The organism is Enterococcus sp. LJL98, from assembly GCF_054871745.1.
This window is the reverse complement of record NZ_JBTXLU010000006.1, coordinates 1-57,671: the sequence shown is the minus strand read 5'-3', so window position 1 is coordinate 57,671 and position 57,671 is coordinate 1. Positions and strand designations below refer to the sequence as shown.

Below are 57,671 nucleotides of genomic sequence, written 5' to 3'. Positions count from 1 at the left end.
AACATAGAGCCAATAAAACTATAGAACAAGAAAAGATGGTTAATAATAATCCACGGGAAAATTAAGACGCCCAAAATTCCGGTTAAAATGCCACCTGTTTTGACGGTGAACATTTTAGGAGCGAGGGAGGTTAACTGCAACCCAGCCGGGAACAAGTTTCCAAAAACAACGAAGGCCGTTGCCCCCAAGTTTAAAGCCATAATTAAGACGATGACAGCGATAGATGAGTTCATTTGATTAATCGCCAGTACAATATCAAATTCCTTGATTTCAGGAAAAGCAATCGCGGTTCCAGCAAATAAACTCACGCAAGTAATCGCGAACAACACGTAAGATAACATAAAGCCTAAAGGCAAACCGATAATCATCGACTTCAAATCTTTGGCACGTTGCGTAAAATCTCCCATATTGACAATTGGACCGGCCCAATTCGAAACAAGCGCGCTCACACACGTAACAAATAAAACGAGATTAAACTGATGATTGTCCGGTGTATAATTTAAAACATTCGAAAAACCTCCTGCCGTTTGAATCGCCCAAACAGCAGCCCAAACGATAAAAACATAGACAACTGGTGAGGCATAAGTCCCAAGCTTATCGATGACCTTTGTCCCACCCATAAAAAGACCAACTGTCACAATCCAAACCAAGAAGAAACTCAACGCCGTGTAGATGGGTAGTCCAAAAAGGTGCCCGCCACCACCAATAGCGGTGTAGTTAGGAAAGATGCGGGCAAAAATCACATCCATTGCTTTTGCAGTCACGACACTTTGGGTACCAAAGAAAACTACTCCTGCAATCAGCCCTCTAGCAAGGGCCGGGAAAATCGAACCCTTCTGACCAAAAACACTGCGTAACACCATTGTAAATGGAATGCCATACTTGGCGGAAGCGATACCATTTATCACGTAAAAGATCGAAACAATAATAGCTGAAGTCATCACCGCAGCGAGAACTTGCTTGGAATTTAAACCTAAAGCGAAGAAACCTGCAACGGTCATGTAAGACAAAATGTTATGGACGGAACCCATCCATAGTGTTGTAAACTTTCCGATTCCCCAATCGCGCTCCTCAGCCGTTTTCGGTAAGAGCTCTTCGGAGACGGAAGAGAAGTCAATCTCTTCCATTACCGGGCCTGTTTTGTTTGTTGGATCCAATGAATTTTCCATTTCTATGCCTCCATTAATTCTTTTGACTGCGCCATGTGCTCAGAATATAAGGTGTTTTTCGGTTGAAGTTGATGGGCTTGTGCCATCGCTTCGTATGCGGCTTGATGTTGTCCCAAACTACGGAAACTATTGGCTTTGTGAAATAAATAATCGACTCGTTGCTGGTCTTTTTCGAGAAGTTGGTCCATCACTTGGAGTGCTTCTTCATGTTGACCGATTTCTCGCAAAAAGTTTGAAAAATGATACAAATAAAAAGTCGGTTGCTTGGCTCCTTGAATTCCTTTGATAAAATACGCACGTGCTTTTTCCTGATTTCCTTGTTTTTTCGCTAAATTCGCTAAGTAATAAGCAAATTCGAGTGAAGTAGTCAACCCTTGTTCATAGTAATAAGTCGCATTTTCCTCCTCTCCTAGTTGTTCGTACGTTCGACCTAAGTAATAGGTCGTTTCCAAGCTGCTTGGCATTTGACTTAGTTTTGCGAGTGCAAGAGGGTGCTTTTCTTCTCGTAAAAGTTGACGAATTTCGGCAAAAGCATCCAGTCTTTCCCCTTGATGCAATAGTTCTGCGATATTTCGATGCCCGAGTCGATTGGCATAACTCACTGCATCCAGACCAAAATCATCGGTCATGCTTGGATCGGCTTGGGCATTTAATAGGTCGATAATTAAATCACGATATAAAAACCCTTCATTTCCTAAAATGACTGCTTCTAATAAGGGCGTCCAGCTTAATCGATTCTTCTCATCTGCAGGAACACCGGCTAAGAGGGCTTTTTGAACGACACGGATAAACCCTTTTTCAGCAGATGGATGCAAGGCGGTTCCGCCAAAACGATTGACTTGCTTTAATTCCGGCGAAAAAGCCAAAATCAGTGAAAACAGCTGATCAAAGCCGTTTGCAGCGGCTGCAATAAAGGGGGAAAGTTGTGTCTGATCTTTTTGACTCGGGTCAAACCCTTTGCCTAACAGATACGCAGTCACTGCCAGTTGATTGTTCATCACAGAAAGATGTAGAGGAGATTGGCCTCGCTCATTGACAACCTGAACATCCCAATGTTTTACAGCTGCTAAGTCAGTTAAGATTTTTGCTTGGGATGTTTGTTGCAAGATTTCAAAAAGTGTTGTGCTATTTTCCATTTTCCTCACCTGACTTAAATTTTTTACTAAAGGCGATGATTGCCTTCGTGAATGCCTCGTAAGGCGGATAGGTAATTCCCGCACCAATCATTCCAATCCCGGCTTCTTTATGTGCAATGGCCGTATTAATGACAGGTAAGGTGTTGCGTTGAATCACTTTTATTAGATCAATGCCACTTGGCAATCCCATGAAGTTTAAAGCCGGGATGGTGACATTCGGATTTTGTCCGGTTGTAATTTCTTCCATTGATTGGGTGTAATTCATCGCATCGGCAACAGTTCCACCAACTAAAGCGACAATCGCTGGCGCAGCAGCCATTGCAAAACCACCTAAGCCATAAGTCTCTGTAATCGCGCTATCGCCAATATCTAAGCCAGAATCGGCTTCCGTATAACCGGCAAACATCGGGCCAATCACCTTTTGTGCCGGACCAACGAACCATTGAGAAGGCGGCATACTCGCCAAACGAATCCCAAATTCGGTGCCATTTCGGGCCATGGTTGTCACAATTGAACTATATTCTTCTGTACCAACTGCAGCATCTAAAGCGGCTTTACAAAAGGCCATCCAAGTTGGGCCGGAAAAGTAGTCACTGCTGGCAATAAAATCAAAGACCTCTTTTTGTTCAGCCACCGAAAATTTCGTTTGAATCACTCCTGGCGTAATCGCCTGCATTAATAACACGGTTCCTGCGACGTTGCGATTATGTAACTCATCACCCATGTGCACGGCTTCTGAAACGAGCAAGCGTAAATCAATGCCTCCTTCAATATAGGTCATCGCTTCTGCTAGCATCGGTCCAAAAACATCGCGCATCCAAATGAGTCGTTCAATCACGGTTTCATCATTTGCCCCCATGCGTAAAATTTTTGCCAATTGTTCACTTAAATTCGTGTATGCGACGTTGCCATACGTCCGATTCTCGACAATGTGCATATACATGGATGCTGAGGTGACGCCGGCCATTGATCCGACACATTGATGTTCATGGCAAGGGCGAAACTCGATACCACCTGCTTCAACGAATTGACGCGCTTCTTCTAGGTTTTCAGCAAATCCTTCAAAGACAACGGCACCTAAAACAGCACCTTGCATCGGTCCGTTCATTTTTTCCCAAGTGATTGGTGGTCCAGCGTGCAAAATCATATTTTTCTTCATGCCGGGGACGACTTCTAAAGCAGGAGCATAACCGGTTAAAAAGATACTGGAAGACGTCATGCGTTCGAAGACCCGCTGGTTCGCGGCTTGGATTTTTTCCGCGTGTTCTGGTTTTTCTAAAATTTTTAAAGCGGCCAAAACGGCTTCTTTGCCATAGCCGGGAGGCGCCCAGTCTAATTGTGTACTTTGGCCACCTTGAGCCAAGATATCTTCATGAAATCCTGCGAATCCGACATTGATAACGTTTAGTTTCGTATTTAGTAATGGGTTCATTTTATTCACCTTTCTCTACAAATTCTCGTGCTAATAAGCCCGCATTTTGCATGCTACTTGCATAGGTGGCACCGGTACTTTCGAGTTTGGCTAATTGCTCTTGTAAATTTTGCTCGTCTAGCGGTGTGCCTAAAACGTAACCAATAATTTCTAGATGGCGGCCCGCTTTTTCTGCAGCTTCCTTGGCTTCCATCATTGCTGGGACCATGGCGCCAACTGGATCAGGATGGGCGCCGTAGCCTAAAACGAAATCGAGTAAGATAACCCCCACGCTCGGATCTTGTGCCACTTGTTTAAAGCCTTCGATTCGGTTGCTTGGATCAATCATCGGATGCGGCTTGCCATCTGTATACTCATCTGCCCCGTAATCAATAAACGTATGCATTTGCGAAAGGTCCGGCATGAGATCGTCTGTCGTGTTACTATACACATTTGTATATTTTTCTTTAGCAATAAAATATGCTTCCGAGCATAGGGTTCCGCCAGTAAACAAGCCACGAATGTACTTTTGTTCCCCTGTCAATTTTTGTTGTACTTCCGCAATTAGTGGCAAGTTTAGAGGATGTACATCCAATTGATTCGTATCGATGCCCGCGAGTGCAACGGCTTTTAGAGCGGCATTTTTTGATAAGTCGACAAAATGGACATTTTCTTCGACCCGGTTTTGCATGTCTCCAACAAACCAAACCACCACGGGTTTGCTCATTTCCTTTGCTTGTTCGATGATTTTGGCTTCCACACGAGGTGCAGGTGTCTTTGAAACAAGTACGATGACTGCTGTTTGGGGATCTTCCTCCAACAATTGCATACTCGCAAGCATCATTCGCCCTCCGACGGCTTCGCTGAGATCACGGCCACCGACGCCTAACAATTGAGAGATCCCTCCGCCGAATTCGTGGATACGGACGGCTATTTCTTGTGAACCCGTACCTGAAGCCCCAATCACCCCAATGTTCCCTGGGCGAACGTGATTGGCAAACCCTAGACCGATATGGTTGATTATTGCCGTGCCGCAATCAGGCCCCATCACCAAGAGACCTTTGGCAAGGCCTTGGTCTTTTAGATGAATCTCATCTTCTACAGAAACATTGTCACTAAATAACATGACGTGTAAATGATTATCTAACGCTTGTTGCGCTTCACGTGCAGCGAAATGCCCATTAACTGAAATAAAAGCGAAATTGGTCGTATCATCGTGCGCATGCGCTTCATGAATGGTCTTTGAAAGATGCGGCCCTGTCTGAAAATCAACTTTTTCTTTCTTATCTAGTAAGCCTTCAACCGCTGTTAAAATCGCTGCTTCATCCTTTGTTTCTTTCACTTTCATTACGATTAACAGATCACTCGAAAGGGCTTTTTCTACTTGCTCATTGAAAAGGCCAACGTTTTTCATGACCTCTTTATTCATATCTGTTGCCATCGCAAGGATGATTTGATCGATCCCGTCAATTTGATTGGCCTTGGTCGACAAGGCCATTAAGGACACGGAATCAATGTAACGATTGGGAATTGTTTTCACGACTAAATTCATTTTTTTCTGCTCCTTTTCTGCTGAGAATTTGTAACCCACTTGCCACGCCAGTTAATAAATCATGACCAGACGTTGAGCCAATTGCGAGCGTCTCCATCACGGCGCTTTCAAATGCTGCATCTGCTTGCCCTGATCGATACAGTTCATGAATCACTGCTAAAACACTTGGTTTCGCTCGACCTTGACTCGCAAAAAATAATTGGTGTTGACTAATTGAATTGGTTCTTTCTAATGCACGAACAATTATTTCCTTCAAGTTTTGTTCATTAAAGAGGATCAACATGAGCCCTGTTAGTAAGTCATCGCCCGAAGGCGTCAGACCCATACCTAAGCCAATGAGTTGCAGTACTTGCTCTTCTACCTGTAGCCAATCGCTTGCGATGAGGGCGGTTTGTAATTGTTGGTTCACTTGGATGAATCGTTGATAAAATGGAACGAAGCCTGCTTGCCGTTGATGCTGATTTGTTTCAAGCAAGGTCGCTTCTAAAAATGCTTGCTTACGCCGAAATGACGCCGCATCTATCCGATTTCGATTGACAGAAAGTGACGTTTCTTTAACCACTTCCAACGAACAAGTACAGTCAGAAAAAAGCAGTCGTGTTCCTGCTTGAAACAGGCAAGCATCGCCAACTTTTAAACCTGCTCGAATTCTTGAAAAAGAAGGAAAGGCCAGGCTTTGCGGACTGGCTCGCATGTGCATATTCCCCATCGTAAGTAAATTTGGAAATTGTTTCTTTAGTACAATATTGATCGTTTGCTCAAAAATCTGAACAACTTCTCCTTCAATGGTCTGATTTTGAAAGCTTTCACTTGATTTTTCTCCGATGAACCCTGTATAGTAAGCCATACCACTCACATTCCTATAATGTTTATTTTCTAACTACAACTGTATGATACTTTGAATGAAAACGCTTTTCTATAGATGTTCTACTTGAAAAAAAGATATTTTTTTAGTCATTTTAACCAAAAACGTACGAGGAGGAAAAATGAATGAACGTCACGACCTTTTTAACCCTACCATTCACGAAAGATTTTAAACTTTTAGCCGGTAAATCAGGGGGAACAAACAATATTACAGGAGTGAATATTTTAGACAATCCAAAAGCGGCTGATTGGTTAACGCCTGGAGAACTGATTGTGACATCCGGCTACTTTTTTAAAGAAACACCACAAGCCATGGCTGATTTTTTGGCCCACTTTGATCGGCTAAACATCGCCGGCATTTGTATTAAGCCACAAGTCTACTTAACGCCTTTGCCACCAGAACTTCTACGTGAATGCAATGAACGAGGCATTCCATTAATTGAAATTCCTTACGGGATGGCTTTTTCAAAGATTTTAAATACCGTCATGAATCTTCTTTCAAGTAAAGCCAATGAAGCCAACCAATTAGCGCTAGACCTCAGCTCAAAATTTTTAGAATACGGTCTACAAGGAAAGAGCATTGCCCAATTAAAAGAAAAATTAGAAGCCTTACTTGGAAATCCTGTCCTCATTACGAGTAATGATTGGCATCTGCTCACTCCAGTTGTAGATGAAGCCTTTTCGCCTTATCTACTCGCCGATCAACATCAAAAGACTTTTGATGTTGATGCCTTTCAATCACTACCCGGACAATTTCAAACCCTCAAACATCCTTCGATTTTTTTATTGCAAGATCAAACGAGTGGGGTGATTTTGCCCGTCTTTTTTAATGAGATTACCTATGGTTACTTGATTGTCCTTCAAACACGGAAAGAATTGACTCGCCAAGATTATCTCGCGTTAGAACACATGGCGCTAACCGTTGCTTTAGAAATTGTTCACCAAAATGAAAAAAATCGGATTCAAAATAAAGTGCGGCGTGATTTTTATCGTGAATTGCTTTTTGGCAATCATTCAATTGAAGAATTAAACGCATTTAATATCGAATTCAATTACGAGATTCCCTACACGGTTTTTATTGTGGCTTTTGAAGTCGCCAACGACCAAAGTCAAAGCTTAGTGCAGCAAAAATATGCAGAAGAAAAAGCCATTCGCAAAAGTTTATCCGCTGCGCAATTCTTTCAACACCCGACTTATCCGACCATTCATATTTTTAAACAAGCCGAAGCTTTCATTGGTCTTGTTGGTCGGGCACCAACCGATACTGCAAAAGAAGACGAGCGCGAAAAACAATTTTTTCAAGACTTTCACCAGTATTTATTTACCAGCTTACCGCCACACTCTTGTTTGAATGTGTTTGTCGGCACGAAACAACCCATCGAAAACATCAAGCAAAGCTATCGAGAAGCCAAGCAAATGATGGCTTATCAACAACGGCAACAAAGCCAAGTGTATTTTGCCAAGGACTATTATTTCGAACTCTTTTTACGACAACAAGTGCCAAACGAGGTCGCTCAAGAATTTATCACACACTATTTGGCTCCGCTACAGGGAACATCGGGGAAAAAAGGCGATTTACTCGAAACACTCCGCGCGTATTTACATTACCAGCTAAACTTGGCTGAAACTTCACGAGCCTTGTTTATCCACCGAAATACGTTACTTTATCGTTTAGAAAAAATCGAGGGTTTGCTTGGCTACTCGCTGGAAACCGCCAAGCATATTCTTCCATTGCAATTGGCGATGGCCTTTTTACAAGAATACCCAGAGGAGTCCTAACGATTGATAGCTTAGAACAAAGAGGCTGCGACATCTGTCACAGCCTCTTGGTATTGGTTTTATTCCACATTCAAACCCGTTCATTTACTCATTGTAAAAGACCTTCCCTGCCCGTTCGTAAAAGGGTTCCTCGATTTCATACACTTGATTCATGTAACGTGCAAGTACAAAAAACAAATCGGATAAACGATTGACGACTTTATAGGCATGAAGATTAATCGGGACACCATCTGTAATTAATTGTGTGATTTCTCTTTCTCCGCGGCGTGTCACCGTACGCGCGATATGAAAACGACTCGCTAGTATATGACCACCTGGTAAAATAAATTTTTCGATCGGCTTTAATTCCTGCGTATAGGCGTCAATCAGCCCTTCGATACGTAATAAATCTGCTTGGTTGACAATATATTCTCGGATTCCTTCAGGCGTAGCTAAATCGGTCCCTATGTCAAAAAGCAAGACTTGCATTTGTTCTAGTTCTGCCTTTAAATCAGTAAATTCGTCTGTCAATTGTGCGATTATTTCTCCGACCCAAGCGTTTACTTCATCCACGCTACCATAGGCGCGTACACGAGGATCTGATTTTTTTATCCGTTCGCCACCAATAATACTCGTTTTTCCTTGATCGCCACTTTTGGTATAAATTTTCATTTTCATTCTCCAGTCCTTCCCATTTTATAAACCACATTGTAACTGTACCTGACAATTGGTACACGTTTGACATCCTCCGATTTCTTCGACTGTGCCTTTTTGACAAATCGGACAAACTTCTCCTAGCAACTCTTCTGTTGGTCCAAGAAGGTCTGAAATTTCGTCCTTTTCCGTTGTTTCTTCTAAGACGACTTGTTCATTTTCTTTTGCTTCTAAGGTCAAGACTTGGGAGTCACGGCTGCCATCGACATAGACGGTCCCTCCTTTGGCTCCTCCACGGTATAAGTCTTGGTAAATTTCCGCCACTTGCTGGACGGTTGAACCTTTTGGCGCATTCACCGTTTTCGAAATGGAACTATCCACCCAACGTTGAATCGCGCATTGAACACCAACATGGGCGGTCGGGCTTAGATCCATCGCTGATACAAAGAATGCTGGCAACGCGTCTGTTTTTTGAGTGGGGTGGCTGGCATAGTATTCTTCAACAATTTCAGCATTCACCTCGATGAATTTCCCTAAACGGCCACTTCTAAAATAAGAAAAAGAGAAATACGGTTCGAGACCTGTGGAAACACCTGCCATGGTTCCTGTCGAACCGGTCGGCGCTACGGTCAATAGATGCGAATTGCGAATGCCGTGTTGCAAAATGCCTTGTCGAATGGCTTCTGGCATCTGCTTCATGTAACCAGAAGAAATAAACGCCTGGCGCAACTCTTGTGTTTCGGCTTCTGTTTGCCCAATTAAAAATGGAAAACTTCCTTTTTCTTTTGCCAATTCAATAGACGTTTGATAGGCGGTTACAGCTATTTTTTCAAAGACTTGATCAATGAGTTGATTGCCTTCGATTGAACCATAGGTCTGTTCACAATAAATCAATAAATCTGCCAATCCCATGACTCCCAGGCCCACGCGACGCTCGCCTTTCGCTTGTTTTTCATTCTTATCGAAGAAGTAAGGCGTCGCATCAATGACATTATCTTGAAAACGTACGCTCGTTTGAACGGTAGCGACTAATCGATCGAAGTCTACGGTTTTCGTCTCTTTATTCACCATTTTCGCTAGATTGATGGCTGCCAAATTACAAACAGCGTAGGGAGTCAACGGTTGTTCTCCACAAGGATTGGTCGCTACTACTTTTTGACCGTAAGCCGTGGCATTTGTCATTTCGTTCGCATTATCGATGAAGAAAATTCCTGGTTCTGCTGAATAAGTTGCACAAAACGTAATCAGGTCCCATAATTCACGTGCGCGAATTTCTTGGTATACCTTCACGCGACGTCCTGTTTTTTCCCATTCGCGAACATCGCCAACCTCGGCCCAATTTGCATCATAATCGGCCATTTCTTCGGCTTGATACTGGTCGACCGCCGGAAAGCGAAGGGCATACGTGGTGTCGGCTTCAACTGCGGCCATAAATTCTTTCGTTAAACAGACGGAAATATTGGCTCCCGATAAAAAATCAGGTTGGTTGACATGATAGGTTCCCCCATCTGCTAACTTTTGCTTACTAGTGCGCACAAAGGGATGATCGTTCAAACCCAGCGCTTCTTGTGCGGCCACTATTTTTTCTAGCGCCGCTTGTTCATCAAAATCCAGTGGTTTAAATTGCAGTTTCTCCTTCGCTAAACGACGGATCGTATCATTTTCAGTTGTTTGAATCAAGTGTTGCAAAATTGCCGGTTGTTGCATTTTTGCCAAAATAAATTCAAAAATATCTGGATGCCAATCAGCCATCATAATCATCTGAGCCCCACGACGACTGCCCCCTTGCTCGACTAAATGCGTTAAGTTAGCCAGATCATTGAGCCAAGAGACCGCACCTGAAGACTTTCCGCTAACCCCGTGTACAATAGCGGCCCGTGGGCGTAAAGTCGAACCATTCGTCCCAACGCCGCCACCCCGGCTCATGATTTCCATGACTTCTTGCCGGTGACGCGCCAAACCGCCCCGTGAATCGTGGATAAAAGGCATCACATAACAGTTAAAATAAGTCACTTGCGAGTCTGTTCCAGCGCCGTAGAGTACTCGACCAGCTGGAATCAATTGTTGTTGAAGCAACTGCTCATAAAATGCATCAAAAGCTTTCGCATAGTTCGCAGGAGATGTTTCTTCTTTGGCAATCCCATGTGCGACGCGCTTGGCAATCTGCTCATAATACAATTCGAGGGGCTTTTCTACTTCCGAGAGCAATCGGCTGACTTGCCCGCTTGCTTCTTCATCGGTTTGTGCTAAGGCGCTTCGAAAGGCTTCTTCCACTTCAATCGTCAACCCCTCTTCCGAAATCGCAACGACTTTCCCTAGCCCTCTGGAAGGGTATTGTGGGTCCGGCCGTGTCGTTAGGACTACCAAGTCCCCTAACACAATTGTTTCTCCGGTTGGATCTTTTGCAGCGTAACGATCAAGCATAATTAAACGAGAAATACCTGAAAATGTTTGAGTCATTGACGCTTCTATTGGATAAATTCCTGAGAATTTTGAAAGGATGGGATTTAAACGTGCCATTTGTTCTTTAATCATTGCAAACACTCCTAATTCTTCATAAACACTATATATTGTGTTCTTCAAACGATTATAATACTATATATTGTATTTTACAAGGGAGTTTTTCTTTGTCACTCATCGCAATTGAGAATGATTCTCAATGATAGCAAGGCTTTTCTCGTGATTCCAAGCTATAATATTTATTTGGAGGTGAGGGAAATGATTCAAAACAAACAACGTCAAAGAAAAATTATTTTAGCTTTATTTTTAAGTGGCTTTTCTGGCTTTATTGATATTTTAGGTTTATTCGGTATCGGAGGTATGTTTCTCTCCTTTATGAGTGGCAATTCCACGCGTCTTGCTTTTTATTTAGCAGAAGCTGATTTTATTCAAGCTTTGCCTTATCTTTTTTTAATTTTGAGTTTTGTTTTTGGCGCTTTTTTAGGCGACCTCATCAAAAGTCGCTTTCCGAGAGAAAATTTATTGGCGATTTTATCCACAGAAACTTTCCTTGTTTTTTGTAGCTTTTTAATGATTCATTTTGATTTTCAAGACGAATGGTCCTATTTACCGCTCACTACTGCCATGGGCTTACAAAATGCAATCCAAATTCAAGTCGATGAGAAAATCATCGGTCGGACGTTTTTTTCAGGGGTCTTGCATTCCTTAGGTACGGATATTTCCCAAGCGTTACAAAAGAAAAAACCTTGGAAAGCGCCGATGCTAGACCTTCTTATTTGGACCGTTGCCGTGTCTGGAGCATTTTTAGCAGGGATTCTCCAACCCCTTGTTCCGAAAAAAAGCTTGTTTGCAGGAGTTCTTTTTATTTTACTTTTTTTAATTTTTATTATTATAATAGTTAGAAGCACTCAAAAAAATCAGGCGTTTACGAAACGCTACCGAAAAGAGGATGACAAATGAAACCCGTTTTTGATGAAATTTTAACTTACAACGAAGCCTTTGTAGAAAACAAAGAGTACCTTCCTTACCTAACCGATAGCAATCCAAATAAAAAACTGGCCATTCTAACTTGCATGGATAGCCGCCTTACAGAATTGCTTCCTGCGGCATTAGGAATTAAAAACGGAGATGTCAAAACGATTAAGAATGCAGGGGGGATGGTCACAAGTCCCGTTGGATCGACCATTCGTAGTTTAGTTGTTTCGATTTATGCCTTTGATATTAAACAAGTCATGGTCATCGGTCACGATGATTGTGGGATGAGTAATGTAGATAATTCGCCACTCATTGAAAAAATGAAAGAACGCGGAATCACAACGGAAGCCTTTGAGACGTTTAATACCGATGACTTTGATACTGCACGTTGGTTAGAGGGGTTTGAACATGTAGAAGATTCTGTTGCCAAAACTGTCAATGCCATTCAGCAGCATCCCTTAATTGCCAAAGATGTTGAAGTGCGTGGTTTTGTCATTAATCCCAAAACAGGGAAACTACGGGCAGTAGCCGAAACAAACGAAACCTTTGCTTAATAATTCGCACCTAACGAAAAAGAAGAAAAGAGCCGACATCCACTATCGGCTCTTTTCTTCTTTGTTTACTTTTTCAGTGTCACTAGACGGCGATCTTCTAATTTAAGAATAACATCTGCTTGTTTGGCGAGTGCCTTACTATGAGTCACTACAATAACGCACTTCTTTTGTAGATGTGCAGTTTCTTGTAAAATTTTGGTGATTTCATCTGCCGTTTCTTCATCGAGATTTCCCGTAGGTTCATCCGCTAAAATAATCGGAACCTCTGAAGTTAACCCTCGAGCGATGGCTACCCGTTGTTGCTGCCCACCGGATAATTGTAAAACATTCCGGTGAATTTCTTTTTCATTCAAGCCCAATTCTAACAAAATTTGTGGGGCTGCTTTTTTATTAATTAATCGAATGTTTTCTAGTGGCGTCAAGTAATCAAGTAAATTGTAATTTTGAAAGACAATTGAAACTTGCTCTTTTCGATGGTAGTGATAGCCCTTTTCTTTAATGTCTTGACCTGCAATTGTGATCTGACCTGCACTTGGTTCATCTAAACCTGCCAATAGTGAGAGCAGTGTTGACTTTCCCGAACCAGAAGGCCCCAAGATTGCATAAAAACAGCCCGCTTCAAAGGTCATATTTACTTGATCCAAAACATATTTCTCTTCACGATTTTTATAGGCATAAGAAACATTGTTCAACGATAGTTGTGTCATCATTTTTCTCCTTTAGCTCATTTTTGATAGTATTTCTTTTGGTTTCAAACGAATAATAAATGTTGAAGCAATCAACACAGAGACGACAATAATTAGCATCCCAATGAACCAAACATTAAGCATCTCGCTTAAGCGAATGGAAACATCTAGATGATCCATCGTCTTTGTTAATAGATTGGAGCCTGCATCAGAACCAAGCGGCATCCCACCAAAACCTTGCCGAATCATCGCTTCGCCTTGTTCTTTGGCTTGTTCCACTAATTGATTTCCAATATTTTGTGCAATGAGCTGACCAGAAAAATAGGATAAAATAAAACTTGGAACGGCAATCAAAAAGAGCTCTAAAATATATTGGCTAATAATATTTACTTTTGAAATCCCTATCGACAGCAATACGCCAGATTCATGAATTCGCCCATTGATCCAAAAAATTAAAATTAAAGATAGAATTGCCGCACTAATCACAATCGTTCCAATCAACATCTTATTGATTAACTGATCCATGCTATTCAAAGAAGCGTCCATTCCTGGATAGGTATAACTTGAATCCATTAGTTCATACTTTTCCCAATCGATGGGTAGACTCTTCACTTCTTTAAGTACTTTGTCTAATTCATTAGGATTTTTAACATAAAATTTCAACTCTTGATAAGGCAAGGTATCATCTGTAAATTGATTGATCTGTTTCACTGTTTCTAAATCTGTAAAAAAAATATTTTCATATAAATCACTGCTATAAATCGGATTTCCTTCGTTTTTCCCACTAAATAAACCGATGATTTCTGTTCCAATTACTTGATCTTTTTTTGCATCGAAATTAGGATTAATCGATTGATAGGGACTGGCATTTAGATTCAGCATATCCCCCAGTTCGAGCTGATTTGCCCGAGCAAAGTCTTCATGAATTAATACCTTATTTTTGTCTTGAGGGGTCAAGTGACGTCCTTTTGTTAAAGTTAACTGCTTACTTTCAAATTTATTATCTAATTTTGAATTGAAACTTCCTTCAATATCAATAATCTTCTTATACTTTTCAATTTGTTCGGGACTTATTTGAATTGATTCCGATTCTAAGGGTATTTGTTCAAAATCCGTTAACTGTGCTTCACCGAGTGCCTTGGCGTCGTAACCGGTAATGGCTGGATTCTTTTTGATTTCTTCAACCAAAGAACCTGGCACATTCCCAAATCCTCGTGTGCCGCTTAAGCCTGAACTAGGGTCTTGCCTTAAACTAAAATTTGAATTCAGCGATTGGTTCGCTTGTTCTCTAGATACACTTGTTGCCTTTTTTATGGCGACACCACTAATCGTTGCTGTAGCAATCCCAAATAAAATAAAAAACATAATCACGGTTTTTCCTTTTTTCCTAAGAATATAAAACCATGCGCGTTGAAACATTGACATAGAAAAATCCTCCTCTTGTTTATTGACAAGAAGAGGATAACAAGCCTATATGAAACCTATATGAAATGATTAAATGTTATTTGGAAAATTACACTATTGTCTGTTGGTGAAAAGGAAAAAGGGCAACGATAGTGTTCTAAAATCGTTTTTACGATATACAAGCCCAGTCCTGTTCCTCCCGCATGTTTCTCTCTTGAAAAATCGGGGCGATAGTAGGGTTGAAACAATCGTTGCAGTGTTTCTTCAGAAAATGTCACGCCCGTGTTTTCAATCGAAAATGTTCTTTCTGTCAATTGAATGTTTACCGTCTCACCTGCTTTTGTATAATGGATACTATTTGAAAGGAGATTTGAAAAAACTTTTGACAATTCTTTGGCGGGGATTGGGTACATCAATGTCCTTGTTTCAATTGTTACTTGTAAGTCAATCTGTTTCGATTTGGCCAAAATCTCATAGTCCCCGATGGTTGTTTGTAAGATCGTCGCAATGTTTGTTAAAGGACTTTCGGTTAAAGGGAGCGTCGTTAATTGACTGCTTTCCAACATCGTTTGAAGCATTTCTGACAATTGTCTGACCATTTCAAGGGATTTGTCTAGATAGACCTCTCGATTCTTATAAGGGCCGATATTTAACTGCATATTTTCTAACAAAATACTAAGTGACGTTAAAGGGGTCTTTAATTCATGCGAGGCACCTCGTAGAAATTGGATTTTCTCTTCCTCTACTTCGCCCAAAATCCGAACTTTATCTTCCAAAGAATCAATCGTTTTCCATAATTTTTCATATAAGTCATTGATCTGCGCAGCTAAATCACCCATTTCATCTGCTGAATAGACTTGAATGAAGGCTCCTGGTTGTAGTTGTTCCATCTTTTTGGTTCCAATCAGTACCTCTTTGATCGGTTTTGTTAAAAGACGACTAAACAAATAGGCAAAAAGAGAGGCGAGTAAGAAACTCAACAGCAAGGTGTAGGGGAGTAACCGTAACGTCATTTGCTTTGTTTCTTCAATTGGCTGGGTATTCAACATTAATTGCAATTCATAGGTTTGTCCATGCGCTTTAAATTGTTCCTGAATAACGATAATCGGGCTCACTTTGCCGGTGCCATCGTGTACATAAATTGGGAGCGCGTTCAGTGATGCGCCATTGTATTCAATCTTCAACGGCGTAAACCCTTGAAAATCATAATTTGTTTGACCGTTCAGTCGTAGATGAAGATTCACATTTTCTTTCACCGCGTAATTAGCTAATTTCTCAAGCACTTGATCGGCGGGCGTCTTTTGAATTTGTTCAACCAAGTTCCTCATTTCTACTTTGGCATCTTGATTTTTTTGCTGGTAGTAAAACCGTGGCAGACCAAAGTAAATCAATGCATGAACAAATAAAACGATTCCCCCCATGATTGTAATGGTGTAAATAAATGTTTTCGGTAATATTTTTAGTTTACTCATTTTCTTTACTCTCTTCGTATTTATAGCCAACCCCTTTGACTGTGACTAGGCAATTCAACCCGAGTTTTTTTCGTAGATTTTTAATGTACACATCAATCACTCGATCCAGTGGTGCTTCGTCTTCCGTCCATAGACTGCTCAAAATTTGTTCACGTGACAAGACTTGATTTTTGTGCGTAATCAACAATTTTAACACTTGAATTTCTTTGGGCTTTAAATCAACTACTTTCCCCTGATACATTCCTTGGTAGCCTACAAAATCAACGAAGGCGTCTTGATTATGCCAAAGTTTCAATTCTTTTGCTTTTTTTGTTCGTTTCAGTAGTGCTTCGATTCGTTTTTCTAACACAACGAGCGAGAAAGGTTTACTCATATAGTCGTCTGCTTGCGAATTAAAACTTAATACTTGTGTGGATTCGTCATTCATGGCTGTTAACATTAAGACTGGGACTTCACTTACTTTTCGAATTTTTTGCAATACTTGGAATCCGTCTTCTTTGGGTAACATCACATCTAAAATGACAAGATCAAAGGAATTTCTTTTAAATAGACTCCAAGCACGTTCGCCATCTGCTGCAACCATCACTTGATAATTTTTTGCTAACAAATAGGCCTCAATTCCTTCACGAGTCATTTCATCATCTTCAACAAGAAAGATTTTTATCGACATTGCTGCCCTCCTCTGTCTATTTTTAGAAAAACAGGGCTTCAAGAAGAAGGTTCGCTATTAAAATCCTCCCACTCAAACTTGACTTAGGGAGGCCTTTCCTGCTTGAGCCCTGCACTGGTTACATTGTTTTTGTGTTTGCTGCTTTTAACACCGCTAGGAACGCCTCACCGTATTTCTCCAATTTATTTTGCCCAACGCCCTTAATATCAAGAAAATCTAAGGTGGTTTGCGGTTGCTTTTCGGCCAGTTCTTTTAAGGTTTGGTCAGAAAAAATGATATAAGGCGGTAAGTTTTGTGCTTGTGCAATTTCTAAACGTAGACTACGTAACTGTTCAAAGAGTGCATCATCCGCTAGAATTTGTTTCACAAGGTTTTGCTTCCGCGAGACTCGTATTTTCCCTAATAAAACTTGAACGCCGAGACTCGAAACGGCGAGTGTCGGAAACTGCCCTTCAGATGGCACTAGGTAGCCTTCTGCGGTTAAGTAATCAATCAAGCTGGACAAATCTTTTTGGGTCCAGTCGTGCATTAAACCATGCGTCGGTAGTTCATGAAACCGCCATTGCTTGACCTTTTGATCGTTCGAGCCGGCAAGCACTTTTGCAACGAGTGATTTGCCAAAGCGTTCCCCCATCCGTTTGACACACGAAAGGACTTTTTGCGTCTCTAAAGTAATATCCACTGATTCTCGTTCGTCCAAGCAGTTGCTACATTGGCCGCAGTCTTGAGGATTGGTTTCCCCAAAGTAACGTAAAATATATTTTTGCAAACACATTTGCGTGTGCGCGTACTGGTTCATCTCCTGCAATTTCACATGTTCGCTTTGGCGATAAGTGATGTCTGATTCCGATTGTTCAATAAAAAATTTCTGAATCTGGATGTCTTGGGCCCCGTAGAGTAAAATGGCCTCACTTGGCAAACCGTCTCGCCCCGCACGGCCAGCTTCTTGGTAGTAAGATTCAATATTCCCAGGCATTTGGGCGTGAATCACAAAGCGCACATTGCTTTTATTAATCCCCATTCCAAAGGCATTCGTTGCAACGATTACTTGGATACGATCAAATAAAAAGAATTCTTGATTCGTTGAGCGCTCGATTTCACTCAGACCTGCATGGTACCGACCCACTTTTATCTTGTGGTGTTGCAACAAGTGATAGATGCGTTCAACTTCTTTTCTCGTGCTCGCATAGATGATGCCCGATTGCTCTTGATTCAATCGTAGATATTCTAACAAGTAGACGTCTTTTTGGTTTTTCACCACTTGAAAGGCGAGATTTTCACGGGAAAAACCTGTTTTGACCTCATTCGCCATTGGAATCCCTAGCCGTTGACAAATGTCTTCAGCCACTTGTGGCGTCGCAGTGGCCGTTAATGCAACAATTGGTGGTTTTTGATCAAACTGCTGAATCGTTTCAGCCACACTTAAATAACTGGGACGAAAATCGTGTCCCCATTGCGAAATACAGTGGGCTTCATCGACGGCCAATAAGCTTAATTCGACGTAACGCAAGAGCTCCTGAAAGTCGTAGCTGGCTAAACGTTCGGGTGCAACGTAGAGTAGTTTAACTTCTCCTTGGCCGACTTGACGAAAGCGTTGGTTGGTCTCTTCTTGTGTGAGGGTACTATTGATATAGGTTGCTGGAATTCCCATCTCATTGAGTTGATCTACCTGATCTTTCATCAGTGAAATCAAAGGAGAAATCACTAAGGTCAATCCTTCTAACATCAATGATGGCAGTTGGTAACACACTGATTTCCCCCCACCTGTCGGCATAATTCCTAACACGTTTTCGTGTTGTAAAATTTTATTAATAATGGCCTCTTGCCCTGGTCGAAAGGCGGAATAGCCAAATTTTTCTGCTAATAATTGTTGCTTGTTAATAAAGGTATCCTCCTTTGATATTTGAGTGGCTTTTGTTATAACCGATCAAAGTGCTGATACAAGTATAGCAAATCTTGGCTCTCCTGTTTGAGTTTTTCACCAATATTCGTCTCAGCAACTTTTTTGCGTGTCGAAACCTGTTCTACAACCCGCAAAGTCGAGACAATATCGGTCCCATTTTCAACGGCATCTTCGACCGAGGTAAAGGGTTGGTGCGCAGCAAGGAGCATGCCGTAACTATTGGAAAGTAGCGTATAGCCTGCAATCCCAGTCGTCTTTTGATAGGCTTTGGCAAAGCCGCCATCAATCACCAGCATCCGACGATTGGCTTTCATTGGACTTTCCCCTTTCTTTTCTTTGACTGGCGTATGCCCATTAATAATATGCCCCGTTTTTGGTAAATGAAAAGCAGTCAAAATTGCTTCACAAATGTCTTCATCATTACGCAAGACATAATACGCATTTTTTTCTTCCACATGGCTCGCCGGATCCGCAATGTAATAACGTTCAAACGTCGTCATTGCTTTTTTACCAAATAAAGAAGAATTTTCTCCCGCCCATAAATACCACATCAAATCGGTCGCAAAATCTTCTGAAATTTTGGGTTGAGCATAACACGCTTCGACTTGTGCTTGATAAAAATCAAGGAGTTCCTTGCCTGCATAACTTTTCTCAGCAATACGCAAAGATTTGAAATCACCATTAGCATGCAAGGGAATACACCCGTGTAATAAAAGGTTCTCGTTATAGCACAAATACATTCGCCCTTTTTCATATAAAAAATCCATGTGGCGCTTGAGTTTTTCTGAATCTTGGTAATTGGTTAACAGTTGGACAAGTAAGGCTTTTTCTTCATCCGTCAACCTACACGGATTACTCGGATCGACCGTTGGGGCAAAAAAATCTTCCAGAGGATAACATTGGCCGTTTCGCTCAATCGTAGCCTGATGATAATCAATCTTTTCAAGCACCGCTCGCTCTTGCATTTGAAATTCTGGCCGTCGTTTGATTAATTGCCCTTCAAGCTTGAACTGTAAGAGCGCACAAGCTTGCTGAATTTGATTACAAAGGTCTTTTTCGTTTAACGAAAAGGCGTTGTCTTCATCAATCACGGGTGAAAATGGCTTTTGCGGCGTGTAATATTTTTGACTATACTCAATCAAGGGGCGTAAATGCACGCCATAACTTTCTTCTAAAATCGCCAAGTTCCCATAGCGCGCTTGAATTCGAATCAAATTCACCAAGGCAACTTGCGAACCACCCATCGCAGCCAACCAGATAATATCATGGTTCCCCCACTGAATATCAATGGAAGGTAGTGTCAGCAAGCGTTCCATAATCGCATCTGGTTGTGGTCCCCGGTCATAAATATCACCGACAACATGCAAATGGTCCACTACTAATCGTTGGATGGTCTCAGCTAGGGCACGCAACAAGTGAGGTGCCTGATTTAATTCAATAATCTTTTCGACAATGGATGTGTAATACGCTTGCTTGTCTGTTTGACTCCCCAAGCTATTCAGTAATTCTTCCATAATGTACGCAAATTTCTTGGGGAACGTTTTTCGCATCTTCGAACGTGTATATTTCTTTCCTGCATAATCCAATACTTGAATGAGTCGCCAGATTTGCTCCCGATACCAATTTTGCAAATCCTTTTTCGATGTCATTTCTTGTTGTTGGCGCGCAATCTTTTCTTTGGGATAGTAAATCAATGTACATAAGTCCGTAACTGCTACATGTGGCTCGTTTTTAAAGCATTCTTCAACCTTCGCACGCACACTACCAGAACCATTACGTAGCACGTGATTAAACGCTGCATACTCTCCATGAATATCACTCACAAAGTGTTCTGTCCCTTTTGGCAAATGTAAAATGGCTTCTAAATTAATTATTTCGGTTAAGACCTCTTCTTTTTCTGCAAAATGGCTTTTTAGCAGTTTGAAATATTTCTCCTCGATGATACTCGCCCCCCTTATGATTGCTACTAATATAGCAAACTCTTTCTCGAGTGTATAGTTTTGGGGGTGGAAAATAGCTTCCTGTCTCACATTGAAGTAATATTTCTCCCAAATAAAGAAAGACACTCTAAGTTCATTTTTAAAATAAACTTCAGAGTGTCTCTCTTTGTTATCGCTATTCGACTTTTAGAATCTGCCCCTCTCTTAATTTGATATGTTGATTTTCTTTAAGCAATACGACTTTTTCACCACTTGTAAAAACTAACATTGAGGTCGTTGATTTCCCAGCAGCTTTCACAACTTCTAAGTTCATTTTTCCTAATAAATCGCCAGCTTTCACTTGTTGTCCAACCGTAACAAACCTTTCAAAACCTTCACCTTTTAATTCGATAGTATCAATGCCCAAATGAAGTAGCAGTTCACGACCATTCTTTTGTTTCAAACCATATGCATGTCCGGACGGGAAAACGGTTGTAACCTCTCCATCGCAAGGAGCCACTACTTCATCAAAATCGGGTACGATGGCTAATCCATCCCCCATCATCTTAGTTGAAAAGACAGGGTCTTCCACCATTTTCAAATCGATTAATTTTCCTGACATAAATGCTAAGTACTCTTCTTTTTTCTTTTTATGAAATAACATAGAATTCTCCTCTACTCGTCAATGTCTAAAATATCAACAATACTATTTTTATAAATAATTGCTTTCGCTCCAAAAACAGCTTGAATACCGCCACCAACCATCAGTACATCTGCCGCCCCTAGCTTCTTCAACCCTTCCCGATTCACTTTATTTGAATCAACTACATTCACTCTCAAGCGAGTGATACACGCATCGATATCTTGAATGTTTGCTTCCCCACCTAGCAATTCAATAATTTGCAAAGATTCTTCTCTTAGAGAGTCTTTAGTTACCACTTTTGGTACCTCTTCACCTTCCACTTCATCTTCAAATCGTCCAGGTGTTGGGACATTAAATTTAACAATAAACGCTCTAAAAATCACATAATATAGGGCAAAAAAGATGAGACCAACCGGGATAACATACATCCAATGTGTTCTAGCTTGACCTTGTAAGACACCAAACAACGTAAAGTCAATTACACCTCCAGAAAAAGTATTTCCTATCGAAATATTTAGTAAATCAGCTACAAAAAAAGATAAACCATCTAAAAGTGCATGAATGACATACAAGACTGGTGAAACAAATAAGAACATAAACTCCAGAGGTTCAGTAATTCCTGTGATGAAAGATGTTAAGGCGACACCAAAGAATAAACCTGCATATTTTTTTGCTCTCTCTTTAGGAACAACATGGTACATTGCTAATGCGGCACCGGGTAAGCCAAACATCATCGTTGCAAAACGTCCTGCAAAAAAACGAGTTCCTTCCGTAAATAACCCTACATGATTGGGATCTGCTAGTTGAGCAAAAAAGATTTTTTGCGCACCAACAACCGTTTCTCCTGCTACCGTTTCCACACCACCAAGTTCAGTGTACCAAAACATCGGATAGATCATATGATGTAATCCAGCAGCTCCACTTAAACGCATCAAAGAGCCATATAAAAAGCTACCAAAAGGCCCCATTGTAACAATCGCCTCACCAGAAGAAACGAGCACTTGTTGAAAAGGTGGCCAAATAAGATAAAAGAGTGCTCCTACAAAAATTGCAGCAAACGACGTTACGATTGGAACAAAACGAGAACCTCCGAAAAAACCTAGAAACTGAGGCAATTGAATATTATAGTATTTATTATGTAAATAGACGGCTACACTACCAATCACAATCGCACCAACTACGCCAGTATCAATCATGGCGGCATCTTCTGCACTAAAAATTGCTAAAAGCGCTTTGATCGTTGCATTCATTACTAAAAACCCTGCAACTGCTGCTAATACAGCGGTTGCTTTATCACGTTTAGCTAAACCTGCTGCAAGTCCCATTGTTAAAAGTAAAGCCAAGTTACTAAATATAACTTCACCTGCTGAAGCCATGACTTGAAAAATTCCTTGTAGCGCAGCAATATCTAAAAACGGATAGGTCTGAATCGTCGTTGGATTCGATAATGCACCACCAATTCCTAATAACAAACCTGCTGCTGGTAAAATGGCAATTGGTAACATGAATGATTTCCCTATTTTTTGTAATTTTTGAAACATCACTTTTCCTCCTCTATTTTCATTATAAAACGCGTAGCAATTTCTTGTGGACGGGTAATTGCACCACCGACAACAGCACTATAAACGCCTAGATCAAATACTTGTTTTAATTCTTCAGGTGTATGAATTTTCCCTTCAGCAATAACAGGGATTTTAACTTCTTTAAGTAATTGTTCGATTAGTTCCAAATCAGGACCTGCTGTTTGTCTCGAATAACTTGTATATCCCGCTAAAGTCGTTGATATACAATCAAACCCCATCGCTTCAGCATTTTTACCTTCTTCCAAAGTCGAGCAATCTGCCATTGCCAAACAACCTGCCTTATGAATTTGTTGTAATAAATCAACTAGTTTTTCTCCATTTGGGCGTGGTCGATTCGTTGCGTCTAAAGCAATCATTTGACAACCCGTTATTAATAATTCTGTCACTTCTTGTCGCGTTGCCGTAATGAAAACTTCGCTATCTAAATAGTGCCTTTTAATAATACCAATGACTGGTAATTGAGTGACTTTTTTGATTTCAATAATATCTTGGACTCCCTGGGCACGGATTCCTGCTGCTCCTGCATTTTTCGCAGCTAAAGCCATCCTTCCCATAATCATAGAACTATGTAATGGTTCGTCAGGTAACGCCTGGCAAGAAACCACCAGTTTTCTTTTTATTTTTTCTAACATATTTTCACTCCTATGATTTTAAATGATAAAGATGCAGCGCAATGTAACTAATCTCAGATTCTGAAAATTGAATTTGAAAACGCGTTGCAATTTCTTTTGATAAGCTATTTGCAATCTGGTAAATTTCTGGATATTTTTGTTGAATCACACCTGCTAGTGGGTTTTCCAACTCTTTTTGATGCTCCGAACGTTTCAAAGCAAATTTTAAATGTGTCACTAGTCTCGCTTTTGCTAATTGATTATTTGTAATTTGTTCACCTAATTGTTCCCGCAAATAAATTAAAGCGTATTCAATAACTTGAGCATAGATTGCTGTTTGTGAAACTTTCTCTTGGTTTAATGCAGCATGTAGGTGTAAAACAATCGATCCCACTTCTGAATGAGGTAACTCAATTTCTAGTATTTTATTTAGTTGCTGGACCATTTTTGTTGCAATTGCATATAACTCAGGATACATCACATGATATTCTTCTGTTAAAAAACTGCTTACTTTGATCTGGTGTTCTAAGCGATAAACAGCAAAACGAATATGATCTAGTAACGATAAATGAATTCTCTCATCAAATTTCTTTTCTAATTGTTGTTCTGCCAATAATATCGATTTTTCAGTAGCTAACAGCACTCGTTCTGGTGTATCTAATACCATTCGCTCATAGTCTGACAATTTTTTTGAATCCTGAATAATATAATAATTACTCGCTTGCTCTTCTTTGACAGTCATTCCCGGTTTCATCTGAAATCCAATTCCCTTACCAATCAAAATATACTCTTTCCCTTGATTACTCGCTAAAATAATATTGTGAGTGAGTATTTTAACAATTTCAAATGTTTTCATACTCTCCCTCCCCTTTTTTTCTAACTTTCCTAAAAAAATGTACAAAAAAACAACTATCCTCCTTTCCAAGACACACTAAAACTTACGGTCATTTACTCGTAAGCTAATGCCTATACTGAAAAGGTGTATAGTTGCACGCTATACTCAGTAGAGTACATTGAACCGCTTTCATTGTCAAGTCATAACCATTAAGAAACTCTCCCAATGACTAGAATTTTTTTCTCGTCATTGAGAGAGTTTTTTCATATTTTCTCGCTTGAGTGTTGCTAGGCTCGTAATCGTTTACTCAAATAGTACTTGGTCACGCCACGCATGGGCATATCTGCTAATTCGCCAAAAACTTCATAACCTTGTTTTTGATAAAATGCTAAAGCTTGATAACTTTTCGTCGTTAAAGTTAAATGAATCATTTCTCGTTCGATGGCTAATTTTTCCACCGCTTCCATCAGTTGACTACCGATTCGTTGCCCACGGTAGGCGTCATCAACAGCAAGTAAGTGAATATACATCGATTCATAGGTCTGTTTCACAACGATGCCACCTGCAATCTTTTCTCCATCCATCGCGGCAATTCCCATCACCTCATCCGAAATGACCGGTAGTCCAGCGGCAATCGTTTGCGCTTCAAAAATTTCTCCCAAGACTTTTGTTAGTTCTTCAACGCTCATTGTTTTTAATTCCATTCATCCTTGCTCCTTTTTTTCAATAACATTCAATCGCTTTTAACCATTGATGAGCGACCAAAAAGTGTCCGTTTTGATTCGGGTGGACCCGATCATCGGATAGAATGTAACTGGATTGGATCGTTAAATAGTCATCGATCACTTCTTGAATATCTAAATAAATCAGCTTATTTTTTTCTGCAAGTTGTTTGACGACTTCTTGATAGGCTTTTAATTGAATGAACATGGGATCTTTCTGATTCGTCTCAAACATAAAAGGGCTTAGCAAATACAGACCCTTCACTTGGTCTTTTGTTTGATCGATGAGTCCTTGATAGGTCGTTTCAAAAGTCGTTAAATCGACGAGATCCGTTGGGTGTTGGAAATTTTGGTCAAAGAAACGCCAAACATCGTTAATACCAATCAAGATTGAAACATAATCCGGCTGCAAATCGAGTACATCTTGTTGCCAACGTTTTTCCAAATCGGTCACTTTATGACCGTTTACCCCTTTGTTGATCACCATCATTTCTGCTGCGGGATAAAGGGCTGTCAGTGCGGCTGAAATAAGCGAAACATACCCTTCACCCAGACTGCTAAAATGTCCTGGCGCAATTTGATCATTCCGGCCTGAATCTGTCACAGAATCGCCAATAAATACGATTTTCGATTTTTTATCTAACTTCATAGGATCCTTCCTTTCTTCTATTGCCTTCTTTCTTATTGTACCCGATTCTTAGGAGAAGAGAAGGGGGGGGAGGTCAAAAAAAGAGGCAGTCGGTTAAGTAACAAGCCGCTCGCCTCTATTTTTTATTTTTTTATTGTTTGGTTGCAGATAAAATCAACATCATTGGCCGTCGCAATTCATCCTTCATTCCAGGGTATGTCAGCAGATGACTGGCTGGTTCCGGTTCAACCAGATGATTTAACTGATACCCATTTTGTAACAAGGTATTGACGTAAGTTGTCAGCGTGCGATGATATTTCGTCATCTCCTCCCCTAAAAAGCGAACATGACGCGCACCCTCCAAGGCATAATTATCCACAGGAAAATGACGAATTTTCCCCTTCTCATCATAGCACCAATCCTGGCAACCTTCTGCGGTGAAAATGGGGTGTTCCACCGTAAAAATCAAGATCCCCTTTGGTTTTAACATTTGATGAATTTTTTGAATCAGCCTTTCGTAATCTGCTACATAATGAAAGGCCAATGAACTCAAAACAATGTCAAAGGTTTCTGCTGGATAATCAATCGCTTCCATCGCTTCCCTTCGATACGTCACTTTCTCACTCCTGGTCTGTTCTTTTGCAACGGCTAACATTTTTTCCGATAAATCAACACCAATCACCGAAGCAGCGCCTCGCTCAACAGCCTCAATCGCGTGCCAACCATAACCACAACCTAAGTCTAAAACCTCTTTTTCTGTGAAATCAGGTAATATTTTTTCAAGCGCCTGCCATTCACCTGCTCCAGCTAACCCTTGTGTCGAACGAGTCATTTGGCTATATTTCTCAAAAAAAGCTTGATTGTCATATTTATTTTCTTTCAATGGACGGTTCCTTTCTTGATTTAAGTGGTGGAAAATCACAAGAAACGATTTCTCTAAATTTTTTCCTCTTCTAAATAACTTTGATATTTTCCTGGTGTCGTTCCTTCATACTGTTTAAAAATACGAATAAAAGTATTAACGTTTTTACATCCTACAGCTTCCGAGACTTCACTTACTTTGAGATTTCGTTCTTGAAGTAGATGTTTTGCTTTGTTTACCTTTAATTGATTCAAGTAATTTTTAAATGTAATTCCTTTCGACTCTCTTATTAACTTACTAAGGTAAGATTCTGTAACATGAAACTTTTCTGCTAAATCACTCAGCGATATATCTTCTACAAAATGGCAATCAATATATTCTAATACCCTATCAATTAATTCAAGACTTTCTGGCGTTTCTTGTTCAATTATATATAATAATTTTTCGAAGATTAAAAGATATGTGTGATATATCTTCTGTTCATCTGTTCCAATTAATTGATTGAATAATACTTGATTATCTTTGTAAAAAACAGAATAATCAAACACCGAAATTTGAGCCACTCGTTTGATTGTGTTCATTAATGCTTGTTTAAAGTCATCCATTACATAAGTTGATAATTCCCGCTCGAAAAGATTCATACGCAATATTTTTTCAATCAATTCCATTGCTTCAATACTATTGTTCTTTCGAATTAAATAAATCAACCTTTGCTCTGCTTCAATAGAATAACTATAAGCTGTCGATGAACTAGGTATTGTTGGATTTCTAGTTATTTCCTCACTAGTAAAATCTTTTTCTGCATTTAATCCTACAACCTCACGCAATGTCAAAGAGAATGTATCTACAGCTGTAAATGGCGTAGACATCACAAATTTTGATAACACAAGTAATTCTTCACGTAAAATACGTTTTAGATTAGAAATTGTCTCGATTATTATATCTTGATTTTTTGTTAAAGAGATGATCACGAATTTTTCTGTACTAATTGATTGAATATAAAACTTTTCTTGCTTTGACGATATACCATATTCAATAATCTTCTGTCTCGCAGCCATTATTTTTTTATTTGATAACTGACTCTCAACTTTCGAAGTTCCTGCGATTGTTAAAATCACAATAACCCCACCTAATTTCAAATCTTCCCATCCTAATATCGGTATAATTCTTTCTAAATCTTTACTTGAATACTCACCTAACAATATTTTTTTCAAAAAAACCTCTCGAATCTCTACGATACTACTCTCTTTAAACTGGCTCAAGTCATAATTCACAGTCTGTAAGTCTTCAATTTTTTCGAGTACTGAATCCACATTCACCGAATCTCCAGGGTCATTTTCAATTTTTGTAATAATCTTTTTGTAAGGTCCGTAGTTTTTTTTACTAAAGTAAATCGTTAATAATAATCCTAATGAAAGTAGTATAAGCAATAATTTTAAAATAGACCAGATAGTATCAATTGGAAAACTCGGGGTTACTGTATCTAAAAATACCATGGCATAATCTAATCCGGGAACAGAAATAGAACGCTTCCAAAAAATAGATTCACTACCATTTTTTTCATAGCCTATGCCATTTTTTTTTACTGATTCTAATGGTAAATATTTTTTAATGACTATCTGATTCATATCTAGGTAATTATGATCCTTAATAAAGAAAAAATTTGCTCCTTCATATTCTTTATCTAGCACGGTTAAATCTGATTTTTCCCAATTCAAAAGAAAATACAATGACTCTTCTTTTTCTGGAAGATAAATTTTTCTTAGTAGATAAATTCTTTCATCTAAACTAAAAATTCTTATACTATTGAGATCCTCAGATCTTAGTATCTCTATTAATTCCGACTGCTCTTGAGATAACTCAATAAAATCAAGGTAGTCCTGAAATAAAAAGTAACCATTTGGACTAACAACCATATTGCCTTCCCCTTTTGTCAATCCTATGTTGTAATCTAATTGATACCCAGAAAACAACCCTTCTTTTAGCTGATCAAATATTACTGAATACAATGAATAGTCACCGTCAGGTACTATTGCTAGTTGCTGTATCCTCTTATTTTCAGACAACATTTTTGTTGCTGTTAGAGCTGTCTCCAACTTAGTATCGACGACATTAACTTCTCTTTCAAAATAAAATTCAATTTCAGCAATTGATTCATATTTTTGTCTATTCCATTCTTTATTGATAACTGTAAATAAAATAATAGCCGTGTACAAAATTATTATTATTGAAAAAGAAAAAAAGATTTTTCTGTAAATACTCCCTTTCATAATACCAACCCTCCTCCAAACAAAATTATGACATACTTTCTCTAGAGTTGAAAGGCAAAAAGCCACTATAAGCATAGTGACTTTAATACTAACAGTTTAAGATACTATCCAAAAATTAGCCTTTTGTTGCCCCTCCCATACTAAATCCCTTAGACATAAATCCTTGAGAAATGGCATATAATATCACCACTGGTAGGGAATATAGCACTGAAAATGCAGCTAGACGTCCATAATTAACCATTCCGAAATTTCCAAAGAATTGAAAAATTGATACAGACGCCGGCATTTTTTCTGGTGACTGTATGAGAATGTATGGAACAAAAAAGTTTCCCCAACTCCCTGTAAAGGTAAATATTCCTACTGTAAATATTCCTGGGAGCATCAGGGGTGTTACAACTTTTCTGATACCTTGCCAGACAGATGCTCCGTCTACCCATGCAGATTCTTCAAGGTCTAAGGGAACTGAATCCATAAAATTTTTCATCATCCAAATACCATAGGGAAGTGAAGATGCGGTTAAGAAGAAGGTTAAAGCAAGCAGTGAATCTTGAAATTTCAAATATAAGAACATTTGATATACTGGAACAATAACTGCTGTCATCGGTAAAGACGTCATAAATAAAATAGTCATCATAAAAGATTTTTTATATTTTAAACGGTATCTAGATAATGGATATGCTGCTAAGACACAGAGAATAACAATTAGGATGGACTGACCTCCAGATATCCCTAGACCAATTGCAAACGAACGTAATAGTACTTTATCAGTTAGAATTGATATGAAATTTTGCAAGGTCCACTCTGTAGGCATTTGAAGAGCTTGAATTGCACCTGTATCAACGGAAGCAAATAACATCCACAGTAATGGCAATAAAAATAAAACGCCAAGTAAACTCAATACAACATAATGAATAATTGTTTCAATTTTATATCCTTTATTAACCATATCAATTCACCTATACTTTCACTTTCAATGTTTTCATATAAATTAAGCTAGCAAGTGCACCTAGAGCTAATAAAACCAAGGATATTGCTGTACCGTAACCTAATTGATAACTGACAAAAGCTTGTTTATACATAAATACTGGTAACGTTGCTGTACTTACACCAGGTCCACCACCAGTCATTGTATAAATTAAAGTAAATACTCCTAGAGTTTGCAAGGTTACTAACATTAAGTTTGTTGCAATTGTACCTCTAACCATCGGGATCGTAATTTTTGTAACTATTTGCCAACGACTTGCACCATCCATTACTGCAGCCTCTTCCACTTCGCTAGGAATATCATCTAATGCTGATTGAAAGACCATCATTGAAAAAGCAGTCCCTCTCCAAATATTAGCAATAATTACACTAACCATTGGAAATGTAAATAACCAAGCAACCGGCTCAATATTCATTAACCCTAAAAGCCAATTCGCTGTTCCAGTTTCTCCTAAAAAAGCAACCCAACAAAATGAAACGACAACTTCAGGAGTCACCCAAGCAGCAATTACGATTAACCCAATTACTCTTCGAAATGCAGTGTTTTTTTCCCTCATTAAAAAGGCTATTAAAAAACCTAAGAAGCATTGTCCAACTACAGCAGAAAAAAATACAAAGACAACTGTATTCCAAATACTCCTACGAAATTCGGGATCCTGAAACATTTGTACAAAATTGTCAAATCCTATAAATTGAAATTGACTAGCATTTGCGCCAGTCAAAGCAAGGTTAGAAAAAGAAAAAATAACGGTTAATGCCATAGGACCAATAAAAAATATTAATAATAGCACCCAGCTAGGAAATAGGAAGAAAATTGATTTTAAATTGTCAGATAATTTATTATTAACACTTCTTTGTTCTATTCTGTGTTCCATAAATTCCACCCTCTTTATTTAAATAGAGCGGCTAATGAGCCGCTCATTAATTTTTTACATTTACTTAACATTTTCTTCTCCAACAATACGGGTTACATTCTTTGCATAGTCTTTAGCTGCTTGTTCAGGAGTCTTACTACCTGTCGCAACAGCCTCAACCATATTTTGAATTTCTACAGACACATTTGGATATTTATCATCGGCAGGTCTAAAATGGGCATTTTGCAAGAAAGTCGTTGCTTCTTTAATAAACGGGCTGTTCGCATACTCTGGTATTTCAGCAGAGTCATCTCGAACAGTTAAGTTCCCTTCTGCCATCGCACGTTTTGCTTGCTCTTCTTTACCACCTAGCGATTGCATTACTTTCCAAGAAGCGTCTTTATTCTTAGCTTTTGCTGGAATTGCCCAGGTCCATCCACCAGACATTGTTGTAGATCCAGGGTCACTTCCATCTTCTGTTGGCATTGCAGCGAAGCCAAAGCGCTCTGTCATATTATCAACAGGAACAGCACCGCCTTCATTCCAATTCCCTGTATTCCAGAAGCCATCTAAAATAATTCCTGCTTGATCATTTGGAAATTTGTCTTGCATCATGACAGATCCGTAGTTACTATTAATTGCTACTGATAGTGAGGGTCCTAATTTTTTTTGATTATAAATTTCATCAATAAATTCTAAAGAAGATAAAATTCCAGGCGTGTTCACATTCCATTTTCTAGTATCACTATCGAATAATGTATCCTTTGTTCCATAAAGAAGCATTTCAAATGTCTGCATTGAAACAGATTCACCGTTAGCTTTTGCAACACCCATTCCAAAAGGTATAACATCAGGTTGTGACTCTTTAATCTTCTCTGCTGCTTCTATGATTTCAGCCCAATTATTAGGTTGCCAATCTGAGGACAATCCTGCTTTTTCAAAAACATTTTTATTATACCAAAGTCCTCTGGAATCCGAAGTACCTGGAATTGCATATACTTTTCCATCTTGTCCCGTTGAACCTACTTTAATATTTTCAGTGTATTTAGACCACTCATCCCAATCTTTAAGATAGTCATCTAGTGGTGTTAGATAGCCAGCGTTCGCATCAGAATTTAACATGAAAGAATCCTCTGCAACAATATCTGGTGCTGTGTTTTCAGATTGCATAGATAGAGCAACTTTAGAAAAATAATCGCCTTCACTTGCTGTAATTGGCGAAAGTACAATCTTTATATCTTCATTCTCTGTTTCGAATTTCGGAATAAACTCTTCATCTAAAAACTTGCGTAGATTGTCATGTTCTCCTGTATCTCTCCAAGTAATTTTTATTTCTGTTTTCCCATCTTTTGATGCACTCTCTCCTTTATTACTATCACCACATGCTACTAAAGATAAACCAACTAATACTGATGTAGTCAAACCCATAATTAATTTTGCTTTCCCTCTAAGTTTAAACATTTTTTATCCTCCCAATTTTCAATGATATCATCTTTTACATCAGTATCGGCCGCTACCAATGTAAGCACTTACATTATCGCTTTGTTCTTTAATATAAACAATCAGTTAAAATTCAAATTATCACCATTTATTGCAAATGCATACAAAAAATGGTGATTTCTGATAGAAATAGAGATGAAAATTGAATGATTTTTTATATAAAATAGAATTACGGTCTACTTATTCATTGCATTAAAATTATAAAACCCACTATTTCATTACAAAATAGTGGGTTTTATCGTAATAATTTCCAATTAGACTTATTTTTTCATTCCAAAAAACCAATATTAGCAGTTAATATAAGTAAAACAGTAGTATGTGCCACTTTGATAAATCAAAATAGTACATTTATTTTCTCATACTCCCCTTGTTGCCTGTTCCAGTACTTCTCCAATGGCTTCGTTAATCACTAAATCCCCTCGCCCATCTGCAGGAGTCGCACTCTTATTGATTAGCACCAGCGTTTTTCCTCTAAAATAATCAATCAAGCCAGCCGCTGGATACACGACGAGTGAGGTTCCACCAATAATTAATGTGTCTGCCTGAGCAATGGCCGCAATCGCCCCTTGAATGGTGGCCTCGTCCAAGGATTCTTCATAGAGTACAACATCTGGTTTCACTCTTCCCCCACACTTTGTACACATCGGAATCCCCTTTGATTCTAGGATAAACCTCTCGTCGTAAAAATGTTGGCAGTCGACACAATAATTACGTAAAACCGAACCATGCAATTCAAAAACTTGTTTTGAGCCGGCTGCTTGGTGTAGTCCATCGATATTTTGGGTCACCACCGCTGTTAATTTCCCAATTTTTTCTAGGTAAGCCAAAGCGCAATGGGCGCCATTGGGTTTCGCTTCCGGGTAGATGAGTTTTTCTTTATAAAAGTCAAAAAAGGCTTCCGGATGATTCACATAAAAAGAATGCGACACCAACTGTTCCGGTGTAAAGGTTTGCTTTAATTCTTGGTTAAACAAGCCTTCCGCACTTCGAAAATCCGGAATCCCGCTTTCGCTACTGCAACCCGCACCACCAAAAAAAACAATCTTTTGGCTCTCTTTTAAAATTTGTGTCAATTGCTCGATTTTGTTCATTTTTTTCACCCCTTTTTTATTTTTTCGTATCGATTAAATCGACTGAACTTTCACAGTTAAAACAAACCAGAAATGTTTCCTTCTCTATCGACGTCAATTCGCTCAGCTGCAGGTGATTTTGGCAAGCCTGGCATCGTCATAATCGCCCCGGTTAAGGCAACGATGAATCCAGCGCCAGCAGACACTTTTAACTGACGAATCGTCACAGTGAAATCTTTCGGTGCGCCAATTAAGGTTGGATCATCTGAGAAGGAATATTGCGTTTTTGCCATACAAATCGGCGCCTCACCCAAGCCCAGTGCTTCGAGTTCCTGCATTTCGCGTCGCGCACTAGGAGTGAGTTCGACCCCTTTTCCACCGTATACTTTTTGTACAATCTTCGTCAACTTTTCTTCAATCGAATCTTCGAAGTCGTAAGCAAAACGGAAGGTATTCGGACGTTCTGCTAGCTCAACGACTTTTTCAGCTAATTCAATCGCACCTTCCCCACCTTTTTCCCAAACTTCCGATAGGACAACTTCCACGCCGCGTTCTTTACAAGCATTTTCAACGGCCTTCAGTTCCGCAGGTGTATCTGTTGGAAACTTGTTGATTGCAACAACGACTGGTAACCCAAAGACACCTTGCATATTGGCTAAGTGTTTTTCTAAGTTTGGTAAACCATCTAAGACGGCATCCACATTTTCTGGTCCAAGCGCATTCTTACTCACGCCACCGTGCATCTTTAAGGCACGAATCGTTGCAACTAAGACCACGGCATCGGGTTGAATTTTTGCTAAACGACACTTAATATCAATAAATTTTTCTGCTCCTAAATCTGCACCAAAACCGGCTTCTGTCACAGTATAATCGGCATATTTTAACGCCAGCTTTGTTGCTAAAACACTGTTACAACCATGCGCAATATTTGCAAAAGGGCCACCATGCACTAAAGCGGGTGTCTGTTCTAAGGTTTGAACCAAATTTGGATGGATGGCTTCTTTTAGCAAAGCAGTCAAAGCCCCTTCAGCTTTTAAATCACTGGCCGTGACGGGTTTCCCTTGATAATCATACCCCACAATTATTCTTCCCAGTTTTTCTTTTAAATCAACGATACTATTTGCAAGACACAAAATTGCCATGATTTCCGACGCCACCGTAATATCAAAGCCATCTTCACGAGGGACTCCATTGGTTTTCCCCTGCAGGCCGTTGACAAGATGGCGCAATTGTCGATCGTTCATATCAACGACACGTTTCCACGTAATCCGACGGCTATCAATTTGTAAAGCGTTTCCATGGTGAATATGATTGTCCAACATCGCTGCTAATAAGTTGTTGGCTGAACTAATCGCATGGAAGTCTCCAGTAAAATGCAAATTAATATCCTCCATTGGCACGACTTGCGCGTAACCGCCCCCTGCAGCCCCACCTTTCATTCCAAAAACAGGCCCCAAAGAAGGTTCACGCAAAGCAAGCATGGCTTTTTTGCCAATTTTTGTTAAGCCATCAGATAAACCGACAGAAGTGGTTGTCTTGCCTTCACCAGCAGGAGTCGGGGTAATCGCCGTAACTAAAATTAATTTCCCATCCGGGCGTTCTTGCATTTTTTCTAATTCAAAAGCATTTAATTTTGCTTTATATTTTCCGTATAAATCATAATCCTCTTCAGTTAAATGCAACGATGCTGCAATCTCTTTAATTGGTCGCATCTTTGCTTGACTGGCAATCTCGATATCAGATAAAAATGTCATTTTCTTTTTCATTCCCCTTCGCGTTTCATTTCTCTTTTTTGTTGTTCCACCTTATTGTTCGGATATAGAAAGTATCGTTCCTTTTTACTACTCAAAAAAAAGATGCCACCATTGAGATAGTGAAGGCCTTCATTTAGCTAGTTACAAATTAGCATGTTGACAAATGCTTGTCAAACACCTCACCATTCGAGCCATTATCATGACAGAAAAACCATTCTATCATACGTATTTTCTCATGTTTGACTTAAAAAAAGGGAAACATGAGATTTTTTTCATCTTTAAAAACGAACATTTTACGTTTTCCGCTCGACCTTCTACTAGGGTTTCTTTCGTAATTTCTGATAAATTGTGCTAAATTGAAGGGGAAGCATCTGCTTTAATGAAAAAAGGAGTGATTCAAATGATTCTTGAAACCGCTCGTCTCGTTTTACGTCGTTTTCAATTGAAAGATTTAAGTCAACTGCATTTTTATCGGAATGATCCTTTATGTGCCCGTTACCAAGAATGGGAAGATACGACGCTCGACGAATTGCATCTTTTTATTCAAAGGAATCAAACTCGCTCCCTCAAAGACCAACAAATCCAAGTTGCCATTGCAACCAAAGAGGATGACCAGCTTATTGGTGACCTATTCGTAGCCAAAAAAGGACGGACGATTACGCTTGGTTTCACAACCAGTCCGGAATTTCAGCGTCAAGGTTATATGTTCGAAGCTTTAAGCACCTTCCTTCCTTATCTTCAAACCAAGTACCCGCAAGCGGAGATTCTTTGTCTTGTACATCCCGGGAACCTCGCGAGCGAACGTCTCTTAGCAAAACTCCATTTTGAAAAGGAAAGATATCTTGCTGCTTTTCATAGCAATGTTTTCATTCTCAAAAAAAAGCCAGACACAAAAAGGTAGAAGATCGATTGACTCGGTCTTCTACCTTTTTTAGGAGTTTATTTCTTTGGAAGGGAGAAATAAAATGAAAAAGTGTTTGCATTGTTTTGGTATGTTTATAGAATAGCGAGAAAATATGAATAAAGTATGCGTAGAGAAAAAGCATTGTATGAAGATATTCGTAAGAAAAAGTTAAGACTCTTTTTTTTCCAGATGCACTTTCTCAATCATTTTAATGAGAACCTCTCGATCCCACAACTCAACATTTAATTTCTTGGCCATTTCTTTTGCAGGGGATGTAAAGTAACTGTTTGTCACAACAACTGCCTGATCGAGTCGATGATAATCTTTACCCGCATGGATTTCTTGGATGGCTCGATTCCCTACTTTTTTCTTCCAACGCTTACATTGAAACCCATATCGAACTTGATTTTTTATTGCCTTTACATCGACGCCTTGATCCGGTCCCTCTCCTGTGCCCACTACTTTTTGGTAGCCATTGTTCAATAGTAAATATACGATATAGCGTTCGAATTCAAGACCGGACATCTCATCAATTTCAGCCATCTTTGCTTTAGAAAAACGTTTCTTTTCACTTAGTACATGATATAAAAAAGGAAGGATCCCTAGTGTCATTGCAAGAACTCCTATCATTCGAAGCGGCACCAATCCATCATACATGAAAGAACCAATAATAATTAGCAATCCTGTTCCTACCATCGAAATCAATTCGTTTTCTTGTTTCTTCTTCATTCTTCTACCTCCATCAATCATTACTCTTAAATTATACCAAATAAAAAAGAAAAGAATCCTTAAAAATAACTATTAGTTACCCCTACTTTTCTTAAAATAAACTTTTAATGGAGGACATTCGAATGTTTGAAGATTTATAAATAGGATGTCAAAAAGAGCGCACCTTTTTCGACATCCCATTTCTACGATTATATTTCTGGTAACTTTTCTAAAAACTCTGTTAAATCACGCACACAAAGGTCCGCCCCGGCTGCCTTGAATTTGGCTTCAATCGCTTGAATCTTCGCTTCTTGTTCGGCAGGTGACAGTGCTTCGTACTCAGCAAGGGACAAGCCCATTTCAGAACTACCGATGATGACTGCGACCGTATACACGCCTGCATTTTTTCCTTCCTCAATATCGGCAATTGTATCACCGACTTTTACAACTTCTTTCACACTCTTGGCTTGAAAATGTTGCATGTTTTGATAGATCATATAAGGATACGGTCGGCCGAGATTAGCCGTCATCTCTGCTGTCGCAATAAAGTCTGGCGTGTAGCCGGCTTGAGCGGCAACTTTGGTGACAACGTCCATCATTTCTTTCGTATAGCCTGTCGTCGAACCAATATTATAGTTGGCTGCTTTCAATGCTTGCACTACCGTCAATGTTTCTGGTTTTAAGTTTGAATTTTGCGCAAGGTCTTCAAAAATGAGCGCTTCAAAACGTGCATAAATAGCATCCACATCTGTCGCTTTCGGTAACGTACCATGCGCAGCTTGCCACTGTGTTTGTGCACTTGGAAGGGCTAATAGCGTCGCCGTATGGTCGCGTTTCGACATCCCCATCGGCCGGCGAATTTCATCCATTGTAAGGGTAATCCCTTTTTCTAAAAAGGCATGTTGAAAAGCATAAACGGGTGTCATACAGCCAAAATCAACGGTTGTTCCAGCCCAGTCAAAAATAATTGTTTTAATTGTCATGATTTTCCTCCGTGTACGTTTTAATTACTTGCAGCAAGGCTTCGATATCTGCTTGATAAATTTCACCTATGTTCCCAATTCGGAAACAATCCGAGTCGCTAATTTTCCCAGGATAGATGACAAAACCATTGGCTTTTAGTGCCTCATAAAAATGTTGGAAGTCAAAGTTTCCTGTTTCGGGATAATAAAACGACGTAATAAAAGGACCTTGATGTTCGGTAATGACCGTTTGGTATCCTAGCTTTGCCATTTCTGTTCGTAGTAAGTGATTGTTTGCGGCATAGCGTTGATAACGAGCGACAATGCCGCCTTCATCGGACAATTCTTTTAGCGCTTGTTGGAAGGCTAAAACGGTGTGTGTTGGCGAAGTAAAACGCCATTTCCCATCGCGAGCCATTTCTTCATACTGCGCGTATAAATCGAGTGACAACGACCGAGCATGCCCTTTTCTGGCGACTAGTTCCTCTTTTTTAGCGAGGACAAAAGAAAAACCAGGTACTCCTTGAATGCATTTATTGGAACTCGAAACCAAAAAATCAATGCCCAATTGCCCTACGTCCAATGGAATCCCGCCAAAACTCGACATGGCATCGACGATAAAAAGCAAGTTTTTTTCTTTTGCAATCGCCGCTACTGAATCCAAATCGTTTAAAATCCCTGAAGTGGTTTCACTATGTACCATGGCCAAGGCAGAAATCGTCGGTTCTGCTGCAACAATTCGACGAATCGCCTCCGCATCGGGAATTTGATTTTCGGCAACCTCGTATAAAGTATAGCGTAAATTGGCTTGCTCCGCCATTTCCTGTAAACGTCGACCGTATGCACCATTCGCGCAGATTAGTAAATGATCCTTGGCCAAAACCATTGAGCTAATCACCGATTCAACACCAAAAGTGCCACTTCCTTGCATTAAAATCGTCGTATAATCTTGGTCATTGACCTGAGCCAAACGCAATAATTCTTGACGAATCGCTTGTGTAATCTCCTTATAGTCTTGGTCCCAAGTACAGTGATCCACTTGCATCGCTGCTTTCACTGTCTCGGAAGTTGTGAGTGGTCCTGGCGTCAGTAATTTATAGGTCATCTCAGTTTCCTTCTTCCATTAAATCTTGATGTTCTTTCAATAGTTCCGCTGTAAGTGATTCTGGATAAACTTTTTGGTTAGCTGCTGCATCGCTTTGGTCTGGCGTTTCTCCTTGGTAAATGGCACTTGGGTAAATTTCCATCAATTCTTCCCGTCCTTTTTCTAAAATCAGGTTTAACATCTCTTCTGCTTTTGGATTGGTTTTTTCACCTTTATCGACGACTGCAAAAGATTCTGTCAACGTGTAAGTCCCTTCTGCAGGTTCCACATAATCAATCATTTCTCCCTGACGTTTATCAAAAACCGCTTGATGACGAAGACCAAAACCGATTGGTACTTCACCTAAACGAACTTTTTTCAAAGGGGCGGAACCGGAACTTTCAAAATGATCGCCAGAATTCTTGTAAATCGCAGTTAAAATTGTTTTGGCTTCTTGCTCGCCATACGTATCAATTAACGCTTGGAATAATAACCAAGCCGTCGAAGATTGTTTGATATCTGAGATGGAAATCAGATTGGCATATTGTGGATCTGCTAGATCTTTTAAGCTTGTTGGAACAGGTACTTTGGCTTCTGCCAATGCTTCAGTATTGTAAAAAATGGCGCCTTCTTGAACAGAAAAGGGTGCTGAAAAATCACTTGCTTGGCCGATTGGTTCAAGGTTCGTTTGAATCGATTGGAACATTTGTTGGCTTTGTTGCGCACTTTCTAAGTAGAAGGTACTCATCGTGATTAAATCGGCTTCGATTTTTTTCCCTTCCGCAAATAATTTACTCCCTAAATCCGAAGTGCCAAAAGTTTGCAGTGTATATTGGTCTTCATAACCGTTCTCATCCAAGATTTTTTGCATCACTTGGACGGGTTCGTCATCTGCATTCGTATAAATAATTACTTTCTCGCTTGCTGCATCACCTTTGGCGCAAGCCCCTAAAAAAATGGCTCCTATTGCGAAACTGAAAAATAGACTTTTTTTGATTTTCATGAAAAACGCTCCTTTTTATCCAGTAAATAAGTTGTTGGACGAATAAATTAATCAGTAATAAAAATAAAGAAAACATAAAAATATCATTGAATTTCCCAAAGTGTTGTAACTCTTTTAACTTCGTTGTAATGACCATCGTATTGGCACTCGATAAGAAAATCACCGCGCTAATTGTGACCATTGCATTCGAAAAATAATAAGCAAACATTTCTAAGAGTGTTGTCTTGGAATTGGGAATGAGCAAACGCCCAATCGTTTGCAGCCAGGAATCTCCAAGCAAGGTGGCACTATTCTCCCAGTTTCGATTCATTTTTTGCAAGGCTTCCTTAGCCATTTGATAAGGCGTCGAAAAATAATGCACAATTGTGACAATCACCAGAATCGCTAACGTATTATGCAGCGGCGTTCCACTGAAAATGAGTAAAAAGGAAACCCCTAACACCATACCAGGAATGGAATTCGTTAAGGTGGCCACACTGTCGATAAGCTTGCTCCAAAGTGAGTGGGTTTGATTACGCGTCGTTAAGATTGCCGAAAAATAGGCTAAAATCGTGCCAAAAAATGCGGTAGAAAAGGCCATTTTCAAAGAATTCATCAAGGTTTGCATTAAAAAGCGATCTTGGACAAATTGCTGAAAATGAGCGAGCGTTAACTGACGCTCGTTCGGCCAGTTGGTTAAAAACGGCAAAATAAAAAGAACCAAAAAGACGCTGATTATCCATAATGAAACAAGTAAGAATAAAAGAGAAAACAAACCGTCACGTAGGCGATTGTCCTTTAACTTTAATCCTTGTGGTTTTTCATAACGGACCATCCGTTTTTGCAATTCATTTAAAATCAAAACACTTAAAATAGAAGGCAGCAACATGGTCAAAGCCACCATCGATCCGTATTGAAAATTCGGTATCGTCCCCATAAATCCTTCATACAGTAGCGTCGTAATAAAAGGCGTCTGGCCTCCTAAGGCACTGGGGATTCCAAAATCCGTAAAAGACATGAAAAAGCCTTGCAAAAAAGCGACCACCAGTACGCGATAGAGCGGACTAAGAATTGTTTTATTGAGTGATACATACCATTTATCTCCCATCAAACGCGATACAATGAATAAACGCGTATCTAGATATTGCATACTATTATGAATTAATAAAAAAATCGGGGGCAGCGTATAAATGACAAACCCCATCAGTAAACCAATCGTGCCATAAATATTAAAGAAAGATTGTCCTAAAATTTTGCTCCATAGTCCCTGTTTTCCAAAAGCATAAATCAAGACAAAGCCGTAGGTAATCGTCGGTAATAACATCGGTAAAAGTAGAATTCTTTGATTGATTTGAATGTATCTTTTGCCAATTTTGGTGAAGTTGACACCATAGGCCAACAAAAATCCCAGAAGTGTGGCACAACTTGTGGCAGTCAACGAGTAAAACAAACTGTTTTTAAAAGATTCCACCCATTTCGGATTAAAAATTCGACCAATCGTTTCAAAGGGCGCCGGCGTATCGGTCGGCCAAGCCGTCCAACCAACCATTAAAATCGGTAATAACAAAAAACAAAAGAAGAAACAAAGCACCATAAACTGCGTCAATTGACGAATAGAAAACTTCTTCATAAGGCCACACGCTGACCTTGCTTCAACTGATCGGCTTGTTGAAAGATCCGCTGAATGTTTTGCTGCTTCGTTGCCAACTGATGAATAATAAACTCCTGCACAAAAGCCGAGGTTCCCTGATTAACAATGTCAACCGGTGAACTGCATTGCGCCACTTTGCCATTATCGAGCACTACAATTTTATCTGACATCGTTAGCGCTTCTTCTGGATCATGCGTCACAATAATAATCGTCAATTGAAATTTACGTGCAATTTCTTGAATCTTTGCTTTAATTGATTCCTTGATGACGCCATCCAAAGCACTTAAGGGTTCATCCAGCAATAAGATTTCTGGTTTCATAACGAGAGTGCGACCCAAAGCCACCCTTTGTTTTTGCCCTCCTGACAGTTGATCAATTGGCTTATGTAAATGATTTTCTAAATTGAGTAAGGCAATGAGTTCCTTCACCTCAGCCTCTGTCGCCTTCTCTTTATGATTGCGTAAACCATAAGTCAAATTTTGATAGGCCGTTAAATTGGGAAACAAGGCATAATCTTGAAACACAATATTAAACGGACGTTTTTCCATCGGTACATGCGTCATTTCTTTTCCTTTAAAGTAAAGTTGACCACTTGTTGGTTCTTCTAAACCTAAAATAAGATTTAATAAAGTTGTTTTACCTGAACCGGACTGTCCAAGAATCGAAACAATCTCCCCGGTTTGAATTTCTAAATTGATGTCATGTAGGACTTGTGTTTGTTGGTAACTTTTATTTACCTTTTGAATCTGTAACATGGTTGATCCCTCCTGTTGTTTAATATAACGAAGAAATGTAAATTCAATTCCCCCCTTTCAGTTAAGATTATGTAAAAATCTCCCCGAGAAAAATTAACAAACAAAAAAGATGTAAAGAAAAACAACCTAGCTTACCTACAACTTGCTCTCAATAAAAAATCCCCCCCTGCTTTTCCTTTACGAAATGAAGCGACCCCCAAAAGTCAGATTTTTGGTCTAACTTTTGGGGGTCGCTTCATTCACTACAAAAAGTAGGGGGGCTTTTTATTTATTATTCGATTGTTTCGTCATAAAATGGTAAAAAGCGCCCAATAAACCAGCGTTATTTTGATGTTTGGCAAAGGTCAAGCTTGTCCGGCTTGCTAAACTAGGGACCAATTTCTCCTTTAAGGCTCGTGTCATTCGTTCTTTTAAATAGTCTTCTTGCCCCATAATGCCGCCACCTAAAACGACAACTTGAGGGTTGATGACATAGCAAATATTGGCAATACCTGTAACGAGGACTTCAATCATCTCGTCAATGGCGGTTTGACAAATCACATCTCCGGCCTGAGCCGCTTCAAAAATGCGATAGCCATTCCAGTCAGCCGTGACGTCCTTTTTCCGTTGAGCCACTTTTTGGATAAGGGCGGTCGTCGCACCTAGTTGTTGAAATTCTTGGCCATCCATGTGCATATAACCGACTTCACAAGCGCTATTGCTATAGCCACGAAAAATTTCTTTCCCAAGTAAAATACAACCACCAATCCCGGTACCAATCGTTAAACAGAGCGTCACTTGACTACCCTTGGCAGCACCGTCCATTACCTCCGCCAAACCTGCACAATTCACGTCATTTTCAATTTCACACGGCAATTGATACTTGGCTTCTAAATGTTGTTTAAATTGAGTCCCTGCATAATTAGGAATTTGAGGACCCGCATAAAAAATTTCACCTTTATCCGGATCCACCATCCCCGCGCTGGAAAGGGCAATGCCAGCTAAATCAGATGTTTCCAAGAAACCTTCAATGATTTCTTCGACCTTTTGCATAATGCCAGTTCCACCTAAATGGGCCTCTGTCGGACGTTTGCTTTGTTCCATCATTTGACCGGCTTCATTGACTAAGCCATACTTCATCATCGTACCGCCGATATCGATACAGGCATAGGTCTTCATTTTTTTCACCTACTTTTATTTACAGTATGTCGCAAGCGCTGTTTGAATAAGAGTTGCTGCCTTTTGAGCAATCGGTAAATCACTTTCAATTAAAGGTGCCAATGGCTGACGAACCGAACCTAAATCTAAGTTTTCATTGATACGTAAGATTTCTTTAATCATCCCATACAGATTCCCGTGACCCGAAACCATCACACCAATAATTTCATTAATGTCATATTGCAATGCTTTCGCTGTTTCTAATTCTTTTTCTTTAATTAAAGCATCTAATTTTAAGAATAATGCTGGCATCGCTCCATAAGTGCCACCGATTCCTCCTTGGGCGCCCATCACACGGCCACCTAGGAATTGTTCGTCTGGACCGTTAAAGACGATGTAGTCTTCTCCACCTGCAGACACAAACATTTCAATATCTTGTACGGGCATGGATGAGTTTTTCACCCCAATGACTCTGGGGTTTTTACGCATTTTTGCATACAGACTTGGTGTTAAACTGACACCAGCCAGCTGCGGAATATTATAAATAATAAAATCCGTTTTTGGTGCAGCGTCGCTCATCTCATTCCAGTATTTCGCAATGGCATGTTCTGGTAAACGGAAATAAATCGGTGGAATCGCTGCAATCGCATCGACACCCAAACCTTCTGCATGCTTAGCTAACTCAATACTATCTTTTGTATTGTTACATGCCACATGTGCAATGACGGTTAACTTGCCTGCCGCAACAGCCATGACATTTTCTAAAACTATTTTTCGATCGGCCACACTTTGATAAATACATTCACCAGAAGAACCATTTACATAAACACCTTTTACCCCTTTCTCAATGTGAAAGCGCGTTAAAGCTTGCACTCTTTCTGGACTGATTTCGCCCGCCTCATCGTAACAAGCATAAAATGCTGGGATGACTCCCTGATATTTACTTAAATCTCTCATTTGTCGATTCTCCTTTAATTTTCAGTCATTGATTGACGAATATAATCACTGTATTTTTTGGTAATTAATTGTGGTCGTGTAATGCTCGAACCGACTACGACGCTAAAACAGCCCAGTTCCAACACTCGCTTGGCTTTTTCTGGCGAGTCAATATTCCCTTCAGCGATAACAGGATGCTTTACTTTCGCCAAAATTTCACGAATAATCGCAAAATCATCGTCCTCAATTCGCAGATTTTTACTTTGTTTCGTATAGCCTACAAGCGTGGTACCAATAAAATCAAAGCCTAGTTGGTCGGCGTATAAGGCTTCTTCAACGGTCGAACAATCGGCCATGAATCGTTGCTCAGGATACTTCTCTTTGATTCGTTTAAAAAAAGTATCCAGTGTCTCGCCTGCTGGTCGTGTAGACGAAGTCGCATCAAGGGCAATGATATCTGGCTTCACCGTCATTAATTCGTCAATTTCTTGCATGGTTGCTGTAATAAAAACTTCGACATCTGGGTAATCCCGTTTAATAATGCCAATAATTGGTAAATCAACTTGTTGCTTAATCTCCGCAATATCGACACAAGAATTTGCACGAATGCCTGCAGCCCCACCTTCCTTTGCAGCGATAGCCATTCTCCCCATAATAAAAGGGGAATGCAACGGTTCATCGGGTAATGCCTGGCAGGAAACAATTAGGTTTCCGGACAAGTCTTGAATTCTATTTATCATAATTTTGAATCCTTTCTTAGAAAATTAGTTTTCATTGCGATATTTTTCAAACACGGGATGTAAAATCCCTGTTTGCACGTAAGCAATCATGGAAAAACCAATAAATAAAAGGATGGATAGCGTTAAAAGCATTGTTACAGGTGAAAAGAAAAGTAACATGACTACGGGTAATAAGATTGCAATAAGGGCTAAAGTTTTAGAAAAGTGTAAAAATCCCAAGTAAAAAGCACTTTTTAATAACTGGAAAAAACTCGTTTCAAATATTCCACTAATCTGAAAACTATAAAGTCCCGTCACGAAACTAATAAAGCCGATTCCATAACAAAGGATTTGAAGGGCCATCGCTACCGGCGTTTGGATTGTTGCAATCATTTGACTATTGATAAAAAGGGCGACGAAAATCCAAGTCGCGCATAACCCTAAACTGAATCCTTGTTTTAGATTGGCTCGAAATTGCTGATAATATTCTCGCCCCATTTGTTGAATCGTTCCTTGACGTATCTTCACGGTCATTTGATATAAGGCGATCAAGGCTGGACCAATCGTAACAAGCGGGAGACAACTGAGAAGAAACAAGAAATTCAAGTTCATTAAATCAAATATTTTTGCAGACACCTGTAGCCATTTACTGTCTAGATTAAAAATTCTTTGTTTCAATGGACGACGCGTTTTTTGCATCTGATTACTCCTTTCCTCAATTTAAAATAATTTTTCTACAACTGCTTTCGCACTCTTATGTTGATTGCTCTGGCTATTTTTTTGGTTCCGATGATAATAGGTTTGATATAGTAAATCAATTAGAAATAACTGCCCAACTTTCACCGAAGTTGATCCCCCTTCTAAAGGTGATTCTTTTGCACCACACAACAAGTATGCATCGGTATAGGCCATTAATGGCGATTGTTTAAAATGAGTGATACAAGCAACCTTCACTCCCGATTCCTTTGCTTGTTTTGCGATATGTACAATGTCTTTTGTGGCACCAGAATAAGAAAATAAGATTAGCAAGTCCTCTTCATCTGCCAAAGCGGTTGCCATTGATTGCATATGAGAATCGGGAATCAACTGTACCTTGTTTGTCACTCGAATAAATCGATTCCAAGCATCTTGTGCAGTCACCAAGCTATCTCCAACACCAAAAAAGTAAATTTTATTTGAGTCTTCCATCATATCAATCATTTTGTTTAACATTTTTTGGTCAAGCAACTGGTAGGATTCTTCAATTGCTTGAATGTGCCCTTGCATTACTTGATCTTCTAACTTGCCTGTTTCATTAGGTTGATCATTACTTTCTTCGGAAGCCAAATAGAGTGAGAGCTGCATTTTAAACTCTTGATAACCTTGGAAACGCATGGTTCGACAAAAACGATAGACGCTTGTTTCTCCCACCTCACAAGCATTGGCTAAATCTGTAATCGACATATACAACACAGCCTCGGAATTTGCAAGTATATAATCAGCTACCTTCTTTTCTGCTTTTGTTAATTGGTTATAATTTGTCTGTATTTGTAAAGTCAATCCTACTTTTTTTGCCATGCTTCGTTCTCCTTCAATCTTTATTCCACTAAAATTTTAACCACGCCTTTTTTCACTTGTGGACCAAATGCACCTTGAATTCCTGGTTGATGTGGCTCTTTTGCCATACAAATGATAAAGTGTTCGTCTCCTAATGGAAATAAAAGTGCGCTTTTACATTTTATTGTACCAAAATCATGGGTTTCATCATATACTCGTGTCTGTGATTCCAAAGAAAGCCCCATACCAATTTGTTCTTCACCCATTAAATTAAATTGAAGATCCAGATATTTTTCATGAAATTCATATGTATCCGAATAGTCTTGTGTTAAAGAAGCATGCATGATATTGATAAAGACTTTTTCACCATCAATCTTGGTCACGCCTAGTGGCAATTGATCGATTGGCGTTTGGAGCAAAAAGTCAATGCCACGGTCTAAATTTGGATGAATCCCTTTATAGCAGCCTAAGTTTGTCATTGTGTCATAGATCATCTTTTTATCCTTTCACAGCACCCATTGTAATTCCTTGTGTAAATGACTTTTGGAAAATTAAGAAAATCGCAACAATCGGTAGGGCCGCCAAAAATGCCCCCGCCATAATTAAGCCATAATTGGTCGCCATCTCTGCTTGCATCGTCGCCACTCCTAGTGAAATCGTCAAATTCTCTCGAGAGGAGAGCATCACTAATTGCATAAAATAATCGTTCCAAGTATTGATGAAAGTGAAAATTGCTAAAGCGGCAAAGCCTGGCTTAACAATCGGAAAAGCGACACTAACAAAAGTCCGAATTTCCCCGCAGCCATCAATTTTTGCTGATTCTAAAAGTTCTGTCGGAATATTTTCACTAAATTGTTTCATCAAGAACACACCAAAAGGCCAGCCGACTAACGGTAAAATAACAGCTGCTAAAGTGTCATGAATTCCCATGACATTCACAATTCGCACCAAAGGAACTAAGACGACTTGTTTTGGTAAAGCCATCGCTGCGATAAAAATAGAAAAGAGTATTTTTTGACCGTAGAAGCGTTTTTTCGCTAGCACATAACCAGCCAAAGCGGAGGTTAAACAAACTAAGAGCATGGTAGCACCTGAAGTAAAAATCGAATTCCATAGCCACTTCAGTGCTGGATTTTGAATAATGAGCTTTTCAAAGTTTTCAAGAGTCGGATCAGCTGGCCACCACTGGGGAGGAATCATAATTGTTGCAGGTTGTGATTTAAAAGCTCCCGTCATAATCCAATAAAACGGAAATACAAAGAAAACGGTTAATGCCAGTAAAATCATCGTCGATAGAATGGTTGAAGGTTTAAAAGTTTTCGTTTTCATTATCTGCTCTCCTATTAATATTCAACGTCATTTCCTAGAATCTTAAATTGAGCAAAACTAATAATCGCAATTAAGACTGCTAAGAAAACGCCCATTGTATTTGCATAGCCATATTCTGAAAGTTTAAACGCCTTTTCGTATAAATAATACATCAACGTGCTCGTTGAATAATTCGGTCCTCCAGAAGTTAGTAATTGAATCAAGGCGAAACATTGAAACGAATTGATGGTTGTAATGACAGCAATGTAAAGCGTTGTCGGTAACAAACTTGGCCATTTAATTTTCCAAAAAACTTGATTCTCATTGGCACCATCGATTCTTGCTGCTTCAACTAAGGAATGATCAATGTTTCCCATCGCTGCAATATAAAGAATAATTGGTTGTCCAACAGAAGTCGTCAGCAAAATAATCATGATGGCAAGCAAAGCCCATTGTTTGTCGCCTAACCAACTAATATTTTGCTCAATAATTCCCCCTGATTTCAACACATAATTTAAAATACCTGATAGTGGATCATAAATCCATTTCCAAACGACTGTTACCGCAACGCTTCCTGTTACGACTGGCAGAAAGAACACAAAGCGATAAAAAGAACGAGAAATGACATTTCGTTCATACGTCTGGGAGGCAACAAAAAGTGAGAATAAGACCACAATTGGAACAGATCCAATGACAATAATTAAGGTATTTATTAATGATTTTATAAATACAGGATCTTTAAACATTCGAACATAATTATCAAAACCAATAAAAGTAAAATCCGTCATTGTATAATTAAAGAAGCTCGTAACAAAGCCCATAACCATCGGTGCTAAAACAAAAACAGTAAAAAAGACTAAAACGGGTGCCAAAAAGGCATAAGATACGATCGTTTCACGCATCTTTAATTTATTTTTTCTCATAGAAGTCCTCCTCGGAACAAAGCGTCGCTCCTCAGTGATTGATGCACTCATTTTTTTCATGATTTTTCTCCTAGCTTTCTTATTTCATAAAAAGAAAACTACTTTTCTCACCTTAAACCTTAAGACAAGAAAAGTAGCAAGAGTTTAATTAGTTTGCCGCTTTTTCAATTGTCGCATTGGCTTTTTCCGTAAAATCTGCTAATGCATCGGCCGGCGCCACATCCCCATTTGAAACTGCTTGAACCATTGGGAACCATAATGTCCGCATCTCAGCGAAGCCGTCAATTGTATTGTAGTAAGGGCTATAGTATTGTGTCCATGATGCTAACATGTCCATTCGTTCATCATTGTATAAGTTGCCAAACGATTGACGAACAGGGAAGGCACCCGTCCGAACCACGTTTTTTGGTCCCCACTCTGCATCATCGGCAATGAAAGTGACTAATTTTTTAGAGGCTTCGGCTTTCGCCTCATCCTGCTTATCAAAAATGGCAAATCCATTCACTAAGTATTCAAGTTCTGGCACCCCATCTTCCGAAGGAAACGGAATTTCTAGATAATCCACTTTACTCGATTCAAGTAGTTGTGCTTGGGTTTGGGGCTGTGCAGGTGCCCATAAAATCGTAAAGGATGTTTGACCATTGGCGAAGTTTTGAATATCTGCCGAACCGTCATATTGAGAACCGTTCATTACAAGACCCTCTTCAATCCAACCATGAATTTGTTCCATTGATTGAATCGCTTCTGGTGTATCCGTCGTGTATTTTGTGACTTTTTCATCGGTAATTGGGTTGCTATTAAGATTGGCAAAGAAAGCTCGCGGTCCTTGGTCGCCTCCTTGTCCATTACTAAAGAACGAACCTGGATTATAGCCTTTTTCTTTAAGCGCTTTCAAGGCTTTCTCAAAGTCAGCTGTCGTCCAACCTTCTTTCACTAAATCTTCAACGCCCGCATCTTTGACCATTTCGCGATTGAGCGCCATATAAAATGGTGCGGAACTAATTGGATACATATAAGCAGTATCTCCAGCTTTACTTGCATTAATAATTTCATCGTTTCCTACATCGGCAATAAACTCATCTGTAAATAAATCATTTAATTCAACGAGTTTACCGGCTTTCCCCCAAGCAATAATTCGACCAGGTGCATCAAATAAAACATCTGGAGCCGTTCCTGCTTCAATGGCCGTTGTAATTTTTTCTGGACCAGAGGTGAAGTCAATTGTTTCTAATTTAACTTTGATATCTGGATTCGCTGCTTCAAAAGCCTCTACAATCTTCTTCTCATACGTCCCTACACCATCATTTGCATTTTCTTGTGTAAAGGTCGGAAACGCCCACCACGTAATTTCCGTTTGTTTTGCATCGCCACTTCCTTTATCCGTACTTGAAGCCGATGAATCTTTTGTCCCGTCATTTCCATTACCACACGCTGCTAAAGATAAAATCGCTGTCGCTGTTAATAATGAAACCAATAATTTCTTCATTTAATAACCTCTTCTCAATTTATTTCGTTCTTTAAGCTTTTGTCCCTGAAAAAGATTAACAACGTATCACCGTTAAAATGAAACTTGCGCAAGTTTTCTTTTTTTTGAATACGTTTACATTTTTCAGTATAACAGGAAGAAATATTTTTTTCAATAGACAAAATAAAAAATCTTTCTTTTTTAAGCAAGCATAAAAAAAGATTCTCCCTCTTTTCAGACAGAGAATCATTTCCTTAAGCTTTCACAGGTTCTTTTTTCAAGAGCCATACACAGCCAATTGCTAGAATAATCAAGCCTGCACCAAAGGCATAAATACCCCAAATTCCTTGATGTAAAATAGCTCGTAGTGGTTGCAAGAGTTGATCTGGCAAAAGTTTTGCCGTTTGCGGATTCACGAGTTTATTCATAATATCCGGATCATCGGTCAAGGCTGCTTTTGCTAATTCCGAACGTGTGATGGTATTTAAAACAAGGCCGAAGACTGAGACCATCACCGTTTGCCCAATCGTTTTACTCAACGTATTAAATGAGGTAGCCACACCTAATTGATTGATGGACACGCTGTTTTGCGCTTGAACGGTAGTTGCAACAATCGTCCCGCCCATTCCGATACCAATCACCGCTGAAATCAGTAAGAAGAGGTAAAAAGGAACTCTCATCGGGATGATTAATAAGCTCACACCCCCAACGAGAGTGATCCCTAAAGTTCGAAGCAAGGTGGTCTTCATTGAAGTCTGGGCCATCCAACGACCGGCTAACGTCGAGCCATAAACCCATAGAATCGATAGAGGGGCTAAGACCAAGCCGCCAATGCCAGCTTTGTAACCTAGTACGCCTTGCATCCACATCGGAATATAAACCTCAACGCCCATTAAAAAGCCACTAACTAAAGCTGCGACGATATTCACCACGACAAAAATCGGACTCTTAAAAAGTTCTAATGAGATCACAGGGTCTTCTGCACGTTTTTCTGCGTGAATAAAGAAAATAACCGATAGCACCATGGCTAGGAGTAAAGCAATGACCTTAAAGTCAAAGCCGGTTTCCCCTAAAAATTGGAAAGCAAGCAATAAGGTCAATAACATAGACATCAGTAAGAGGCTGCCTCGAATATCCATTTTCTTATTGTCTTTCTCACGTTTTTCTTCAACCAAATAATAAGCAACTAAAGCAATTAAAACGATACCAATCGGGACATTAATAAAGAAAATCCAGTGCCAGCCAATCGTATCTACGATGACACCACCCGTTAAGGGACCGACAACGCTAGCAATTCCCCAAGCGGTACTGTTTAACCCCAACATTTTTGCGCGTTTTTCTGCTGTGTACATATCGGCTAAGATCGTCAAAGCAACAGGCATCATGGCACCCGCTCCAATTCCTTGAATCGCACGGGCCACAATCAATGTCATCATCGTATTGGAAAAACCACATAAGGCTGATCCGACAATAAAGATGAATGTCCCAAAAATAAAAATTGGTCGCCGGCCAACTTTATCCGCAAGTTTGCCATAAATGGGTGTAAACATGGCATTGGTTAATAAATAAATTGAAAAAACCCAGTTCATAATTTCTATCCCATGTAAGGAACCGACAATTGTAGGCATTGCTGTTGTAACGATGGTTCCTTCAATTGCTGTCATGAAGGTTGCAACGAAAACCGCAATCGTCACGATTAAAACATTTGTTTCTCTTTTCTTTTCCATTTGATCCCACTTTCTTTTCCTTTTTTAGACATCAAAACGACCCCTATCAAAAGTCAGACTCATGATAGAGGTCGCCTCTTTTATTCCTTCACACTTGCCAGTAGCGCGTCTACTTTATCTGTTTTTTCCCAGGGCAAGTCGATATCTGTACGACCAAAATGTCCGTATGCCGCAGTCTGACGATAAATCGGACGGCGTAAATCGAGCATTTCTATGATTCCAGCAGGACGCAAATCAAAGTTTTGACGGACTGCTTTTATTAATTGTTCTTCAGGCACTTCACTTGTTCCAAAAGTATCAATCGCAATCGAAACAGGTTGAGCCACACCGATTGCATAAGCCAATTGAACTTCTGCTTTTGTCGCTAATTTTGCAGCGACAATATTTTTGGCAATATAACGGGCTGCATAACTGGCAGAACGATCGACCTTGGTCGCATCTTTTCCTGAAAATGCGCCGCCACCATGGCGTGCATAACCGCCATAAGTATCGACAATAATTTTACGTCCCGTTAAGCCCGCATCTCCTTGTGGCCCTCCGATGACAAAGCGACCCGTCGGATTAATATAATATTTCGTTTCATCATCCAATAACTCTGCTGGGACAATTGGACGAATGACTTTTTCCATCACGTCTTGACGCAAGGTTTCATTATCAATCGCGTCATCATGTTGGGTACTGATTACAATGGCATCGACCCGTTTTGGTTGCTGATTTTCATCATACTCAACCGTTACTTGTGATTTTGAGTCAGGACGTAAGTACGTCAATTCACCAGTTTTACGTAACTCAGATAAACGACGAACCAAGCGATGACTTAAAGCAATTGGTAAGGGCATGAGTTCAGGTGTTTCATCTACAGCAAAACCAAACATTAAGCCTTGGTCCCCTGCACCGATTTCATCCAAACGATCTTTCACACCTTCTCGAGCTTCTAAAGCCGTATCCACGCCTTGGGCAATATCCGGTGATTGTTCGTCAATCGCCACTAACACCGCAACAGTGTCTCCATCAAATCCGAACTTTGCTCGCGTGTAGCCAATCTTCTTGATCGTCTCACGGACCACTTTTTGGATGTCAACATATGCTGTCGTCGAAACTTCTCCAAAAACCAAGACTAAACCGGTTGTAACGGATGTTTCGCATGCCACTCTTGCCATCGGGTCTTTTTCTAATAAGGCATCTAAAATGGCATCACTGATTTGATCGGCCACCTTATCTGGATGTCCCTCTGACACAGATTCTGAAGTAAATAAATGTTTTTCTGTCAATTTGTATTCCCCCTGATTAATTTTCGGTTACAAGGCATCTCCACTTTTCGTACAATGAAGTGAATCCTCTCGGGAACTTGCAACGCTCTGATTATAGCAAATTATAGTCAAAATTGCTTGGTTTTCGAGTCTTTTCTCAGAAACAAACAGAACTATTTTCAATTTTCTTGAAAATTTCTTTTTTTATAAGGGAGATTGGATTTTTTTCTGCCAAGTTTGGTACATTTTGGTTAATTCTGCGACTTTGTCTGGATAAGAAGTCGCGCAATTAAAGCTTGGATCCTCTGATTGATTCGCCTTCAAATGAAAGAGGCTTTTTCCCTGACCAATATCGGTATGCTCAACTTCTTGCATGACACGCCGCGCATTTTGTGATTGCTCATCAGCAAAGACTTCATGAAGCTTCCAATCTTTTTGCCGGACACTCCATTGAAAGCCTGTATCAAAATACAGTGCCTCATGGCCAACATTGACTTCACCTAAAAACGCAGGTACCAAGTTTAATCCATCGATTGGTACATTTGTTGGTAGTTCAACCCCCGCTAAATAGGAAAAAGTCGGCAAAAGGTCCATACTAGAGACTAAATCCGTCGTTTGACTATTGGCCGCAATAATACCTGGCCAAGAAGCCAAGTAAGGTACGCGAATACCTCCTTCAAATAAGCTATATTTCGAACCTGTTAGCGGACCATTATCACCATAATTGCAAGCAGAACCACCGTTATCTGTTAAATAGATAACCAGTGTTTCTTCTCGTGTCCCCGTTGCTTCTAATGTATCCAATAGGCGACCAATCTCTTGATCCATTAATTCTAATTGAGCCAGGTAGTAGGCTCGACCGTTCGGTAAGTTGGGTGAGATAGCCCCATCATACCAATCAAGGTATTCAGAAGGCGATCCTTTAAAATCTTCAAAACTCGGTAGCCCTCGTTTTTCTAATTCTTCTTCTGGTAATTGCCAAGCAAAATTATGGACGGCATTAAAAGCAACCATACAAAAATAAGGCTGTTCCTCATCCAGCGCGTCTTCTATAAATTGTTTGGCTCTTCTTCCAAATGCTGACGTTAAATGCTCATGGCACTCAACTGCCTGCCCATTTTCATACATCGCATGCATACCCAAAATGTTCGCTGCTGCACCATGCTGGCTTTCTGCTTCTTGTTCGTGAATGAGATAGTGTAGGCGCCCCATTCCTTGAGCTGCTAACCCGTAAAAGGACTCATCAAATCCATGATTTTCAGGACAACTTCGACTGCCTGGTGCATCTGGTCCATAATGAACTTTCCCAAAATAACCGGAGCGATAGCCTGCATCTTTTAAAATTTCAGGAATCGAACGATACGGCTCAGGTGCAAAATTTGAACTATCAAACCATTTACCACCCCAACGTTGTTGATGACTGCCCACAATCATGCTCGAGCGGGAGGGGGAACAGATCGGAGCGCTTACAAATCCTTGTTCAAATAAGAGCCCTTCCTTTCGCAAACGATCCAGATTGGGCGTATGAACGGTAGCATCTTTTTGATAAAAGGATAGATCACCATATCCGTGATCATCTGAAACAATCAAGATGATATTGGGCTTTTTTCCAAACAGTTTTTTTTCTTCCAAAAAAACACCTCATTTCTATTTTCTCTATTATACCTTGAAACCGCTCTTTCGAAGGAGGGAAATTTGATTTATACTAAAGATTAGTTGGATTTCTCATACTTACAGTCATGAGTATTTTCGGCTATTTCATAAAACCAGCGATTGGAGTCGAAAAAAATGAAAAAAAATTGGGTCGCCTTTGGTGATTCTGTCACCTGGTATGATCAAAAACAATTTCTAGCATTTACCCGTCAGCCTAATCAAAAATGCCAAGGTTATCAAACACACCTAGAACAAGAGTTAGAAATCAAAATTGAAAATCAAGGAATCTCAGGTAATACCGTCCAAGACGTTTGTCAACGATCCTTGAACTTTGATTATGCCCACTACCAAGGCGTTTCTTTTTTTGTTGGAATTAATAATTTTAATAAAATGTCTACCTCTACCTTTGGCCAAATCGAAGAAAAGGGGCATCCTTTTGATGCGTCTACTTTTTGTGGTGCCTATCAAACCATGATTGAAGACGTCTTAAATCGTGCCCCACACGTTCAAATTCTGCTAATCATTCCCTACAAAGTTTTTAAGCAAACACACGGTGAATTACCTGCCATTTACTCTCAAACAATCAGACAAATTGCCCAACTATATGGCTTGCCTTTTTGTGATTTATACACTCATAGTCCCATTGATCCGCTCGATGTCCCACAAGATTTTGTCGATGATTTTAACCTTGTCCATTACTATTTCCATCTCAATAATGAAGGCTATAAGAAAATTGCAACCTTACTCATTCCCTTCTTTAAAGAAGCCATCAATCAACCCTAAAAAGATTATTGCGATGAAGTTCAGGAAATCAGAGCAGCGTATTTTCCATCACTCGTTGCCCTGATTCTTTTAGTTTTCTAACTATCTTCTACGCTTTATCCAAGGTGTTCATCGATTGATCGAACACAAAAATGCCTCTGCACGCGGTATTTGAATCAACTTTTCAAAACCACCTCACATCGTTGACTACTATTGCGTTTGATTAGCCCTCTAATTGAAGGGTTCAGATGATTTTTCTGGAAAATAAAAAAGCATTGGACAAAATCGCCGATGCTTTTTTGTAAAAGCGCATACCATAAGAGTTTTGAACAAAAAAAAGAAGCATTCTCACAGAATACTTCAGAAATGATCCGTACGGGATTCGAACCCGTGTTACCGCCGTGAAAGGGCGGTGTCTTAACCGCTTGACCAACGGACCTTTTAAAACGGAGAAGGAGGGATTTGAACCCTCGCGCCGATCACTCGACCTACGCCCTTAGCAGGGGCGCCTCTTCAGCCTCTTGAGTACTTCCCCAAAACCAATAATGGCTTTGTAAATGGGCCTAAATGGACTCGAACCATCGACCTCACGCTTATCAGGCGTGCGCTCTAACCAGCTGAGCTATAGGCCCCAATTTCCAAAAGCGGGTGACGAGAATCGAACTCGCGACGACAGCTTGGAAGGCTGTGGTTTTACCACTAAACTACACCCGCGATGGGTAATGGCGCGAGACGGAATCGAACCGCCGACACATGGAGCTTCAATCCATTGCTCTACCAACTGAGCTACCGAGCCATATAACTTTGAAAAACGGTCTGGACGGGACTCGAACCCGCGACCTCCTGCGTGACAGGCAGGCATTCTAACCAGCTGAACTACCAAACCTTGAAACTTTTTACTATTACTAGTAAATTGCGGGAGTAGGATTTGAACCTACGACCTTCGGGTTATGAGCCCGACGAGCTGCCGAACTGCTCCATCCCGCGATAAAGAATGTATAAACATTCAAAAAAATATTTTTGACTAACAATGATGACAAAGGTAACTTCGCTCACTTTGTTTGCCAGTTACTGTTCAACATCAATAATAACTTATTGTGTTTCTCAGCAAAGGAGGATGAGGGATTCGAACCCCCGCACGGTTTTACCCGCCTGACGGTTTTCAAGACCGTTCCCTTCAGCCGGACTTGGGTAATCCTCCGGTATAACATATATAAATGATCCGTACGGGATTCGAACCCGTGTTACCGCCGTGAAAGGGCGGTGTCTTAACCGCTTGACCAACGGACCAAAATAGATGAATGGGCCTAAATGGACTCGAACCATCGACCTCACGCTTATCAGGCGTGCGCTCTAACCAGCTGAGCTATAGGCCCGTTATAACAAAAACAAAAGCGGGTGACGAGAATCGAACTCGCGACGACAGCTTGGAAGGCTGTGGTTTTACCACTAAACTACACCCGCATGGCGGTCTGGACGGGACTCGAACCCGCGACCTCCTGCGTGACAGGCAGGCATTCTAACCAACTGAACTACCAAACCATATGGATATTTTTGTTATAATGTTTAATTACTATAAATAATAGTAAATTGCGGGAGTAGGATTTGAACCTACGACCTTCGGGTTATGAGCCCGACGAGCTACCGAACTGCTCCATCCCGCGATAAGGAATGTATGAACATTCAAAAGAATAAGTTTGACTAACAATGATTACAAAGGTAACTTCGCTCACTTTGTTTGCCAAGTACTGTTCAACATCAATAATAACTTATTGTGTTTCTCAGCAAAGGAGGATGAGGGATTCGAACCCCCGCACGGTTTTACCCGCCTGACGGTTTTCAAGACCGTTCCCTTCAGCCGGACTTGGGTAATCCTCCGGTGTAAAAATAATGCCCTATACCTACAAATCCATAAAGAAAAGATGGACCTTGTAGGACTCGAACCTACGGCCGGACGGTTATGAGCCGTCTGCTCTAACCAACTGAGCTAAAGGTCCAAGCTCTAAAAATCGCGGCGAAGGGGATCGAACCCCCGACCTTTCGGGTATGAACCGAACGCTCTAGCCATCTGAGCTACACCGCGAACAAAAAATCATTTATTAAAAATGATATGGAGCCTAGCGGGATCGAACCGCTGACCTCCTGCGTGCAAGGCAGGCGCTCTCCCAGCTGAGCTAAGGCCCCTAAATTTACTATCGGGAAGACAGGATTCGAACCTGCGACCCCTTGGTCCCAAACCAAGTGCTCTACCAAGCTGAGCTACTTCCCGTACAATATGTAACGATGCACCCAAGAGGAGTCGAACC

Annotated in this window: 49 protein-coding genes, 18 tRNA genes and 1 riboswitch (1 of these 68 running past the window's edge); of the genes, 5 read left to right on the top strand and 62 right to left on the bottom strand. The window is 39.9% G+C overall.

All coding sequences use genetic code 11. The annotated features are described in order from the left end of the window. The 5 genes in view from ACYSNO_RS06345 to ACYSNO_RS06325 are tightly spaced (at most 2 nt apart) and all read right to left on the bottom strand, a layout consistent with a single transcriptional unit that may run on beyond the window. Positions 1-1,169 carry the 5' portion of a cytosine permease gene (locus tag ACYSNO_RS06345; RefSeq protein ID WP_461730222.1) on the bottom strand. It extends 280 nt beyond the left edge of the window, so only the first 1,169 of its 1,449 coding nucleotides appear in the window; its start codon is at positions 1,167-1,169; the stop codon falls past the left edge of the window. 2 nt (positions 1,170-1,171) lie between these two features. Further along, positions 1,172-2,305, bottom strand: a complete 1,134-nt coding sequence (locus ACYSNO_RS06340; RefSeq protein WP_461730221.1) for an ankyrin repeat domain-containing protein — start codon at positions 2,303-2,305, stop codon at positions 1,172-1,174. Next, the gene (locus ACYSNO_RS06335; protein ID WP_461730220.1) at positions 2,295-3,737 is read right to left on the bottom strand and encodes a YlbE family protein; all 1,443 of its coding nucleotides are present in this window, start codon (positions 3,735-3,737) and stop codon (positions 2,295-2,297) included. Before ACYSNO_RS06335 ends, ACYSNO_RS06340 begins: the two co-directional genes overlap by 11 nt. 1 nt (position 3,738) lies before the next feature. After that, positions 3,739-5,268 carry an acyl-CoA synthetase FdrA gene (gene fdrA, locus ACYSNO_RS06330; RefSeq protein WP_461730219.1) on the bottom strand — a complete coding sequence of 510 codons (1,530 nt, stop codon included), beginning with the start codon at positions 5,266-5,268 and terminating at the stop codon, positions 3,739-3,741. Next, positions 5,228-6,115 carry an oxamate carbamoyltransferase subunit AllH family protein gene (locus tag ACYSNO_RS06325; RefSeq protein WP_461730218.1) on the bottom strand — a complete coding sequence of 296 codons (888 nt, stop codon included), beginning with the start codon at positions 6,113-6,115 and terminating at the stop codon, positions 5,228-5,230. The genes fdrA and ACYSNO_RS06325 overlap by 41 nt, the downstream gene beginning before the upstream one ends. A 143-nt stretch (positions 6,116-6,258) precedes the next feature. On the opposite strand from ACYSNO_RS06325, the gene ACYSNO_RS06320 reads away from it, so the two are divergent. Next, positions 6,259-7,911 (top strand): PucR family transcriptional regulator, encoded by a 1,653-nt coding sequence (locus tag ACYSNO_RS06320; RefSeq protein WP_461730217.1) that lies wholly within the window; start codon positions 6,259-6,261, stop codon positions 7,909-7,911. An 84-nt stretch (positions 7,912-7,995) separates the two neighbouring features. Here ACYSNO_RS06320 and ACYSNO_RS06315 read toward each other — a convergent pair whose 3' ends face one another. Together ACYSNO_RS06315 and ACYSNO_RS06310 are read right to left on the bottom strand one after the other, a co-directional pair. Continuing rightward, a complete protein-coding gene (locus ACYSNO_RS06315; protein ID WP_461730311.1) occupies positions 7,996-8,562 on the bottom strand; it encodes a cob(I)yrinic acid a,c-diamide adenosyltransferase in 567 nt (188 codons plus the stop codon). Between the two features lie 24 nt (positions 8,563-8,586). Continuing rightward, on the bottom strand, positions 8,587-11,064 hold the full coding sequence (locus ACYSNO_RS06310; protein WP_461730310.1) for a vitamin B12-dependent ribonucleotide reductase: 2,478 nt from the start codon (positions 11,062-11,064) through the stop codon (positions 8,587-8,589). Positions 11,065-11,262: 198 nt separating this feature from the next. On the opposite strand from ACYSNO_RS06310, the gene ACYSNO_RS06305 reads away from it, so the two are divergent. Both ACYSNO_RS06305 and ACYSNO_RS06300 read left to right on the top strand, forming a co-directional pair. Then, positions 11,263-11,964, top strand: coding sequence for a YoaK family protein (locus ACYSNO_RS06305; protein WP_461730216.1), 702 nt, complete (start codon positions 11,263-11,265; stop codon positions 11,962-11,964). Beyond that, positions 11,961-12,533: a beta-class carbonic anhydrase gene (locus ACYSNO_RS06300; RefSeq protein ID WP_461730215.1), complete on the top strand. Its 573-nt coding sequence runs from the start codon at positions 11,961-11,963 to the stop codon at positions 12,531-12,533. The genes ACYSNO_RS06305 and ACYSNO_RS06300 overlap by 4 nt, the downstream gene beginning before the upstream one ends. 65 nt (positions 12,534-12,598) lie before the next feature. Here ACYSNO_RS06300 and ACYSNO_RS06295 read toward each other — a convergent pair whose 3' ends face one another. The 19 genes from ACYSNO_RS06295 to ACYSNO_RS06205 all read right to left on the bottom strand — a co-directional run bounded on the left by ACYSNO_RS06295 (position 12,599) and on the right by ACYSNO_RS06205 (position 34,903). Then, complete coding sequence (locus ACYSNO_RS06295) at positions 12,599-13,240, bottom strand: ABC transporter ATP-binding protein (RefSeq protein WP_461730214.1); 642 nt, start codon at positions 13,238-13,240, stop codon at positions 12,599-12,601. Positions 13,241-13,252: 12 nt separating this feature from the next. Continuing rightward, positions 13,253-14,644, bottom strand: coding sequence for an ABC transporter permease (locus ACYSNO_RS06290; protein ID WP_461730213.1), 1,392 nt, complete (start codon positions 14,642-14,644; stop codon positions 13,253-13,255). A gap of 56 nt (positions 14,645-14,700) precedes the next feature. Next, positions 14,701-16,095 (bottom strand): ATP-binding protein, encoded by a 1,395-nt coding sequence (locus ACYSNO_RS06285; RefSeq protein WP_461730212.1) that lies wholly within the window; start codon positions 16,093-16,095, stop codon positions 14,701-14,703. Further along, a complete protein-coding gene (locus ACYSNO_RS06280) occupies positions 16,088-16,765 on the bottom strand; it encodes a response regulator transcription factor (RefSeq protein ID WP_461730211.1) in 678 nt (225 codons plus the stop codon). The genes ACYSNO_RS06285 and ACYSNO_RS06280 overlap by 8 nt, the downstream gene beginning before the upstream one ends. Before the next feature lie 118 nt (positions 16,766-16,883). After that, positions 16,884-18,647, bottom strand: coding sequence for a DNA helicase RecQ (gene recQ / locus ACYSNO_RS06275; protein ID WP_461730309.1), 1,764 nt, complete (start codon positions 18,645-18,647; stop codon positions 16,884-16,886). Between the two features lie 35 nt (positions 18,648-18,682). After that, a complete protein-coding gene (locus tag ACYSNO_RS06270; protein WP_461730308.1) occupies positions 18,683-20,608 on the bottom strand; it encodes a fructose-1,6-bisphosphatase in 1,926 nt (641 codons plus the stop codon). A gap of 175 nt (positions 20,609-20,783) precedes the next feature. Next, positions 20,784-21,251 (bottom strand): PTS sugar transporter subunit IIA, encoded by a 468-nt coding sequence (locus ACYSNO_RS06265; RefSeq protein WP_461730210.1) that lies wholly within the window; start codon positions 21,249-21,251, stop codon positions 20,784-20,786. An 11-nt stretch (positions 21,252-21,262) separates the two neighbouring features. After that, on the bottom strand, positions 21,263-22,771 hold the full coding sequence (locus ACYSNO_RS06260; protein ID WP_461730209.1) for a PTS transporter subunit EIIC: 1,509 nt from the start codon (positions 22,769-22,771) through the stop codon (positions 21,263-21,265). Beyond that, positions 22,771-23,445, bottom strand: coding sequence for an N-acetylmannosamine-6-phosphate 2-epimerase (locus ACYSNO_RS06255; protein WP_461730208.1), 675 nt, complete (start codon positions 23,443-23,445; stop codon positions 22,771-22,773). The genes ACYSNO_RS06260 and ACYSNO_RS06255 overlap by 1 nt, the downstream gene beginning before the upstream one ends. A gap of 10 nt (positions 23,446-23,455) precedes the next feature. Then, the gene (locus ACYSNO_RS06250; protein WP_461730207.1) at positions 23,456-24,280 is read right to left on the bottom strand and encodes a PRD domain-containing protein; all 825 of its coding nucleotides are present in this window, start codon (positions 24,278-24,280) and stop codon (positions 23,456-23,458) included. A 266-nt stretch (positions 24,281-24,546) separates the two neighbouring features. After that, complete coding sequence (locus ACYSNO_RS06245) at positions 24,547-24,963, bottom strand: GNAT family N-acetyltransferase (protein ID WP_461730206.1); 417 nt, start codon at positions 24,961-24,963, stop codon at positions 24,547-24,549. Positions 24,964-24,982: 19 nt separating this feature from the next. Then, complete coding sequence (locus ACYSNO_RS06240; protein WP_461730205.1) at positions 24,983-25,630, bottom strand: SGNH/GDSL hydrolase family protein; 648 nt, start codon at positions 25,628-25,630, stop codon at positions 24,983-24,985. Positions 25,631-25,760: 130 nt separating this feature from the next. Continuing rightward, complete coding sequence (locus tag ACYSNO_RS06235) at positions 25,761-26,492, bottom strand: class I SAM-dependent methyltransferase (protein WP_461730204.1); 732 nt, start codon at positions 26,490-26,492, stop codon at positions 25,761-25,763. A 53-nt stretch (positions 26,493-26,545) separates the two neighbouring features. Next, the gene (locus ACYSNO_RS06230; protein WP_461730203.1) at positions 26,546-28,741 is read right to left on the bottom strand and encodes a helix-turn-helix transcriptional regulator; all 2,196 of its coding nucleotides are present in this window, start codon (positions 28,739-28,741) and stop codon (positions 26,546-26,548) included. A 115-nt stretch (positions 28,742-28,856) separates the two neighbouring features. Next, positions 28,857-29,687, bottom strand: coding sequence for a carbohydrate ABC transporter permease (locus tag ACYSNO_RS06225; protein WP_461730202.1), 831 nt, complete (start codon positions 29,685-29,687; stop codon positions 28,857-28,859). A 10-nt stretch (positions 29,688-29,697) separates the two neighbouring features. Continuing rightward, positions 29,698-30,600 carry a carbohydrate ABC transporter permease gene (locus ACYSNO_RS06220; RefSeq protein ID WP_461730201.1) on the bottom strand — a complete coding sequence of 301 codons (903 nt, stop codon included), beginning with the start codon at positions 30,598-30,600 and terminating at the stop codon, positions 29,698-29,700. 60 nt (positions 30,601-30,660) lie between these two features. After that, a complete protein-coding gene (locus ACYSNO_RS06215) occupies positions 30,661-32,007 on the bottom strand; it encodes an extracellular solute-binding protein (protein ID WP_461730307.1) in 1,347 nt (448 codons plus the stop codon). Between the two features lie 428 nt (positions 32,008-32,435). Further along, on the bottom strand, positions 32,436-33,170 hold the full coding sequence (locus ACYSNO_RS06210) for an NAD-dependent protein deacylase (protein WP_461730200.1): 735 nt from the start codon (positions 33,168-33,170) through the stop codon (positions 32,436-32,438). A 56-nt stretch (positions 33,171-33,226) separates the two neighbouring features. Further along, positions 33,227-34,903, bottom strand: coding sequence for a formate--tetrahydrofolate ligase (locus ACYSNO_RS06205; RefSeq protein ID WP_461730306.1), 1,677 nt, complete (start codon positions 34,901-34,903; stop codon positions 33,227-33,229). A gap of 400 nt (positions 34,904-35,303) precedes the next feature. Between ACYSNO_RS06205 and ACYSNO_RS06200 the strand changes: the two genes are divergently transcribed. Continuing rightward, the gene (locus tag ACYSNO_RS06200) at positions 35,304-35,804 is read left to right on the top strand and encodes a GNAT family N-acetyltransferase (RefSeq protein WP_461730199.1); all 501 of its coding nucleotides are present in this window, start codon (positions 35,304-35,306) and stop codon (positions 35,802-35,804) included. 171 nt (positions 35,805-35,975) lie between these two features. Here ACYSNO_RS06200 and ACYSNO_RS06195 read toward each other — a convergent pair whose 3' ends face one another. From ACYSNO_RS06195 to ACYSNO_RS06110, 18 genes are all read right to left on the bottom strand, one after another. Beyond that, a complete protein-coding gene (locus ACYSNO_RS06195; RefSeq protein ID WP_461730198.1) occupies positions 35,976-36,536 on the bottom strand; it encodes a restriction endonuclease in 561 nt (186 codons plus the stop codon). Between the two features lie 188 nt (positions 36,537-36,724). Beyond that, positions 36,725-37,498 (bottom strand): phosphonoacetaldehyde hydrolase, encoded by a 774-nt coding sequence (phnX, locus tag ACYSNO_RS06190; RefSeq protein ID WP_461730197.1) that lies wholly within the window; start codon positions 37,496-37,498, stop codon positions 36,725-36,727. Then, on the bottom strand, positions 37,488-38,582 hold the full coding sequence (gene phnW, locus ACYSNO_RS06185; RefSeq protein ID WP_461730196.1) for a 2-aminoethylphosphonate--pyruvate transaminase: 1,095 nt from the start codon (positions 38,580-38,582) through the stop codon (positions 37,488-37,490). Before phnW ends, phnX begins: the two co-directional genes overlap by 11 nt. Before the next feature lies 1 nt (position 38,583). Then, positions 38,584-39,564, bottom strand: a complete 981-nt coding sequence (locus ACYSNO_RS06180; protein ID WP_461730195.1) for an ABC transporter substrate-binding protein — start codon at positions 39,562-39,564, stop codon at positions 38,584-38,586. Beyond that, on the bottom strand, positions 39,491-41,173 hold the full coding sequence (locus tag ACYSNO_RS06175; protein ID WP_461730194.1) for an ABC transporter permease subunit: 1,683 nt from the start codon (positions 41,171-41,173) through the stop codon (positions 39,491-39,493). Before ACYSNO_RS06175 ends, ACYSNO_RS06180 begins: the two co-directional genes overlap by 74 nt. Further along, on the bottom strand, positions 41,170-41,949 hold the full coding sequence (locus tag ACYSNO_RS06170) for an ABC transporter ATP-binding protein (protein WP_461730193.1): 780 nt from the start codon (positions 41,947-41,949) through the stop codon (positions 41,170-41,172). Before ACYSNO_RS06170 ends, ACYSNO_RS06175 begins: the two co-directional genes overlap by 4 nt. 264 nt (positions 41,950-42,213) lie before the next feature. Beyond that, a complete protein-coding gene (locus ACYSNO_RS06165; protein ID WP_461730192.1) occupies positions 42,214-43,107 on the bottom strand; it encodes an ROK family protein in 894 nt (297 codons plus the stop codon). Positions 43,108-43,122: 15 nt separating this feature from the next. Continuing rightward, a complete protein-coding gene (locus ACYSNO_RS06160) occupies positions 43,123-44,043 on the bottom strand; it encodes a dihydrodipicolinate synthase family protein (protein ID WP_461730191.1) in 921 nt (306 codons plus the stop codon). Between the two features lie 14 nt (positions 44,044-44,057). Further along, a complete protein-coding gene (locus ACYSNO_RS06155) occupies positions 44,058-44,762 on the bottom strand; it encodes an N-acetylmannosamine-6-phosphate 2-epimerase (protein ID WP_461730190.1) in 705 nt (234 codons plus the stop codon). A gap of 24 nt (positions 44,763-44,786) precedes the next feature. Next, complete coding sequence (locus tag ACYSNO_RS06150) at positions 44,787-45,440, bottom strand: YesL family protein (RefSeq protein WP_461730189.1); 654 nt, start codon at positions 45,438-45,440, stop codon at positions 44,787-44,789. A gap of 21 nt (positions 45,441-45,461) precedes the next feature. Then, positions 45,462-46,298 (bottom strand): MurR/RpiR family transcriptional regulator, encoded by an 837-nt coding sequence (locus ACYSNO_RS06145; protein WP_461730188.1) that lies wholly within the window; start codon positions 46,296-46,298, stop codon positions 45,462-45,464. 20 nt (positions 46,299-46,318) lie between these two features. Continuing rightward, complete coding sequence (locus tag ACYSNO_RS06140) at positions 46,319-46,771, bottom strand: NanQ anomerase/TabA/YiaL family protein (protein ID WP_461730187.1); 453 nt, start codon at positions 46,769-46,771, stop codon at positions 46,319-46,321. Between the two features lie 4 nt (positions 46,772-46,775). After that, positions 46,776-47,606, bottom strand: coding sequence for a carbohydrate ABC transporter permease (locus ACYSNO_RS06135; RefSeq protein WP_461730186.1), 831 nt, complete (start codon positions 47,604-47,606; stop codon positions 46,776-46,778). Between the two features lie 14 nt (positions 47,607-47,620). Beyond that, entirely contained in the window at positions 47,621-48,508 is an 888-nt protein-coding gene (locus ACYSNO_RS06130) for a carbohydrate ABC transporter permease (RefSeq protein ID WP_461730185.1), read from the bottom strand. 148 nt (positions 48,509-48,656) lie between these two features. Beyond that, a complete protein-coding gene (locus tag ACYSNO_RS06125) occupies positions 48,657-49,994 on the bottom strand; it encodes an ABC transporter substrate-binding protein (protein ID WP_461730184.1) in 1,338 nt (445 codons plus the stop codon). A 233-nt stretch (positions 49,995-50,227) separates the two neighbouring features. After that, positions 50,228-51,700, bottom strand: coding sequence for an MDR family MFS transporter (locus ACYSNO_RS06120; protein WP_461730183.1), 1,473 nt, complete (start codon positions 51,698-51,700; stop codon positions 50,228-50,230). Between the two features lie 80 nt (positions 51,701-51,780). Next, entirely contained in the window at positions 51,781-52,971 is a 1,191-nt protein-coding gene (metK, locus tag ACYSNO_RS06115) for a methionine adenosyltransferase (RefSeq protein WP_461730182.1), read from the bottom strand. After that, positions 52,969-53,059: riboswitch (SMK box riboswitch) on the bottom strand. Its footprint overlaps the gene before it by 3 nt. Before the next feature lie 95 nt (positions 53,060-53,154). Then, a complete protein-coding gene (locus ACYSNO_RS06110) occupies positions 53,155-54,582 on the bottom strand; it encodes a sulfatase family protein (RefSeq protein ID WP_461730181.1) in 1,428 nt (475 codons plus the stop codon). Between the two features lie 156 nt (positions 54,583-54,738). Here ACYSNO_RS06110 and ACYSNO_RS06105 point away from each other — a divergent pair, with 156 nt between their 5' ends. Continuing rightward, the gene (locus tag ACYSNO_RS06105; protein WP_461730180.1) at positions 54,739-55,386 is read left to right on the top strand and encodes an SGNH/GDSL hydrolase family protein; all 648 of its coding nucleotides are present in this window, start codon (positions 54,739-54,741) and stop codon (positions 55,384-55,386) included. Between the two features lie 346 nt (positions 55,387-55,732). Here the strand turns inward: ACYSNO_RS06105 and ACYSNO_RS06100 are convergent. From ACYSNO_RS06100 to ACYSNO_RS06015, 18 genes are all read right to left on the bottom strand, one after another. After that, positions 55,733-55,804, bottom strand: a tRNA-Glu gene (locus tag ACYSNO_RS06100). A gap of 8 nt (positions 55,805-55,812) precedes the next feature. Further along, positions 55,813-55,900, bottom strand: a tRNA-Ser gene (locus tag ACYSNO_RS06095). Positions 55,901-55,923: 23 nt separating this feature from the next. Then, positions 55,924-55,997, bottom strand: a tRNA-Ile gene (locus ACYSNO_RS06090). Positions 55,998-56,008: 11 nt separating this feature from the next. Next, positions 56,009-56,079, bottom strand: a tRNA-Gly gene (locus ACYSNO_RS06085). Between the two features lie 9 nt (positions 56,080-56,088). Beyond that, a tRNA-Phe gene (locus ACYSNO_RS06080) sits at positions 56,089-56,161 on the bottom strand. 16 nt (positions 56,162-56,177) lie between these two features. After that, positions 56,178-56,251 (bottom strand) — tRNA-Asp (locus tag ACYSNO_RS06075). A 27-nt stretch (positions 56,252-56,278) separates the two neighbouring features. Further along, positions 56,279-56,352 (bottom strand) — tRNA-Met (locus ACYSNO_RS06070). A gap of 124 nt (positions 56,353-56,476) precedes the next feature. Continuing rightward, positions 56,477-56,566: transfer RNA gene (locus ACYSNO_RS06065), tRNA-Ser, on the bottom strand. 17 nt (positions 56,567-56,583) lie between these two features. Next, positions 56,584-56,655, bottom strand: a tRNA-Glu gene (locus ACYSNO_RS06060). A 12-nt stretch (positions 56,656-56,667) separates the two neighbouring features. Next, positions 56,668-56,741 (bottom strand) — tRNA-Ile (locus ACYSNO_RS06055). Between the two features lie 17 nt (positions 56,742-56,758). Further along, positions 56,759-56,829: transfer RNA gene (locus ACYSNO_RS06050), tRNA-Gly, on the bottom strand. Position 56,830: 1 nt separating this feature from the next. Then, positions 56,831-56,907: transfer RNA gene (locus ACYSNO_RS06045), tRNA-Asp, on the bottom strand. A 48-nt stretch (positions 56,908-56,955) separates the two neighbouring features. Continuing rightward, positions 56,956-57,029 (bottom strand) — tRNA-Met (locus tag ACYSNO_RS06040). 124 nt (positions 57,030-57,153) lie between these two features. Next, positions 57,154-57,243 (bottom strand) — tRNA-Ser (locus ACYSNO_RS06035). A gap of 45 nt (positions 57,244-57,288) precedes the next feature. Continuing rightward, positions 57,289-57,362: transfer RNA gene (locus ACYSNO_RS06030), tRNA-Ile, on the bottom strand. Between the two features lie 12 nt (positions 57,363-57,374). Beyond that, a tRNA-Met gene (locus ACYSNO_RS06025) sits at positions 57,375-57,448 on the bottom strand. 28 nt (positions 57,449-57,476) lie between these two features. Next, positions 57,477-57,549 (bottom strand) — tRNA-Ala (locus ACYSNO_RS06020). Between the two features lie 11 nt (positions 57,550-57,560). Beyond that, positions 57,561-57,634, bottom strand: a tRNA-Pro gene (locus ACYSNO_RS06015). Positions 57,635-57,671 lie beyond the last annotated feature (37 nt).

What these genes read in the sequence shown, in the direction of transcription:
- ACYSNO_RS06340 (WP_461730221.1), bottom strand. Translation starts at nt 2,305, where the DNA reads ATGGAAAATAGCACAACACTTTTTGAAATCTTGCAACAAACATCCCAA.
- ACYSNO_RS06335 (WP_461730220.1), bottom strand. Translation starts at nt 3,737, where the DNA reads ATGAACCCATTACTAAATACGAAACTAAACGTTATCAATGTCGGATTC.
- fdrA (WP_461730219.1), bottom strand. Translation starts at nt 5,268, where the DNA reads ATGAATTTAGTCGTGAAAACAATTCCCAATCGTTACATTGATTCCGTG.
- ACYSNO_RS06325 (WP_461730218.1), bottom strand. Translation starts at nt 6,115, where the DNA reads ATGGCTTACTATACAGGGTTCATCGGAGAAAAATCAAGTGAAAGCTTT.
- ACYSNO_RS06320 (WP_461730217.1), top strand. Translation starts at nt 6,259, where the DNA reads ATGAACGTCACGACCTTTTTAACCCTACCATTCACGAAAGATTTTAAA.
- ACYSNO_RS06315 (WP_461730311.1), bottom strand. Translation starts at nt 8,562, where the DNA reads ATGAAAATTTATACCAAAAGTGGCGATCAAGGAAAAACGAGTATTATT.
- ACYSNO_RS06310 (WP_461730310.1), bottom strand. Translation starts at nt 11,064, where the DNA reads ATGGCACGTTTAAATCCCATCCTTTCAAAATTCTCAGGAATTTATCCA.
- ACYSNO_RS06305 (WP_461730216.1), top strand. Translation starts at nt 11,263, where the DNA reads ATGATTCAAAACAAACAACGTCAAAGAAAAATTATTTTAGCTTTATTT.
- ACYSNO_RS06300 (WP_461730215.1), top strand. Translation starts at nt 11,961, where the DNA reads ATGAAACCCGTTTTTGATGAAATTTTAACTTACAACGAAGCCTTTGTA.
- ACYSNO_RS06295 (WP_461730214.1), bottom strand. Translation starts at nt 13,240, where the DNA reads ATGACACAACTATCGTTGAACAATGTTTCTTATGCCTATAAAAATCGT.
- ACYSNO_RS06290 (WP_461730213.1), bottom strand. Translation starts at nt 14,644, where the DNA reads ATGTCAATGTTTCAACGCGCATGGTTTTATATTCTTAGGAAAAAAGGA.
- ACYSNO_RS06285 (WP_461730212.1), bottom strand. Translation starts at nt 16,095, where the DNA reads ATGAGTAAACTAAAAATATTACCGAAAACATTTATTTACACCATTACA.
- ACYSNO_RS06280 (WP_461730211.1), bottom strand. Translation starts at nt 16,765, where the DNA reads ATGTCGATAAAAATCTTTCTTGTTGAAGATGATGAAATGACTCGTGAA.
- ACYSNO_RS06265 (WP_461730210.1), bottom strand. Translation starts at nt 21,251, where the DNA reads ATGTTATTTCATAAAAAGAAAAAAGAAGAGTACTTAGCATTTATGTCA.
- ACYSNO_RS06260 (WP_461730209.1), bottom strand. Translation starts at nt 22,771, where the DNA reads ATGTTTCAAAAATTACAAAAAATAGGGAAATCATTCATGTTACCAATT.
- ACYSNO_RS06255 (WP_461730208.1), bottom strand. Translation starts at nt 23,445, where the DNA reads ATGTTAGAAAAAATAAAAAGAAAACTGGTGGTTTCTTGCCAGGCGTTA.
- ACYSNO_RS06250 (WP_461730207.1), bottom strand. Translation starts at nt 24,280, where the DNA reads ATGAAAACATTTGAAATTGTTAAAATACTCACTCACAATATTATTTTA.
- ACYSNO_RS06245 (WP_461730206.1), bottom strand. Translation starts at nt 24,963, where the DNA reads ATGGAATTAAAAACAATGAGCGTTGAAGAACTAACAAAAGTCTTGGGA.
- ACYSNO_RS06240 (WP_461730205.1), bottom strand. Translation starts at nt 25,630, where the DNA reads ATGAAGTTAGATAAAAAATCGAAAATCGTATTTATTGGCGATTCTGTG.
- ACYSNO_RS06230 (WP_461730203.1), bottom strand. Translation starts at nt 28,741, where the DNA reads ATGAAAGGGAGTATTTACAGAAAAATCTTTTTTTCTTTTTCAATAATA.
- ACYSNO_RS06225 (WP_461730202.1), bottom strand. Translation starts at nt 29,687, where the DNA reads ATGGTTAATAAAGGATATAAAATTGAAACAATTATTCATTATGTTGTA.
- ACYSNO_RS06220 (WP_461730201.1), bottom strand. Translation starts at nt 30,600, where the DNA reads ATGGAACACAGAATAGAACAAAGAAGTGTTAATAATAAATTATCTGAC.
- ACYSNO_RS06215 (WP_461730307.1), bottom strand. Translation starts at nt 32,007, where the DNA reads ATGGGTTTGACTACATCAGTATTAGTTGGTTTATCTTTAGTAGCATGT.
- ACYSNO_RS06210 (WP_461730200.1), bottom strand. Translation starts at nt 33,170, where the DNA reads ATGAACAAAATCGAGCAATTGACACAAATTTTAAAAGAGAGCCAAAAG.
- ACYSNO_RS06205 (WP_461730306.1), bottom strand. Translation starts at nt 34,903, where the DNA reads ATGACATTTTTATCTGATATCGAGATTGCCAGTCAAGCAAAGATGCGA.
- ACYSNO_RS06200 (WP_461730199.1), top strand. Translation starts at nt 35,304, where the DNA reads ATGATTCTTGAAACCGCTCGTCTCGTTTTACGTCGTTTTCAATTGAAA.
- ACYSNO_RS06195 (WP_461730198.1), bottom strand. Translation starts at nt 36,536, where the DNA reads ATGAAGAAGAAACAAGAAAACGAATTGATTTCGATGGTAGGAACAGGA.
- phnX (WP_461730197.1), bottom strand. Translation starts at nt 37,498, where the DNA reads ATGACAATTAAAACAATTATTTTTGACTGGGCTGGAACAACCGTTGAT.
- phnW (WP_461730196.1), bottom strand. Translation starts at nt 38,582, where the DNA reads ATGACCTATAAATTACTGACGCCAGGACCACTCACAACTTCCGAGACA.
- ACYSNO_RS06180 (WP_461730195.1), bottom strand. Translation starts at nt 39,564, where the DNA reads ATGAAAATCAAAAAAAGTCTATTTTTCAGTTTCGCAATAGGAGCCATT.
- ACYSNO_RS06175 (WP_461730194.1), bottom strand. Translation starts at nt 41,173, where the DNA reads ATGAAGAAGTTTTCTATTCGTCAATTGACGCAGTTTATGGTGCTTTGT.
- ACYSNO_RS06170 (WP_461730193.1), bottom strand. Translation starts at nt 41,949, where the DNA reads ATGTTACAGATTCAAAAGGTAAATAAAAGTTACCAACAAACACAAGTC.
- ACYSNO_RS06165 (WP_461730192.1), bottom strand. Translation starts at nt 43,107, where the DNA reads ATGAAGACCTATGCCTGTATCGATATCGGCGGTACGATGATGAAGTAT.
- ACYSNO_RS06160 (WP_461730191.1), bottom strand. Translation starts at nt 44,043, where the DNA reads ATGAGAGATTTAAGTAAATATCAGGGAGTCATCCCAGCATTTTATGCT.
- ACYSNO_RS06155 (WP_461730190.1), bottom strand. Translation starts at nt 44,762, where the DNA reads ATGATAAATAGAATTCAAGACTTGTCCGGAAACCTAATTGTTTCCTGC.
- ACYSNO_RS06150 (WP_461730189.1), bottom strand. Translation starts at nt 45,440, where the DNA reads ATGCAAAAAACGCGTCGTCCATTGAAACAAAGAATTTTTAATCTAGAC.
- ACYSNO_RS06145 (WP_461730188.1), bottom strand. Translation starts at nt 46,298, where the DNA reads ATGGCAAAAAAAGTAGGATTGACTTTACAAATACAGACAAATTATAAC.
- ACYSNO_RS06140 (WP_461730187.1), bottom strand. Translation starts at nt 46,771, where the DNA reads ATGATCTATGACACAATGACAAACTTAGGCTGCTATAAAGGGATTCAT.
- ACYSNO_RS06135 (WP_461730186.1), bottom strand. Translation starts at nt 47,606, where the DNA reads ATGAAAACGAAAACTTTTAAACCTTCAACCATTCTATCGACGATGATT.
- ACYSNO_RS06130 (WP_461730185.1), bottom strand. Translation starts at nt 48,508, where the DNA reads ATGAGAAAAAATAAATTAAAGATGCGTGAAACGATCGTATCTTATGCC.
- ACYSNO_RS06125 (WP_461730184.1), bottom strand. Translation starts at nt 49,994, where the DNA reads ATGAAGAAATTATTGGTTTCATTATTAACAGCGACAGCGATTTTATCT.
- ACYSNO_RS06120 (WP_461730183.1), bottom strand. Translation starts at nt 51,700, where the DNA reads ATGGAAAAGAAAAGAGAAACAAATGTTTTAATCGTGACGATTGCGGTT.
- ACYSNO_RS06105 (WP_461730180.1), top strand. Translation starts at nt 54,739, where the DNA reads ATGAAAAAAAATTGGGTCGCCTTTGGTGATTCTGTCACCTGGTATGAT.